Annotated in this window: 61 protein-coding genes and 1 other annotated feature (1 of these 62 running past the window's edge); of the genes, 8 read left to right on the top strand and 53 right to left on the bottom strand. The window is 42.9% G+C overall.

What is annotated here, in order from left to right; translation table 11 throughout:
- From pyrF to ACFO0S_RS04605, 44 genes are all read right to left on the bottom strand, one after another.
- A protein-coding gene (gene pyrF, locus ACFO0S_RS04820; RefSeq protein WP_378140681.1) for an orotidine-5'-phosphate decarboxylase crosses the window boundary here: on the bottom strand, positions 1 to 667 show its 5' portion. Its footprint begins 35 nt before the window's first position; only the first 667 of its 702 coding nucleotides appear in the window; it begins with the start codon at positions 665 to 667; its stop codon lies off the left edge, out of view.
- Positions 664 to 1,575, bottom strand: a complete 912-nt coding sequence (locus tag ACFO0S_RS04815) for a dihydroorotate dehydrogenase (protein WP_378140680.1) — start codon at positions 1,573 to 1,575, stop codon at positions 664 to 666. The genes pyrF and ACFO0S_RS04815 overlap by 4 nt, the downstream gene beginning before the upstream one ends.
- On the bottom strand, positions 1,572 to 2,342 hold the full coding sequence (locus ACFO0S_RS04810) for a dihydroorotate dehydrogenase electron transfer subunit (protein WP_378140679.1): 771 nt from the start codon (positions 2,340 to 2,342) through the stop codon (positions 1,572 to 1,574). Before ACFO0S_RS04810 ends, ACFO0S_RS04815 begins: the two co-directional genes overlap by 4 nt.
- Positions 2,339 to 5,536: a carbamoyl-phosphate synthase large subunit gene (gene carB / locus ACFO0S_RS04805; RefSeq protein ID WP_378140678.1), complete on the bottom strand. Its 3,198-nt coding sequence runs from the start codon at positions 5,534 to 5,536 to the stop codon at positions 2,339 to 2,341. Before carB ends, ACFO0S_RS04810 begins: the two co-directional genes overlap by 4 nt.
- Positions 5,529 to 6,626, bottom strand: a complete 1,098-nt coding sequence (locus ACFO0S_RS04800; RefSeq protein ID WP_378140677.1) for a carbamoyl phosphate synthase small subunit — start codon at positions 6,624 to 6,626, stop codon at positions 5,529 to 5,531. Before ACFO0S_RS04800 ends, carB begins: the two co-directional genes overlap by 8 nt.
- The gene (locus ACFO0S_RS04795) at positions 6,623 to 7,897 is read right to left on the bottom strand and encodes a dihydroorotase (protein ID WP_378140676.1); all 1,275 of its coding nucleotides are present in this window, start codon (positions 7,895 to 7,897) and stop codon (positions 6,623 to 6,625) included. The genes ACFO0S_RS04800 and ACFO0S_RS04795 overlap by 4 nt, the downstream gene beginning before the upstream one ends.
- Positions 7,888 to 8,775 (bottom strand): aspartate carbamoyltransferase catalytic subunit, encoded by an 888-nt coding sequence (locus tag ACFO0S_RS04790; RefSeq protein WP_378140675.1) that lies wholly within the window; start codon positions 8,773 to 8,775, stop codon positions 7,888 to 7,890. Before ACFO0S_RS04790 ends, ACFO0S_RS04795 begins: the two co-directional genes overlap by 10 nt.
- Positions 8,776 to 8,900: 125 nt before the next feature.
- Positions 8,901 to 10,175: a uracil-xanthine permease family protein gene (locus ACFO0S_RS04785; RefSeq protein WP_378140674.1), complete on the bottom strand. Its 1,275-nt coding sequence runs from the start codon at positions 10,173 to 10,175 to the stop codon at positions 8,901 to 8,903.
- Between the two features lie 15 nt (positions 10,176 to 10,190).
- A complete protein-coding gene (pyrR, locus tag ACFO0S_RS04780) occupies positions 10,191 to 10,730 on the bottom strand; it encodes a bifunctional pyr operon transcriptional regulator/uracil phosphoribosyltransferase PyrR (RefSeq protein WP_378140673.1) in 540 nt (179 codons plus the stop codon).
- Between the two features lie 202 nt (positions 10,731 to 10,932).
- Positions 10,933 to 11,841 (bottom strand): RluA family pseudouridine synthase, encoded by a 909-nt coding sequence (locus tag ACFO0S_RS04775; RefSeq protein ID WP_378140672.1) that lies wholly within the window; start codon positions 11,839 to 11,841, stop codon positions 10,933 to 10,935.
- Positions 11,838 to 12,320 (bottom strand): signal peptidase II, encoded by a 483-nt coding sequence (lspA, locus tag ACFO0S_RS04770; protein WP_378140671.1) that lies wholly within the window; start codon positions 12,318 to 12,320, stop codon positions 11,838 to 11,840. The genes ACFO0S_RS04775 and lspA overlap by 4 nt, the downstream gene beginning before the upstream one ends.
- A gap of 91 nt (positions 12,321 to 12,411) precedes the next feature.
- A complete protein-coding gene (gene ileS / locus ACFO0S_RS04765; RefSeq protein ID WP_378140670.1) occupies positions 12,412 to 15,165 on the bottom strand; it encodes an isoleucine--tRNA ligase in 2,754 nt (917 codons plus the stop codon).
- 237 nt (positions 15,166 to 15,402) lie between these two features.
- Positions 15,403 to 15,608: a binding site (T-box leader), on the bottom strand.
- Between the two features lie 47 nt (positions 15,609 to 15,655).
- Entirely contained in the window at positions 15,656 to 16,165 is a 510-nt protein-coding gene (locus ACFO0S_RS04760; RefSeq protein ID WP_378140669.1) for a DivIVA domain-containing protein, read from the bottom strand.
- Positions 16,166 to 16,245: 80 nt separating this feature from the next.
- The gene (locus ACFO0S_RS04755; RefSeq protein ID WP_378140668.1) at positions 16,246 to 17,031 is read right to left on the bottom strand and encodes a YlmH family RNA-binding protein; all 786 of its coding nucleotides are present in this window, start codon (positions 17,029 to 17,031) and stop codon (positions 16,246 to 16,248) included.
- Between the two features lie 71 nt (positions 17,032 to 17,102).
- Positions 17,103 to 17,366 carry a YggT family protein gene (locus ACFO0S_RS04750; RefSeq protein ID WP_378140667.1) on the bottom strand — a complete coding sequence of 88 codons (264 nt, stop codon included), beginning with the start codon at positions 17,364 to 17,366 and terminating at the stop codon, positions 17,103 to 17,105.
- Between the two features lie 20 nt (positions 17,367 to 17,386).
- Positions 17,387 to 17,866: a cell division protein SepF gene (locus ACFO0S_RS04745; RefSeq protein ID WP_378140666.1), complete on the bottom strand. Its 480-nt coding sequence runs from the start codon at positions 17,864 to 17,866 to the stop codon at positions 17,387 to 17,389.
- Positions 17,867 to 17,870: 4 nt separating this feature from the next.
- Positions 17,871 to 18,539, bottom strand: coding sequence for a YggS family pyridoxal phosphate-dependent enzyme (locus ACFO0S_RS04740; protein WP_378140665.1), 669 nt, complete (start codon positions 18,537 to 18,539; stop codon positions 17,871 to 17,873).
- A 59-nt stretch (positions 18,540 to 18,598) separates the two neighbouring features.
- Positions 18,599 to 18,829 (bottom strand): PRC-barrel domain-containing protein, encoded by a 231-nt coding sequence (locus ACFO0S_RS04735; RefSeq protein ID WP_378140664.1) that lies wholly within the window; start codon positions 18,827 to 18,829, stop codon positions 18,599 to 18,601.
- 62 nt (positions 18,830 to 18,891) lie between these two features.
- Entirely contained in the window at positions 18,892 to 19,671 is a 780-nt protein-coding gene (locus tag ACFO0S_RS04730; RefSeq protein WP_378140663.1) for a sigma-70 family RNA polymerase sigma factor, read from the bottom strand.
- Between the two features lie 81 nt (positions 19,672 to 19,752).
- Positions 19,753 to 20,454, bottom strand: coding sequence for an RNA polymerase sporulation sigma factor SigK (gene sigK / locus ACFO0S_RS04725; protein WP_378140662.1), 702 nt, complete (start codon positions 20,452 to 20,454; stop codon positions 19,753 to 19,755).
- Between the two features lie 14 nt (positions 20,455 to 20,468).
- Positions 20,469 to 21,158, bottom strand: a complete 690-nt coding sequence (locus ACFO0S_RS04720) for a sigma-E processing peptidase SpoIIGA (protein WP_378140661.1) — start codon at positions 21,156 to 21,158, stop codon at positions 20,469 to 20,471.
- Between the two features lie 569 nt (positions 21,159 to 21,727).
- On the bottom strand, positions 21,728 to 22,885 hold the full coding sequence (gene ftsZ / locus ACFO0S_RS04715; RefSeq protein WP_378140660.1) for a cell division protein FtsZ: 1,158 nt from the start codon (positions 22,883 to 22,885) through the stop codon (positions 21,728 to 21,730).
- Positions 22,886 to 22,917: 32 nt separating this feature from the next.
- Entirely contained in the window at positions 22,918 to 24,207 is a 1,290-nt protein-coding gene (ftsA, locus tag ACFO0S_RS04710) for a cell division protein FtsA (RefSeq protein WP_378140659.1), read from the bottom strand.
- A gap of 92 nt (positions 24,208 to 24,299) precedes the next feature.
- Complete coding sequence (locus tag ACFO0S_RS04705) at positions 24,300 to 24,656, bottom strand: small basic family protein (protein WP_378140658.1); 357 nt, start codon at positions 24,654 to 24,656, stop codon at positions 24,300 to 24,302.
- Complete coding sequence (locus ACFO0S_RS04700) at positions 24,656 to 25,381, bottom strand: DUF881 domain-containing protein (protein WP_378140657.1); 726 nt, start codon at positions 25,379 to 25,381, stop codon at positions 24,656 to 24,658. Before ACFO0S_RS04700 ends, ACFO0S_RS04705 begins: the two co-directional genes overlap by 1 nt.
- 11 nt (positions 25,382 to 25,392) lie before the next feature.
- Positions 25,393 to 26,097 (bottom strand): DUF881 domain-containing protein, encoded by a 705-nt coding sequence (locus tag ACFO0S_RS04695; RefSeq protein ID WP_378140656.1) that lies wholly within the window; start codon positions 26,095 to 26,097, stop codon positions 25,393 to 25,395.
- Entirely contained in the window at positions 26,072 to 26,860 is a 789-nt protein-coding gene (locus ACFO0S_RS04690) for a cell division protein FtsQ/DivIB (RefSeq protein WP_378140655.1), read from the bottom strand. The genes ACFO0S_RS04695 and ACFO0S_RS04690 overlap by 26 nt, the downstream gene beginning before the upstream one ends.
- Positions 26,848 to 27,930, bottom strand: coding sequence for an FtsW/RodA/SpoVE family cell cycle protein (locus tag ACFO0S_RS04685; protein ID WP_378140654.1), 1,083 nt, complete (start codon positions 27,928 to 27,930; stop codon positions 26,848 to 26,850). The genes ACFO0S_RS04690 and ACFO0S_RS04685 overlap by 13 nt, the downstream gene beginning before the upstream one ends.
- A gap of 14 nt (positions 27,931 to 27,944) precedes the next feature.
- The gene (gene murD, locus ACFO0S_RS04680; protein ID WP_378140653.1) at positions 27,945 to 29,294 is read right to left on the bottom strand and encodes a UDP-N-acetylmuramoyl-L-alanine--D-glutamate ligase; all 1,350 of its coding nucleotides are present in this window, start codon (positions 29,292 to 29,294) and stop codon (positions 27,945 to 27,947) included.
- The gene (gene mraY, locus ACFO0S_RS04675; protein WP_378140652.1) at positions 29,295 to 30,266 is read right to left on the bottom strand and encodes a phospho-N-acetylmuramoyl-pentapeptide-transferase; all 972 of its coding nucleotides are present in this window, start codon (positions 30,264 to 30,266) and stop codon (positions 29,295 to 29,297) included.
- Positions 30,267 to 30,283: 17 nt separating this feature from the next.
- Positions 30,284 to 32,122: a penicillin-binding transpeptidase domain-containing protein gene (locus ACFO0S_RS04670; RefSeq protein WP_378140651.1), complete on the bottom strand. Its 1,839-nt coding sequence runs from the start codon at positions 32,120 to 32,122 to the stop codon at positions 30,284 to 30,286.
- Between the two features lie 91 nt (positions 32,123 to 32,213).
- Positions 32,214 to 34,421, bottom strand: a complete 2,208-nt coding sequence (locus ACFO0S_RS04665; protein WP_378140650.1) for a penicillin-binding transpeptidase domain-containing protein — start codon at positions 34,419 to 34,421, stop codon at positions 32,214 to 32,216.
- On the bottom strand, positions 34,418 to 34,780 hold the full coding sequence (ftsL, locus tag ACFO0S_RS04660) for a cell division protein FtsL (protein ID WP_378140649.1): 363 nt from the start codon (positions 34,778 to 34,780) through the stop codon (positions 34,418 to 34,420). Before ftsL ends, ACFO0S_RS04665 begins: the two co-directional genes overlap by 4 nt.
- Positions 34,781 to 35,731 (bottom strand): 16S rRNA (cytosine(1402)-N(4))-methyltransferase RsmH, encoded by a 951-nt coding sequence (rsmH, locus tag ACFO0S_RS04655; protein ID WP_378140648.1) that lies wholly within the window; start codon positions 35,729 to 35,731, stop codon positions 34,781 to 34,783.
- Positions 35,732 to 35,743: 12 nt separating this feature from the next.
- Positions 35,744 to 36,175 (bottom strand): division/cell wall cluster transcriptional repressor MraZ, encoded by a 432-nt coding sequence (mraZ, locus tag ACFO0S_RS04650; RefSeq protein WP_378140647.1) that lies wholly within the window; start codon positions 36,173 to 36,175, stop codon positions 35,744 to 35,746.
- Between the two features lie 161 nt (positions 36,176 to 36,336).
- Positions 36,337 to 37,956 (bottom strand): bacillithiol biosynthesis cysteine-adding enzyme BshC, encoded by a 1,620-nt coding sequence (gene bshC, locus ACFO0S_RS04645; RefSeq protein WP_378140646.1) that lies wholly within the window; start codon positions 37,954 to 37,956, stop codon positions 36,337 to 36,339.
- 63 nt (positions 37,957 to 38,019) lie between these two features.
- Complete coding sequence (locus ACFO0S_RS04640; RefSeq protein ID WP_378140645.1) at positions 38,020 to 38,409, bottom strand: DUF3397 domain-containing protein; 390 nt, start codon at positions 38,407 to 38,409, stop codon at positions 38,020 to 38,022.
- Positions 38,384 to 39,247 carry a ketopantoate reductase family protein gene (locus ACFO0S_RS04635; RefSeq protein WP_378140644.1) on the bottom strand — a complete coding sequence of 288 codons (864 nt, stop codon included), beginning with the start codon at positions 39,245 to 39,247 and terminating at the stop codon, positions 38,384 to 38,386. Before ACFO0S_RS04635 ends, ACFO0S_RS04640 begins: the two co-directional genes overlap by 26 nt.
- A gap of 52 nt (positions 39,248 to 39,299) precedes the next feature.
- Entirely contained in the window at positions 39,300 to 40,838 is a 1,539-nt protein-coding gene (locus tag ACFO0S_RS04630) for an acyl-CoA carboxylase subunit beta (protein WP_378140643.1), read from the bottom strand.
- A gap of 21 nt (positions 40,839 to 40,859) precedes the next feature.
- A complete protein-coding gene (locus ACFO0S_RS04625) occupies positions 40,860 to 41,072 on the bottom strand; it encodes an acyl-CoA carboxylase biotin carboxyl carrier protein subunit (protein ID WP_378140642.1) in 213 nt (70 codons plus the stop codon).
- Entirely contained in the window at positions 41,069 to 42,427 is a 1,359-nt protein-coding gene (locus ACFO0S_RS04620; protein ID WP_378140641.1) for an acetyl-CoA carboxylase biotin carboxylase subunit, read from the bottom strand. Before ACFO0S_RS04620 ends, ACFO0S_RS04625 begins: the two co-directional genes overlap by 4 nt.
- A gap of 96 nt (positions 42,428 to 42,523) precedes the next feature.
- The gene (locus ACFO0S_RS04615) at positions 42,524 to 43,282 is read right to left on the bottom strand and encodes an enoyl-CoA hydratase/isomerase family protein (RefSeq protein ID WP_378140640.1); all 759 of its coding nucleotides are present in this window, start codon (positions 43,280 to 43,282) and stop codon (positions 42,524 to 42,526) included.
- Between the two features lie 114 nt (positions 43,283 to 43,396).
- Positions 43,397 to 43,570: a 50S ribosomal protein L32 gene (gene rpmF, locus ACFO0S_RS04610; RefSeq protein WP_094941571.1), complete on the bottom strand. Its 174-nt coding sequence runs from the start codon at positions 43,568 to 43,570 to the stop codon at positions 43,397 to 43,399.
- Between the two features lie 21 nt (positions 43,571 to 43,591).
- The gene (locus ACFO0S_RS04605; RefSeq protein ID WP_378140639.1) at positions 43,592 to 44,110 is read right to left on the bottom strand and encodes a YceD family protein; all 519 of its coding nucleotides are present in this window, start codon (positions 44,108 to 44,110) and stop codon (positions 43,592 to 43,594) included.
- 126 nt (positions 44,111 to 44,236) lie between these two features.
- Between ACFO0S_RS04605 and ACFO0S_RS04600 the strand changes: the two genes are divergently transcribed.
- Positions 44,237 to 45,448 (top strand): nucleotidyltransferase, encoded by a 1,212-nt coding sequence (locus tag ACFO0S_RS04600; RefSeq protein WP_378140638.1) that lies wholly within the window; start codon positions 44,237 to 44,239, stop codon positions 45,446 to 45,448.
- Here ACFO0S_RS04600 and ACFO0S_RS04595 read toward each other — a convergent pair.
- Positions 45,438 to 46,487 carry a SepM family pheromone-processing serine protease gene (locus ACFO0S_RS04595; RefSeq protein WP_378140637.1) on the bottom strand — a complete coding sequence of 350 codons (1,050 nt, stop codon included), beginning with the start codon at positions 46,485 to 46,487 and terminating at the stop codon, positions 45,438 to 45,440. The genes ACFO0S_RS04600 and ACFO0S_RS04595 overlap by 11 nt on opposite strands.
- A 46-nt stretch (positions 46,488 to 46,533) precedes the next feature.
- On the opposite strand from ACFO0S_RS04595, the gene ACFO0S_RS04590 reads away from it, so the two are divergent.
- The gene (locus ACFO0S_RS04590) at positions 46,534 to 47,388 is read left to right on the top strand and encodes a hypothetical protein (RefSeq protein ID WP_378140636.1); all 855 of its coding nucleotides are present in this window, start codon (positions 46,534 to 46,536) and stop codon (positions 47,386 to 47,388) included.
- Positions 47,389 to 47,409: 21 nt separating this feature from the next.
- Here the strand turns inward: ACFO0S_RS04590 and coaD are convergent, their stop codons facing one another.
- Positions 47,410 to 47,892: a pantetheine-phosphate adenylyltransferase gene (gene coaD, locus ACFO0S_RS04585; RefSeq protein WP_378140635.1), complete on the bottom strand. Its 483-nt coding sequence runs from the start codon at positions 47,890 to 47,892 to the stop codon at positions 47,410 to 47,412.
- A complete protein-coding gene (rsmD, locus tag ACFO0S_RS04580) occupies positions 47,889 to 48,485 on the bottom strand; it encodes a 16S rRNA (guanine(966)-N(2))-methyltransferase RsmD (protein WP_378140955.1) in 597 nt (198 codons plus the stop codon). The genes coaD and rsmD overlap by 4 nt, the downstream gene beginning before the upstream one ends.
- Before the next feature lie 56 nt (positions 48,486 to 48,541).
- Between rsmD and ACFO0S_RS04575 the strand changes: the two genes are divergently transcribed.
- Complete coding sequence (locus ACFO0S_RS04575) at positions 48,542 to 48,928, top strand: DUF7147 family protein (protein WP_378140634.1); 387 nt, start codon at positions 48,542 to 48,544, stop codon at positions 48,926 to 48,928.
- On the opposite strand, the gene ACFO0S_RS04570 is transcribed toward ACFO0S_RS04575, so the two are convergent.
- Positions 48,923 to 49,195, bottom strand: a complete 273-nt coding sequence (locus ACFO0S_RS04570) for a YlbG family protein (protein WP_378140633.1) — start codon at positions 49,193 to 49,195, stop codon at positions 48,923 to 48,925. The two genes, ACFO0S_RS04575 and ACFO0S_RS04570, sit on opposite strands and share 6 nt — an antisense overlap.
- A 93-nt stretch (positions 49,196 to 49,288) precedes the next feature.
- Between ACFO0S_RS04570 and ACFO0S_RS04565 the strand changes: the two genes are divergently transcribed.
- Positions 49,289 to 50,197 (top strand): glycerophosphodiester phosphodiesterase, encoded by a 909-nt coding sequence (locus ACFO0S_RS04565; RefSeq protein WP_378140632.1) that lies wholly within the window; start codon positions 49,289 to 49,291, stop codon positions 50,195 to 50,197.
- A 23-nt stretch (positions 50,198 to 50,220) separates the two neighbouring features.
- On the opposite strand, the gene ACFO0S_RS04560 is transcribed toward ACFO0S_RS04565, so the two are convergent.
- On the bottom strand, positions 50,221 to 50,670 hold the full coding sequence (locus ACFO0S_RS04560) for a YlbF/YmcA family competence regulator (protein WP_378140631.1): 450 nt from the start codon (positions 50,668 to 50,670) through the stop codon (positions 50,221 to 50,223).
- Between the two features lie 53 nt (positions 50,671 to 50,723).
- Between ACFO0S_RS04560 and ACFO0S_RS04555 the strand changes: the two genes are divergently transcribed.
- Positions 50,724 to 51,215: a PaaI family thioesterase gene (locus ACFO0S_RS04555; protein ID WP_378140630.1), complete on the top strand. Its 492-nt coding sequence runs from the start codon at positions 50,724 to 50,726 to the stop codon at positions 51,213 to 51,215.
- Here ACFO0S_RS04555 and ACFO0S_RS04550 read toward each other — a convergent pair.
- Positions 51,172 to 52,437, bottom strand: coding sequence for a Mur ligase family protein (locus ACFO0S_RS04550; protein ID WP_378140629.1), 1,266 nt, complete (start codon positions 52,435 to 52,437; stop codon positions 51,172 to 51,174). The two genes, ACFO0S_RS04555 and ACFO0S_RS04550, sit on opposite strands and share 44 nt — an antisense overlap.
- Before the next feature lie 108 nt (positions 52,438 to 52,545).
- On the opposite strand from ACFO0S_RS04550, the gene ACFO0S_RS04545 reads away from it, so the two are divergent.
- Positions 52,546 to 53,247 (top strand): amino acid kinase family protein, encoded by a 702-nt coding sequence (locus ACFO0S_RS04545; protein WP_378140628.1) that lies wholly within the window; start codon positions 52,546 to 52,548, stop codon positions 53,245 to 53,247.
- Here ACFO0S_RS04545 and ACFO0S_RS04540 read toward each other — a convergent pair.
- Positions 53,216 to 54,289 carry a CAP domain-containing protein gene (locus ACFO0S_RS04540; RefSeq protein WP_378140627.1) on the bottom strand — a complete coding sequence of 358 codons (1,074 nt, stop codon included), beginning with the start codon at positions 54,287 to 54,289 and terminating at the stop codon, positions 53,216 to 53,218. The genes ACFO0S_RS04545 and ACFO0S_RS04540 overlap by 32 nt on opposite strands.
- 134 nt (positions 54,290 to 54,423) lie before the next feature.
- On the opposite strand from ACFO0S_RS04540, the gene ACFO0S_RS04535 reads away from it, so the two are divergent.
- Both ACFO0S_RS04535 and ytvI read left to right on the top strand, forming a co-directional pair.
- Positions 54,424 to 54,789 carry a YugN family protein gene (locus ACFO0S_RS04535; RefSeq protein WP_378140626.1) on the top strand — a complete coding sequence of 122 codons (366 nt, stop codon included), beginning with the start codon at positions 54,424 to 54,426 and terminating at the stop codon, positions 54,787 to 54,789.
- A gap of 61 nt (positions 54,790 to 54,850) precedes the next feature.
- On the top strand, positions 54,851 to 55,912 hold the full coding sequence (ytvI, locus tag ACFO0S_RS04530) for a sporulation integral membrane protein YtvI (protein ID WP_378140625.1): 1,062 nt from the start codon (positions 54,851 to 54,853) through the stop codon (positions 55,910 to 55,912).
- A 41-nt stretch (positions 55,913 to 55,953) separates the two neighbouring features.
- Here the strand turns inward: ytvI and ACFO0S_RS04525 are convergent, their stop codons facing one another.
- Entirely contained in the window at positions 55,954 to 56,415 is a 462-nt protein-coding gene (locus tag ACFO0S_RS04525) for a DUF420 domain-containing protein (protein ID WP_378140624.1), read from the bottom strand.
- A gap of 20 nt (positions 56,416 to 56,435) precedes the next feature.
- Positions 56,436 to 57,356, bottom strand: coding sequence for a cytochrome c oxidase assembly factor CtaG (ctaG, locus tag ACFO0S_RS04520; RefSeq protein WP_378140623.1), 921 nt, complete (start codon positions 57,354 to 57,356; stop codon positions 56,436 to 56,438).
- Between the last annotated feature and the right edge of the window lie 315 nt (positions 57,357 to 57,671).

Genomic DNA, 57,671 nt, shown 5'->3' with positions numbered 1-57,671 from the left:
GATACACGGCGACAGGGTCGCTAGCTTGAGTAATCGCTCTTCCCACAACAATATGGGTAGAGCCATTGTTCCGCGCTTCTTCTGGAGTGGCCACACGCTTTTGATCGTGAGCAGCTCCTTCCGCTAGTCGGATACCCGGCGTGACCTTATAAAAGTCAGTCCCCAGATTCTCTGTCAGTCTCTTCGCCTCGAGTACCGAGCAGACGACACCGTCAAGCCCAGCTATTTTCGCATTTTCTGCGTAATGCAAGACAGACTGGTCGAGCGTCCAAGGAATCCCTTGCTCCTTTTGCATAGAGGCTTCGGTTGTGGAGGTCAACTGCGTGACTGCAATCAAATCCGGACGAACGCCTTGAGCCCCCTCCTCTAAACCTTCTTTTGCTGCGCGCATCATATCGATTCCACCAGCCGCATGAACATTGATAAGATCTACATCAAGTTTAGCTAGTCCGCGCATCGCTTTATAGACAGTCGTCGGAATGTCGTGAAGTTTCAAATCAAGAAACAGTTCATGCCCTCGAGACTTTAGCTCTTGAATAACACGTGGTCCGTGTTGAAGATACAGTTCCATGCCGACTTTTACAAATAGTGGCTCATCAAAACGTTTTAAAAACTGCTCAACTTCATTCCATTCTGAGAAGTCGAGAGCCAAAATGGGTTTTGTCATCGGTGTGCCCTCCCTACAAGTTCAGAAATAGAATCCAAGCCAAGTCGGTCCAATTCTTCTGGAAGCTCTTCAATCAATTTTGGACAAATAAATGGGTCGACAAAATTGGCTGTTCCTACTGCCACCGCTTGAGCACCAACTGACATGAAGTCAATGACATCTTGAATGTTCTGCACGCCACCCATTCCGATAATCGGAATGTTTACATGTGGATATACTTCATAAATCATACGTAGCGCAACTGGTTTGATGGCCGGACCAGATAGTCCACCCGTGCGATTCGCAAGGAGCGGTTTTCCTGTCTTTTCATCGAGACGCATTCCCAGTAGTGTGTTGATCATTGTAATGCCGTCCGCTCCCGCAGCTTCCACTGCTTTCGCAATCGCTACAATATTGGATACGTTCGGGGATAGTTTCACGTAAACCGGAACCGTCGACACATCTTTCACAGCTCTCGTCAATTCACCTGCTACTACAGGATCCGTTCCAAAGGCAATTCCACCACATTTCACATTCGGACAGGAAATATTAAGTTCCAGTGCATGGACATTCGGTGCTTTCGAAATCTCACGTGCCACATGGACGTAATCCTCGACTTCCGATCCTGCCACATTCGCAATAATCGGCACATCATATTGTTCTAACCACTTCAGTTCGTGCTCTAGAACATGCTCAAGACCCGGGTTTTGAAGTCCGATGGCATTCAACATGCCGCTCGCCGTCTCTGCAACACGTGGTGTCGGATTTCCAAAGCGACTGATTTCTGTAGTCGCCTTTATCATAATGGCACCTAAAACACTTAAATCATAAAACTTGGCATATTCTTGCCCAAATCCAAAGCACCCGGATGCAGGCATGATAGGGTTGGTTAATTCAAGACCAGGTAAGGTGATAGCGAGTTTACTCATGCAATCACCCCCGCTTGAAAGACCGGTCCATCAGAGCATACTTTTACGTAAGCACCGTCACCTTCTGTTGTCGGGCAAACGCATGCAAAACATGCACCTATACCGCATCCCATCCGCTGTTCAAAGGATAGATATCCCGGAGTGCCTTTGAGGGCTTTCTCGACAGCATGAAGCATGGGTTTTGGTCCACAGCTATAATAGACATTCGGCGGTTCTGGGAGTTCATTCATTTTCGTTGTAACAAATCCTTGTGTTCCGTATGTTCCATCTACTGTTGTAATGAACGTCTCGCCCAATTCTTTAAACGCTTCTTCGTAAAACACATCTTGAGCTGACTGAAAACCAAGAATCATCGTCACTTTCACACCATTGGACGTCAAGCGTTTGGCTAGTTCATAAAGAGGGGGCACGCCAATCCCTCCTCCTATTAACCAGGCATGTTGCCCTGTCTCTGCTGCTGAAACCGGAAATCCGTTACCGAGCGGACCGAGGACATCAATCGTGTCCCCACTTCGCTTTTGAGATAACAATTCAGTCCCTCTACCATCCACACGGTAAATCATCGTAAATTCAAGTGTTTCTGAATCAATTGACGCAATGCTGATTGGGCGACGAAGAAGTGGTTCGCTGTGATCAGAGACTCGAATATGCACAAACTGACCTGGCGACTTCATCTGAGCGACTTGTTGGCCGATAACCGTCATTTCGTAGATATTGTGTGCAATTTCCTTGTGCTTGACCACTTCCATCTTTCCTGATCCAATCATTGACGTACCTCCGCTGGTTGCATCGTTTCAGTTGTGAACGTCATCGATTCCATGACACGCAAGATGGCTTCTGCTGTGTCAAGAGAAGTAAGAATCGGAACGCCATTTTCAACAGCTTCTCGACGAATTCGGAAACCGTCACGAGCTGGCTGCTTTCCTTTCGTCAGCGTGTTGACAACAAATTGAGCTTTTCCGGACTGAATCACATCCACAAGCGTTTCACCAGAATCTCCGATTTTTTGAACCGTATCAGCCGGAATCCCTTTTTCAAAGAAGGCCTGTGCCGTCCCTTCTGTCGCTAAAATGTTGTAACCAATTGCGTGGAACCGGGCAGCGAGGTTTGCCGCTTCCTCTTTATCCTTATTCGCTACTGTCATCAGCACCGTACCGTGTGGCTTCATTTCAAGCCCTGCTGCGACCAATCCTTTGTAGAGCGCCTTTTCAAGTGTGCGATCTTTGCCTAATACTTCCCCTGTCGACTTCATTTCTGGACCGAGCGTTGTATCTACCCGGCGAAGCTTCGCGAAGCTGAAGACAGGCACTTTGACGTAGACTCCTTGTTGTTCAGGAGCAAGACCCGCTTCGTACCCCATCTCTTTTAACGTCGTACCAAGAATCGCTTTTGTCGCCAAGTTTGCCATTGGGATCCCGGTAATCTTGCTCAGGAAAGGTACAGTTCGACTTGCACGCGGATTCACTTCAAGCACATAGATCTCTCCACGTGATATCACATATTGAATGTTGAGTAAACCGACTGTGTTCAATGCTTTTGCTAGTCGAGTGGTGTATTCAACAAGTAAGTTCATCGTTTGTTCAGAAAGGTTCTGAGGAGGATACACCGCAATGGAGTCCCCTGAGTGTACCCCTGCGCGTTCAATATGCTCCATTATTCCTGGGATGACGACTGTTTCTCCGTCAGAGATCGCATCTACTTCAATCTCTGTTCCCGTCAAGTAGCGATCCACTAGAACCGGATGTTCCGGACTTGCTTCGACCGCATGCTCCATGTAATGAACCAGTTCCTCTTCGTTATAGACGATTTCCATCGCACGACCACCGAGTACATAAGACGGGCGGACAAGCACTGGGAATCCGATTCGACGTGCATTTTCAAGTGCTTCTTCAACAGATACGGCCGTTTTCCCTTCCGGCTGCGGAATGCCGATTTCATTCAACAGCGCTTCAAACTTGTTGCGGTTCTCGGCACGGTCTAAGTCTTCAAGAGACGTCCCAAGAATTTTCACCCCACGTGCTTCAAGTCCTGCCGCTAGGTTGATCGCCGTTTGTCCACCAAATTGCACGATGACGCCTTCTGGTTTTTCGAGTTCCACGATGTGCATGACATCTTCAAGCGTCAGTGGTTCGAAATAGAGTTTATCAGAGATTGAGAAGTCAGTAGAAACCGTTTCCGGGTTATTGTTGACAATAATGGCTTCATAGCCTGACTCTTTAATCGCCCATACTGAATGCACGGTCGCGTAGTCAAACTCTACACCTTGTCCAATTCGGATTGGACCTGACCCTAGCACGATGACGCTTTTCTTCTCAGAACGAATCGACTCGTTCTCTTGCTCATACGTGCCGTAGAAATAAGGAGTTTCAGACTCGAACTCACCTGCGCACGTATCGACCATTTTATAAACTGGGAACATCTTATTTTCTTTACGGAAGTCATAGACTTGTTGCTCGGTCCAGTTCCAAAGTTTTGCGATGGTTACATCAGCAAAGCCCATACGTTTCGCCGTATAAAGTGTATTTCTGTCACCGATTGCTTCTTTCAGCGTTGTCTCGAAGTCGACGATGCTTTTAAGCTTGTGAAGGAAGAAGAAATCGATTTGGCTCCACTCATGGATTTGTTCTACTGTTACACCACGTCGCAGGGCTTCTCCGATAAAGAAGAGTCGTTCATCTCCTGCCCGCTTAATGCGTTTCATGATCCACTCATCTGTAATCCGGTCCGCATTTTTCATCTCCAAATGCATGTGACCCGTCTCGAGTGAGCGAATCGATTTTAAGATTGCTTCTTCAAATGAACGACCGAGGGACATGACTTCTCCTGTCGCTTTCATCTGTGTACCTAAATTTCGCTTTGCCTTTTCAAACTTATCAAATGGCCATCTCGGAATTTTTGCCACGATGTAATCAAGGGCAGGTTCAAAACATGCATACGTCTTTCCAGTTACTGGGTTCATCATTTCATCTAGAGTAAGTCCCACCGCAATTTTCGCAGCGAGTTTCGCAATCGGATAGCCTGTCGCTTTTGAGGCAAGGGCAGACGAGCGGCTGACTCGTGGGTTTACTTCAATGATGTAGTACTGGAAGCTATGTGGATCGAGAGCAAGTTGGACGTTACATCCGCCTTCAATTTTCAGTGCACGAATGATTTTCAAGGAGACATTGCGGAGCATCTGGTTTTCACGATCAGTAAGTGTCTGAGTTGGTGCGACCACGATGGAGTCTCCTGTGTGAATGCCGACCGGATCAAAATTCTCCATGTTACACACGACAATTGCATTGTCGTTGGAATCTCGCATCACTTCATATTCAATTTCTTTAAAGCCTGCGATAGATTTTTCAAGGAGACACTGAGTTACCGGACTGTACTTTAATCCGCTAGCCACAATTTCTTGAAGCTCTTGGTCGTTGTGGCAAATTCCTCCGCCTGTTCCACCTAGCGTGAATGCTGGACGCACAATTACTGGATACCCAATCTGCTCAACGAATGCTTTCGCTTCTTGTATGTTATGGATAATCGTACTTTCAGGCACAGGTTCGCCAAGTTCATTCATAAGTGTGCGGAACAAATCTCGGTCTTCTGCTTGGTGAATGGCATCGAGTTTCGTTCCTAAGATTTCTACTCCTAGCTCGTCTAAAATGCCTGAAGCGTGAAGTTCAATCGCCATGTTTAGACCTGTTTGCCCACCTAGTGTCGGAAGAAGCGCATCTGGACGCTCTTTGCGGATGATGTTTGATACAAACTCGAGTGTCAGCGGCTCCATATATACTTTATCCGCCATTTCTGTATCCGTCATAATGGTTGCAGGATTCGAATTGACTAAAATGACTCGGTAGCCTTCTTCACGAAGTGCGATACATGCTTGCGTCCCTGCATAATCAAATTCTGCTGCTTGACCAATGACAATTGGGCCTGACCCAATCACGAGAATCGTTTCAATGTCGTTACGTTTAGGCATGTTGTTTCCCCGCTTTCCCTGCTGTTTGCATGAGTGTGATGAACTGATCGAACAAATGGACGGAGTCTTCCGGTCCAGCTGAACCTTCCGGGTGGAATTGAACACAGAACACCGGATACTGTTTATGACGCACACCTTCTACCGTTTGGTCATTTAATGCAATATGCGTCAGTTCTAAATCTGTCTGTTCAAGTGATGCTAGATCGATGGCGTAGCCGTGGTTTTGTGAAGTGAGTTCCGTACGTCCCGTTGTCAGATCTTTTACTGGGTGATTCGCTCCGCGGTGTCCGAATTTCAATTTGAAGCTTGACGCTCCGCTTGCGAGTGCAATCAATTGATGCCCTAGACACACACCAAACATCGGCACATGTGGGATAAGTTCTTTCACGGTTTGAATCGCTTCAGGGATGTCGGTTGGGTCTCCAGGACCATTCGAGAGCATGACGCCGTCTGGCTGCATAGCAAGTATCTCAGAAGCTGGTGTGTTATAAGGCACAACCGTGACGTCGCAATCACGTCGATTGAGTTCTCGTAAGATGCCATGCTTCATGCCGAAGTCCATCAGTACAACGCGACTGCCGCGGCCAGGACTTGGGTACGGACGAAGGGTCGAGACACGGGATACTTCATCATGTGGAAGAGACCATGCATTCAGTTCCTCTACAATACGCTCCACATTCGGCTGCTCTCCCGCTGCTGTCAATTTTCCTCGCAGAGAACCATGTGTACGTAACAGTTTCGTTAATTGGCGTGTATCAATTCCTGCAATTCCTGGTACATTGCGTTCTTCCATCAACTCACCAAACGTACGTTGCGAGCGGAAATTGGAGGGTTGCTGACTCCACTCACGAACGACGACTCCGGCAAGTGTGATTTCCATCGCTTCAAAGTCTTCGGGGTTGATTCCGTAGTTGCCGATGAGAGGATACGTCAACGTTAAAATCTGTGCACAGTTCGATGGGTCGGAGATGAATTCTTGATATCCTGTCATTCCTGTTGTAAAAATAACTTCCCCTGTGCTTTCGCTTGGGGATCCAAAGGCATTTCCTTCAAATACAGAGCCATCTTCTAATATTAAATATCGCTTCATTTCGATTCCTCCCAGACTTGTTTTCCATTAAACCATGTTTCGACCGGCCAACCGCTACATGTCCAGCCGCCAAATGGGGTGTTTGAACTCATCGATACAAATGTTTGTGGATTAATTTCTTTTTCACTTTCAAGATCGACCAATGTAAATTCTGCAGACTTTCCTTCTTCAAGTTTCCCGTATGGTAGTCCAAAAACAGCTGCCGGTTTCGTTGTGAGATAATCAACAAGTTGCCCGATTGTCCATCTTCCCGTTTTCACAAAATGTGTATAGAGAAGGGGAAACGCCGTTTCTAATCCGACAATGCCAAATGGCGCTTTTTCAAAGCCGTATGATTTTTCTTCTGCCGTGTGAGGTGCATGATCCGTCGCAATTAAATCAATCGTGCCGTCCTCTAAACCTTCGAGGAGCGCCTGCTGATCTTCTTTTCCACGTAGCGGGGGATTCATCTTCCAATTAGCCTCATTCGCTGGAATGTCATCCTCACAAAGAATCAAGTGATGCGGTGAGACTTCTGCTGTCACGTGAATGCCAGCTCGTTTTGCATCACGTATGACTCGTACCGATTCTTTCGTACTGACGTGGCACACATGGTAATGTGCACCCGTTGCTTCTGCGAGAAGGATGTCTCGCGCAATGTGAGCCGCTTCAGAAGCAGATAGAATTCCCGGTAGTTCAAGTTCCTTATTTTTCTTTCCTTCATGCATCACACCACCGAACAACAAACTGTTGTCCTCACAATGGGCAACAACTGGAATCTTCTTTTCTGCTGCTTGCTGCATGGCACGGTACATCATTCCTGCTTCTTGAACACCGACTCCGTCATCAGTTAATGCGAATGCTCCTGCTTCTTTTAATTCTGCGGCATTCGTTAATTCTTTCCCTGCTTCCCGAATCGTCAGGGAGCCGTATGGTAGGACACGAACATGGGCTGTTTCGTTGATGCGATCCGTAACAAGTTTCATCGTATCTTTCGTATCTGGAACTGGACGTGTGTTTGGCATGGCACAAATGGTGGTGAATCCTCCTTTTGCTGCAGCAAGCGAACCTGTCGCAATGGTTTCTTTATGTTCCCCACCTGGCTCACGGAGATGAACATGTACATCAATAAGCCCTGGAAGCAACAAGTTGCCTTTTCCATCCTTTACTTCATCGGCCTGTTGGTGATCCGCTTCGAAAGAAACGATTGTCCCGTCTTCTACGAGGAGTGTGCAATCAAGTAGTTCACCTTCAGATGAGAGTCGCTTAAGATTCGTCCATTTTATTCGCATTCCATTTCCTCCTTCAGATAGTGTTCCAGAATCGCCATTCGCATGTAGACTCCATTTTTCATTTGTTCAAAGATGCGTGAGCATGGTGCTTCTACTACGTCGTCCGCGATTTCTACACCTCGGTTAAACGGAGCGGGATGCATCAAAATCGCTCCTTGTTTCATCTGTTCTAAACGTGCTGTATTCATGCCGTATCGGGCGTGGTACTCCTCTTTTGTAAACGATTGCTGTGCGTCATGCCGTTCATGTTGAACACGGAGGAGCATAATGACATCGCTCGTCGCGACTGCTTCATCTAAGCTATAGAGTATCGGAAACTCCGCTTGCCACTCTGGAGGACTGACAAATAGGAGGTCTGCACCGAGCTGAGAGAGCAGGTGCACATTCGATCGTGCGACTCGGCTATGTGCTAAGTCTCCAACAATCGTAATCGTCTTTCCTTCTAACTCTTCAAATTCTTCCATCATGGTCATCACGTCTAGCAAACTTTGAGTAGGATGATTCCCTGTTCCGTCCCCTCCGTTAATAACGACAGGCTTTACTTTTCCGAGGAAAGGTGCGTAATAAGCATTTTCCGGATGACGTATTACAAGAACGTCTACACCAATCGCCTCTAATGTTTTCACTGTGTCGTAAAGAGATTCACCTTTCGTAGCACTTGAAGACTCTGCATCGAAAGGCAAGACTTTGAGTCCCACTTTATGTTCTGCCATTTCAAAACTCATCTTTGTTCGTGTACTCGGTTCAAAAAATAAATTAGCAGCAACAAGTCCTGGGGGAACTTGGCTTGGACTTCCTGCCTTTAATTGCCTCGCTCGTTTCACTAAATGAAGAATCTGTTCTTTCGTTAGTTCTTCAATGGTTGTCAGTGCACGCATGTCTCTTCCTCCCTTACAAAAAATACCCTTTCCGCAAATGGGAAAGGGTATGGCAAAAGATGCTCGAGCACAGGCTTGAACCATCTTTTGTTTCCCTTTCTCATCTCTCGGATGAAGTTAAAAGGTTACGTCTGTGATTTAGTTTTCGGTAAGATCAAGTTAAGAAGGACGCCGACAATGGAAGCCAGTGCCATCCCTTCAATATGGAACGTCTCAGAGAACTTCACCATTGCCCCGCCGATTCCGATAATGAGGATAATCGAAGAGATGATCAAGTTGCGTGAGTCCCCAAAGTCAATTTGACTTTCTACGAGCATGCGAAGACCGGAAGACGCAATGATTCCAAAGAGTAAGATGGAAATTCCGCCAAGGACAGCTGCAGGAATCGTATCGATTAGTGCCATAAGTTGACCAAAGAAACTGAAGACAATGGCGAATACAGCTGCCAGCATAATTACAGCCACGCTAAATACTTTCGTTAGTGCCAGTACGCCAATATTTTCTCCGTACGTTGTTTTTGGTGGTCCACCTATCAGCGCACTGAAGAATGTTCCTAACCCGTCTCCAAGTAACGAACGATGTAGACCAGGATTCTCTATGTAATTCCGGTTCACAATTTTACCTAGAACCAGTTGGTGCCCGATATGTTCAGATATCGTTACAATTGAGATCGGCACCATGATGGCCAGTAGTTGAATGGTGATTACGAAAGGATAATCAATTCCCGGAATCAACATTTCTGGAATTTGTAGAAACGATGCTTCTCGAACTGCTGTAAAATCGACAATTCCGATAGCAAGTGAATACAAGTAGCCAACAATGATTCCACTAATAATCGGCATGAGAGCAAGTAATCCTCTAAATAAAAGCTGAACAATGATAGCCGTCGCAAGCGTCACAAGAGCAGCGGAGAAGTGAAGCATGCTGTAGGCATCACGAATGCCATCTCCGTCCGTATCAATATTCATGGCCATATCGACAGCAACAGGTGCGAGTGCTAGCCCGATGACCATGATGACAGGTCCCACAACAACGGGAGGAAGAATCTTCATGAACCATTTGTGTCCTGTTTTCCAGATGACAAGCGCGATGATGGCATAGACAAGAGAAACAAACATCGCTCCAATCATGGCACTGCCAACGCCACCTGAATGGGTCGCCATCGTAATAGGAGCGATAAACGCGAACGATGACCCTAAGTAGGCTGGGACTTGAAAACGAGTAACTAAGATGAAGATAATTGTTGCAATTCCACTTGTCAGTAGCGCGATTGCTGGACTAAGTCCAACAAGCTTCGGAACAAGTATCGTCGCTCCAAACATCGCAAACATATGTTGTAGGCTAAGAATAATCCACTTTAATTTCTCGGGTCTTTCATGAATTCCAATGACTTGTGACACACAGCTTCCTCATTTCTATTCTGTAATTAACACGCGGTCTTCTTGATCCGTTTCGTTCATATGCACAACAATCCGTTCTTCACTCGAGGTCGGAATATTCTTTCCTACATAATCTGCCCGAATCGGCAACTCTCGGTGACCTCGGTCTATTAGAACAGCGAGCTGGATTTGTGCTGGTCTTCCAAGATCCATTACGGCATCCATAGCTGCACGAACAGTCCGCCCGGTGTATAGCACGTCATCGACAAGTACGACCTTTTTATTCGTCACGTCATGCTGAATATCAATTTGTCGAACTAAAGGTTGTTGGTTTTCCGTCTTGACGCTTAAGTCATCGCGGTATAAAGTGATGTCCAGTTCCCCAGAAGCAATTTCTTTTCCTTCAATCGCTGCTATCCGTTCTGCCAGTCGTTTGGCAATGTAAGCACCTCGCGTCTTAATACCGACGAGCACACAATCGTCTATTCCTTTATTTCGTTCGATGATTTCATGTGCAATACGAGTAAGTGCGCGTCGCATCGCCTGATCATCAAGTAATACTGCTTTTTCTTCCATGTCCATCCTCCTTTTTGGGTACAAAAAAACCTCTTAAGCAGCGCTTAAGAGGTTGAATATGCATAGCAAAAAATCGTCAGATTCTGAAAAACCGCAGTTTTTACTGATCTGATGCCGCTTGCCTTCTCAGCCTCTCTGGACTGTCTTTAAAGGACCCGTATTTAATTATCTTAGTCAGTATACCTGAAGAAAATAGGTTTGGCTAGTCTTTCTTCAAATCTTTCAATACTTGTTTAAAGTCATCTGGGAGTGGAACTTCAAACTCCAAGTACTCTCCAGTTGTCGGCTGGATAAAGCCAAGAACCCCAGCATGTAAGGCTTGACCACCAATATCAAGTGTACGTTTCGGACCGTATTTCGGGTCGCCTACTAGTGGATGACCAATGAATTTCATATGCACACGAATCTGGTGTGTACGGCCAGTTTCTAATCGACATTCCACAAGAGTGTAGTCTCCGAAACGTTCCATAACCTCAAAATGTGTAACAGCATGCTTACCTTTGTCGACAATATTCATGCTCTGACGGTCTTTCGGATCACGACCAATCGGTGCATCGACCGTTCCTTTATCATGAGCGATATGTCCATGTACAAGAGCCGTATATTTTCGTGTCACAGTCTTTGCAACAAGTTGATCTACAAGCGATTGGTGTGCCTTATCATGCTTGGCCACCATTAAGAGCCCACTTGTATCTTTATCAATACGATGGACAATTCCTGGTCGCATAATGCCGTTAATTCCAGATAAGTCTTTGATCTGATGCATGAGACCATTGACGAGTGTTCCCGATAGATGACCAGGAGCCGGGTGAACGACCATTCCCTTAGGTTTGTAGACGACCGCAACATCTGCGTCTTCATAGACAATGTTCAGGTTCAAATCTTCTGACACGATATCATACACTTCAGGAGATGGGATCGTTACAGAAATAACATCCCCTTCTGTCGCCTTGTAATTTGATTTTACTGGCTCTCCATTCACAAGAATTTGCTCTTGTTTCATCAGGTTTTGAATCTGGGTGCGGGACCAATCTGCGTCATGCGTCTGCAAAATTTTATCAAGACGGTCTCTATTCTGTTCTTTTGTAATAATCACTTCAAATTGTTTCATTTCTTCACCTTTTTCTGCTTCCTTTCATCCAGTAGGATGAATATAAAAATAATTACAACACCGACTGTGAGTGCGGCATCCGCTACATTAAATATCGGAAATTCATAGTTAATCACTGGAATCAACACATCTACGAAATCCACTACTTCTCCACGGAACAATCGGTCAATAAAATTCCCGATTGCCCCTCCTAAAAGCACCATAAGCCCTAATTGGAACAGCGGTTGATTTTGTGCATGCCGGTGAAAATAGTAGACAATTCCCACGATAACAATGGTTGTGATGATGTAGAATAGCCACATTTGACCTTCAAGCATCCCCCAAGCTGCGCCACGATTCCGGTGAGACAATAATCCAAGATACGGATCAATCAGCGGAATCCGCTCGCCGAGCTCCATATCACGTACAACTAACCATTTCGTCCATTGATCTAAAACGACCAATACAAATGCTACAAAATAATATTTCCACACAGTCATACCCTCCATTTACATACACTCTAGTGTACCATACTTTCGTTTGCACACGATAAAAATCCTCGCCCGGACAATCCGGACGAGGACAATACTATTATTTGGATACGATTTCTGCGCAACGGCTACATACTGTAGGATGCTCGGTATTTTCACCAACCGTTGAAGAAATCGTCCAGCAGCGTTCACATTTCTCGCCTTCTGCATTTGAAATGACGACAGAAGATTGATCGAGAGCAATCGCATTCTCTGGTGCTTCAGTCACTGTACCTGCTAGTGTAAAACCAGAAACGATAAACAACTGTGCATAATCGATGGAATCATCTTCAAATAATTCTTTTACGCTGTCCTTCACGTAAAGAGCCACGTGAGCTTCTAACGACTTCCCAATTTGTTTCTCTGCACGAGCCATTTCAAGTGCTTTTAAGACATCATCTCGAACCGTCATCACTTTTTCCCATTTCGCAATAAGAGCTTCGGAACCTTCCACTGGCTCAGCTTCTGGCATGTCCGTTAACTGGACACTTTCTTCTGTTTCATGCGTCATGAAGCCCCATAGCTCGTCTGTCGTGTGAGGTAAGATAGGTGTCAAGAGTTTAACAAGTGCCGTTAACGCATCATACATAACCGTTTGCATCGCACGACGATCCGCATGGTTCGCTTCGTAGATATAGACTACATCTTTTGCAAGGTCTAAATAGAATGCGGATAGCTCCGTCGATACGAAGTTATTCACTGTATGATAGACATTCGCGAACTCATAACGGTCATATGCCCCGTTCACAGTAGCAATCATCTGTTGAAGTTTCGCATACATGTATTGATCTACTTCACGCATATTTTCAAATGCCACTCGGTCTGTTGCCGGATTGAAATCATGTACATTCCCGTGTAAGAAACGCAAAGTGTTACGAATCTTACGGTACACTTCTGATACTTGTTTTAGAATCGCATCTGAAACTCGTACGTCTGCTGTATAATCAACTGAAGCTACCCAAAGTCGTAGGATATCAGCACCAAGTTGATTCATCACTTTTGAAGGTACAATGACATTTCCAACAGACTTACTCATCTTGCGGCCTTCACCGTCTAGAACGAAACCGTGACTAAGAAGCCCTTTGTAAGGTGCATGCCCAAACATAGCGACACTTGTGATGAGTGAAGAGTTGAACCAGCCACGGTATTGGTCAGATCCTTCAAGATATAAATCTGCAGGGAACTGCAGGTCTTCACGTTCAGCGAGTACACCTTGGTGTGTCGACCCTGAATCGAACCACACATCCATGATATCAAGCTCTTTTGTGAAGCGGCCATTTGGACTGTTTGGATGCGAATACCCTTCCGGAAGTAAATCTTTTGCATCCCATTCGAACCAAATATTTGACCCGTGCTCACGGAAAAGTTCCGACACATGTTGAATCGTTTGTTCTTCGATAATTGGTTCGCCGTCTTCTGTGTAGAACACTGGAATTGGCACGCCCCATACGCGTTGACGAGAAATATTCCAGTCACCACGGTCACGAATCATATTGAAAAGACGTGTCTCCCCCCATGCAGGAGTAAACGATGTATTTCGAATCGCATCTAATAGTTCACTACGAAAAGCTTCAACAGACGCAAACCATTGGGTCGTCGCACGGTAGATAACTGGTTTTTTTGTACGCCAATCATGTGGATACGAGTGTGTGAAGAAAGTTAATTTCTCCAATGCTCCCACTTGATCTAACGCTTCTGTAATCGGCTTGTTTGCTTCATCATAGAAGAGTCCTTCAAAACCAGGTGCTTCTGCAGTCATCACACCACGGTCATCAACCGGACAGAGTACGTCTAGACCATACTGTTTCCCAACATGGAAATCGTCTTCCCCATGACCTGGTGCTGTATGAACGCATCCAGTACCAGATTCAGTTGTCACATGCTCTCCTAGCATCAAAAGGGATTCACGATCATACAGAGGGTGTTTCGTTAAAATGCGGTCGAATTGGTTTCCTACAAATGTTTTCTCAACTTCGTAAGATTCCCAACCAAGTGTCATTGCTACTTCTTCAAGTAAGTCTTTGGCAATGACGAATGATTTGTCATTCGCACGCACCTGGATATACGTAAATTCAGGGTGCACAGAGATTCCCAGGTTTGCGGGAATCGTCCAAGGAGTTGTCGTCCAGATGATGAAACGGACACCTTCTTCAAGAACTCCTTTTCCATCCGTCACTTCAAAGCTCACATAGATCGAAGCAGATTTTTTATCTTTGTACTCGATTTCTGCTTCTGCAAGTGCTGATTCAGAAGAAGGTGACCAATAAACTGGCTTTAACCCTTTGTATATATAGCCTTTTTTCGCCATTTCACCAAATACTTGAATTTGACGAGCTTCGAATTGTGGCTTTAATGTCACATATGGATTGTCCCAATCCCCTGTGACACCAATACGTTTGAACTGCTCACGCTGATTATCGATTTGTTCGTAGGCATACTCTTCACAAAGTTTACGGAATTCTGCAACCGACATTTCTTTACGTTTCACGCCTTTATTTGTCAGTGCTTGCTCAATCGGAAGACCATGTGTATCCCAGCCTGGTACATACGGCGCCTGGAAACCAGACATCGATTTATAACGCACGATCATGTCTTTCAATACTTTATTTAATGCGTGTCCAATGTGCAAGTCGCCATTTGCATAAGGAGGGCCATCGTGCAAAATAAATTTCGGCTTGTCTTTTGAACGATCTAAATTCTTTTGGTAGATGTCTTTTTCTTTCCACATTTGTTGAATTTGCGGTTCTTTTGTTGGCAGACCCCCACGCATCGGGAAGTCCGTTTTTGGCATCAATAACGTATCTTTATACTCCATTTAGTATCTCTCCTTAGTTGTAAATAAACCTACTTGGTACTGGCACGTATAATTTACTAAGCATTTCTGGGCAGTCGGCTACGCTTTTCTTTTTTGTCTAGTTGCGCCTCCTAGAAACACACGAAAAATGCCATCGCAGCCGTTGAGGCCAAGTGCGCCTCCCCGTATACGCTGTCATTTGTCGGAGTTTCTGGGCAGTCGGCTACGCTTTTCTTAAGACAAAAAATCCCCGCCCCAGAAAGGGACGAGGATTTCGCGGTACCACCCTAATTGCAGATTACTCTGCCACTTAGCTGACCGTAACGTGGTCGAACGGGGCTACTTACTCGTTCAGTAGTCCGGCTCAAAAGTGATCTGCACGTTCCGACATCTGTTTGGGCTTGCACTATCCCCAAATCGCTAGTTTCCTGTCCTGGAACGGCTGTCTTTTTCACTGCCTTTTTCTATGTCATTATTATAAGTACTTCTCTATGTATCGTCAAGATTCTTATTAATCTTCGGATGCTGTAATTCGTTCAAGTGTGGTTGTGTCTACATCTGTTTCCATCAAATGATCCCAATCATCTGTGTTGATGAGTTCAAGTTGCGCTTCAATCAACATTTTGAAACGATTACGGAACACTTTAGATTGTTTCTTTAAATCTTCGATTTCAAGCGCAATCTTACGAGCTTTCGTTAACGCCTCGTTAACGATACGATCTGCATTCTTTTCTGCTTCTTTCACAATCAATTTCGCTTCTTTTTGAGAGTTGCGGCGGACCTCTTCAGCAGCTTCTTGAGCGACGACAATCGATTTTTGCAGTGTGGATTCAATCGTTGTAAAGTGACCCACGCGTTCACTGGTTGACTTCAATTGTTGTTCAAGTTCCTTCTTTTCACGAAGCAACAACTCAAAATCCTTCATGATTTGTTCTAAAAACTCGTTGACTTCATCTTCGTTATAGCCACGAAATGATTTACTAAATTCTTTCTGGTCAATATCTACAGGTGTTAATGGCATACGTACAACTCCTTCTGAACAATTCGTTACACTCATTATACCGTCCACTGTTGAGGAAAGCAGTAAAATTTCTTAAAAATTCACCTTTTTTGCTCTATTTTTAAGAGCTGCAGGCGGATTTTTTCTTTTTTCGTACGTCCTTCGACAAGCCCTATTTGGAATCGGCCAAAAGTACGCAAAGAAACGACATCCGATTCATTTAACACAAATGATCCATCTTCGACTACGGACCAATTGACTTTTACTTTCCCGCCTTTAATAAAAGCTGCCGATTTTTGACGAGAGATATTCCAAGCAGAAGCCAAAACTGTATCTAACCTCATCGAACTAAGAATATGGAGTTCAGTTAACCATTCTTCAGAATCTTTGTGAAGGACTTCTTCAGGAGCGGCATCTTCTGCTTGAACTTTTACTTTTCCAATTGATGTAAGGTTCGTTCGAACATAGTCACTGATTTCCTGTGCTGCCGCAAATTGAGCGACGCCGTCATGAACTCGAATATCACCAAACTTAGAGCGGTCGAGGCCGAGTGACATGAGTGACCCTAGCACATCCGAATGCTTCAGCGTTACAAATTTTGTCGGATAGGAAATTTTAAAAATTGTTATTTGTTCATCTTGTTCTTCCGGTTGATAATAATCAGGTGCGACAAGAACCCGCTGCCGTTCTGCATCTTGAAAACCGCCAAATGGAAATCCAACTAAGCCACGTTGCTGATACAACGTCTGTAAGATAAAGCGTTGTCTTGGATCTAGAAAATCTGTTAATCGGGGAGCATACCGATCTTCCACATCACGCGTTAAACTAATCATTGATTCAATATAAGGTTGTTCTTCTTTTCTAAAATGCTGAAAGATTGCATCCATTTGTGGTTACTCCCATTATGTTTAATTTCGTCTGAAAAACGCCCCACAATTCTGTGGGGCGAATCTGTCGTCTATAAAATCCAGCGAATGACTTCTAAAAATCCTTGAAAAGCGATTTGAAGAGCAAAAATCGCAATAATTGGCGATAAATCAATCATCCCAATCGGTGGAATAATCTTACGGAAAATTGATAGATAGGGTTCCACAAGTGTTCCTAAAAATTGACCAAAAGCCGATTGTTTCAAGCTTGGTATCCAAGACATCAAAATGTAGGCGATGATCATGTAAAGATAAATCTGAACTGCCCATGATAATACGTAAATCACTAAACCCATTCGTTTGTCATTCTCCTTAGCTATTGACGTTCGTCATAGTAATAGTCGGATATAGCTCCGTCCACTTCAATGGTATCTGGTGCACAAAGAAAAATATCCGTTCCAATCCGTTGTATATCTCCACCTAAAGCGTACACTGTTCCACTCAGAAAGTCGATAATTCTGATTCCTTGTTCCTTGTCAATTCGTTGAAGATTGACAATAACCGCACGTTTTCCTTTTAAGTGTTCAGAAATATCTTGGGCTTCTGCGTAAACACGTGGTTCAACTAAAATCACTTTCGATGACTTTTGCACATTCTGAATACTCACAAGGTTGGGTGTAGCCGCTTGGGAAGGCGCACTTGCAATTTTACGCTCACGTAACGATTTGGTAGGTTGTTGTTTTAGTTTCGGTTCTACTGTTTCCGGTGCAGGTTGCTTTTTTTCAACCGGACGTTGTTGCTGTTGCTCTTGCTCTTCTTCATCCATTAGAAAGAATGAGTTAAACCACTTTTTCATCGAATCACTCCCTTAGACTTCCTACTAATGCTGTTCCTATTCGGACAAACGTTGCGCCTTCTTCGACAGCTATTTGATAATCTTCAGACATTCCCATGGAAAGCTCTTTTATATCGTCAAATCCTTGGTGTTGTAATGAATCACGTAGTTCCCGTAAGGAGCTAAAATACCCTCTGATTTCTTTTTCTTTAGCTTCAAAAGGAGCCATGGTCATTAAACCAATAGGTTGTATCTTGGTAAGCGGTCCAATTCTCTCCAAAAAGGTTTTCACTTCATCCGGTGCCAATCCATGCTTCGATTGTTCACCTGACACATTAACTTGAATAAAGCACTTCACAGGTCGTGACGCTCTTTTTTCTATTTCGCTTGCTAAACTCATGCGATCTAATGAATGCAAATAATCGATGTGATCAATGACTTCTTTCACTTTACGCGTTTGCAGAGATCCGATATAGTGCCATACTGTAGAATCGGGGAGCAAAGAAAGTTTACTTAATAGACCTTCTGGACGATTCTCGCCTAAATGAAGGAGTCCCGCTTCTGCCACTTGAAGTGTTTGATCCGGAGTTAATGTTTTTGTGACAGCGATTAATCGAACAGATTTCGCACTTTTAGAAGAAGTTTGTTGTGCCTCTTGAATGACATATTCAATTTGTTGTTTTTGTTCAAGCATTGTTGTTCAACCACATTTCCTTCTCGTTTCACTTATTGTACCAATCGCTAGGGGTTTTATCAATGCCAGTTCCGATGCACAAAGACCAGTTCACTTCCTATGGAGTGAATAGAAGCGAACGGGTACGATTTGGTCTCCCCACTTTTTTGGAAGAGCCCACTTGATTTAGATACAATTAATGTCTGAATTACCCCTTTTTCTGTATCGATGATGGCATCTTCGATATACCCAAGCGTCTCCCCCGACTCTTTTTCTAAAACTAATTTAGATTGCAGATCAGAAAAATACATTCACTCACCTCTCTCTATTTATATGCTTATTCAACGAAAAAAAACTCGCCACATTGGGCGAGTTAATCGTTCATTTCATGACGTAAAAAGGCAAATGCACTTTTTTCTAACCTAGAGACCTGTGCTTGAGACAGATTATAACGCTTGGCTAGTTCTACCTGAGTAGCTCCATGATAAATACGTTCTTGTATGATTTGCAATTGCCGACTGCTTAAATGGCGTAGTCGCTCCTTTAACATAAAGAAAGTGGTCCACAGTTCTTCAGACGTACTCGTATCTTTTAACTGGTCTAAAAAATAGACCGATTCTCCTGACTCTTGATGCATCGGCTCATGGAGAGACATAGGTTCATGTAGAGCATCGAGAGCAAATAATAAATCTTCTTCCTTCCGGCCGAGTCGTTTGGCAATATCACTCATGGTCGGATCGTGATCTAGTTCTTTCATTAACTGTTCTTTCATGGTAATTACTTTATACGCAGTATCTCTTAAAGACCTCGCGATACGTAGGGGATGCTTTTCGCGAAGATGTCGCTTCATTTCCCCAATAATCATCGGTACAGCATACGTGGAAAAACGTACTTGATGCTTGAGATCAAAGTTTTGAATGGCTTTCATAAGTCCAATGCATCCGACTTGAAAGAGGTCTTCCGGTGATTCTCCTCTTCCACTGAACCGCTGAACAAGACTGAGGACGAGGCGCAGATTGCACATGACGAGTTCTTCTTTCGCTTGTTCCTCGCCTTTATGCATTCGCCGGAAAATATCCATCATATGTTCGTGACTTACTATAGGTAAAGAAGCTGTATCAATTCCTGCAATTTTGACTTTGACACCTGACATGTGATTTCACTCCTGCTCCCGTGACCTATACTCATTTTGTACGGGTAGAGTGAAAATATGCGGTCGTATGGATGTGTAATATTATCCAGAAATTCGAAGTACGGTTTGTAGACGAAGAATAATTTTCTTCTCGAGACGCGAAATATAAGACTGAGAGATGCCTAAATGGTCCGCCACTTCTTTTTGAGTCATCTCTTCTTCCCCAGTAAGACCGTAGCGGCAGGACATGATGTACTTTTCTCGGTCGGTTAAATCATCCATCGCTAAAAAAATACTCTCCTGATTTAACTTTCGTTCCACATCATCCAAGACGATTTCTTCACTTGTTCCTAAAATATCAGAGAGCAATAGTTCATTCCCATCAGCATCGGAATTGAGTGGTTCATCAAATGAGACTTCCGTCTTTTGCTTGTTGGTCTTGCGAAGGTGCATCAGAATTTCATTTTCAATGCAACGGGATGCATACGTAGCGAGTTTAATATTCTTCTCCAAATTAAAGGTCTCGACTGCTTTAATCAGTCCAATGGACCCGATGCTGATCAAATCTTCCATATTCGTCTTCGTGTTATCAAAACGCTTTGCAATATATACGACCAGCCGCAAATTATGTTCAATCAAGGTATCGCGTGCAAGGGCGTCTCCCGCTTTTGATAAAGTCAGAAGTTCGATTTCTCTTTCCCGGGTCAATGGCGTTGGAAGCGAATCTGATTGACCAATGTAATGAACCGGAGTTGTAAACCAATTAAGTACTTTTTGTACGAGTAATTTCCACCATTTCGTCATAAGCTTTCATCCCTTCATTGAAATGCATAATGATGCAATAGTACTTGAGATTCGAACGGGAAGTTGGTTTTAACAGGAGCTACATAACGACCTGCTAAAATACTTCCTTCTGATGACAAAGGTTCTACAATCTCGTAGAGAGGATACAAATCACTGGTCGTTACTGTGGATAAAGAAAGCAGTCGTTTCGTCTTGGCAAACAGTTCGGGGTATTGTTCAATCACATCTTGGCGAATAAAATGGACGGGTTCTGAACTTAACGGATCCGTGCACTGATTTCCTGTATCCCAATACCCTTTAATTGTGAGAGGGCCACACGTCACCTCCTTCACGAAACTCTTGGCATGGTGTTGAATAAACAAACTCTTCCCAACCCGGACCGTGAGGAGGGCAATGAGTAAGGTGATGAACAGCAGGAGAGGGCGTATGGCTACGAGTTGAATGACACCACCAATCGTGAATAGGAACATACATGAGATTAACATGAGCTTTAGTAGGGAGCGACGGTCCGATGCAAAGAAAAGAACAATCAAGACGGTGAGTAACAATAGACTCAAAAGTGGATACCAGATCAGTGGGAGGGACGAAAGAAAGAGAACAAATAGTTTAAGCCGAGATATCCGCAGCATAAGTAAGCGAGTGGCTGTCACGATGATGAGTAAGACTAGGAACGAATTGAGTAAGATGATCACTTCGATGTACATAGCCCACCTCCTGTCTTTAGTGTACGGAATGGTATATGCGAAGTCTGTCAAAGGATGGTGGGCAGAAATTTTTTGTTTCGACGTGGATGGCGGTGGAAGGGAGTGTGGTGTTTCGCGTGAAGAGTTATGCATGGAGTGTTTCGAAGGGGGGTGTTTCGCGTGAAGAGTTTTGGTGACTCTTTAGTTGGAGAGTTTTACTCTTGCACCTATTTAAGGCGAAGATGGCACCAGTCTATCTAGTTCGCACCAGTTAAGCCGATATTCGCACCAGTCAAGCCGATATTCGCACCAGTCAAGGCATTTTCTGCACCAGTCGCATTAGTTCATACCAGTGGCACAGATTTTCGCACCAGTTAAGCAGATATTCGCACCAGCCAAGTCATTTTCTGCACCTGTCGCATTAGTTCACACCAGTGGCACCGATTTTCGCACCAGCCAAGCCGAAAATCGCACCAGTCAACTCATTTTCCGCACTAGAAGTCCCAAAAAAAATTCATCCTCGAGCCATCCTTTCCTCATCTTTTACACAGAAAAAACCAGCCCCCTCATGGGACTGGCTCACATATGTCTTATCGACGATTACGGTTACGTAAGAATGTTGGAATGTCGAGAGCATCCTCTTCTTTGAAGCTTGGTTGAGAAGGGCGTTGCTCATGAACAGGTTCTTCCTCATAGCGTGTTTCACGTTGAGGCGTCGGCGATTGCTGTTGTGGCGCCGTTTGTGGACGCTTCATTCCGCCTCCACCCATACGAGATGGACGTTGCGTTAAAATTTCTTCGTTAAATCCAGTGGCAATCACTGTTACCACAATTTGATCATCTAAATCATCATTGATGACTGAACCGAAGATCATATTAACTTCTTCATCTGAAGCAGAGGCCACAATGTCTGCTGCTTCCTGTACTTCAAATAGAGATAAGTTTGAACCACCTGTAATGTTCATCAAGACGCCTTTTGCGCCGTCGATAGACGTTTCAAGAAGTGGACTGGAAATCGCTTTTTTGGCAGCTTCAGCTGCACGGTTTTCACCTGAAGCAATCCCGATACCCATTAATGCTGAACCTTTGTTCGACATGATTGTTTTCACGTCAGCAAAGTCTAAGTTGATTAGTCCAGGTACTGCAATCAAATCTGAAATCCCTTGAACCCCTTGACGAAGAACATTATCGGCTTCACGGAATGCTTCTAGCATTGGCGTATTTTTGTCAACGATTTCAAGAAGACGGTCGTTAGGAATGACGATCAGTGTATCGATAGCTTCTTTCATCATTGAAATTCCGCCTACCGCTTGCGTTGAACGCTTACGGCCTTCAAACGTGAATGGACGTGTCACCACACCAACAGTTAATGCGCCAAGTTCTTTTGCAATTTGAGCGATGACCGGTGCAGCACCTGTACCCGTTCCCCCGCCCATACCTGCTGTAACAAACACCATATCTGCGCCACGAAGCGCTTCTTCAATCTGCTCTTTACTTTCTTCTGCCGCTTTACGGCCGACTTCTGGATTGGCACCCGCACCTAATCCGCGTGTCAATTTGCCACCGATTTGAAGTTTCACAGGTGCTTTAGACATGTTAAGTGCTTGCGCATCTGTATTCACAGCGATAAAGTCGACACCTTGTACTCCGTGTTCGATCATGCGGTTGACGGCGTTGTTTCCGCCACCCCCAACGCCGATTACTTTAATAATTGCTAATGATTCATCATTTGTTTCAAAATGTAACATGCGATTGCCTCCTAATTCGTTTGTCGATTTCCCTATTCAAGAAATCGGTCAAAGATCCGTTTCAATTTTGATAATCCGCTCTCTTTCGATTCATCTGAAGAATCCGAAGCGGTTGTCGTTTTTGACTTTTGTTTAAGAGGTGCTTCGTCTCTAGCTAAAATAACACTTGGTGTACTATTCGCCAGACCGTAGTATAAATCCTCTTTATAAATGTATTGAATCAGTCCTACAGCTGTAGAAAATTGTGGCTCTCTCACACCGATATAATCAGGTGTATATATGCGCACTCGTGTCTGTAGTACGTGACGAGCAAGTTGGGCAAGACCCTCTAACTTCGCAACGCCTCCCGAGAGCACGATCCCCCCTGGTAAGTCGCGGACGCCGAGTCGGAATAATTCTTCCATCACCATTTCAAAAAGTTCTTCTAATCGAACGCCAATGATTTCAGAAATGTATTTTTGAGAATACTGCTCTTTCATATCCGCCCCAATTACAGGAACTTCGAACAACTCATCCTCGGACGCATCATCATAGAACGCATGTCCATACTGACGTTTTATCTGCTCTGCATGTTCCGTCGGGGTTTTCAAAACGATGCTTAAATCTTTCGTCATATGATCTCCACCAACTGGTACGACAGCGGAATGTGTCAAGTGACCATTACGGAATACGGAAATGGTTGTCGCTCCGCCACCAATATCAATAAATGTTGTACCATGGTTCTTTTCATCTTCGGTTAACGCGAAGTGGCCAGCTGCTAGGGGCTGCAAATAGATTTCTCGTATATGGAGGCCTGCACGTTCAACACAACGTAATAGATTATGTAAAATCGTTTTAGAAGTAGTAATCATATTTGCATCGACTTCTAAACGTGTTCCTATCATGCCACGAGGGTCATGGATTTCTTCGACACCGTCTAAGATATATTGCACAGGAATGATATTCAAGTATTCGCGTTCTGGCGGGATAGACATAACCTTCGCCGAATCAAGAACACGCTCTAAATCTTTTCCAGTCACTTCTTTGTCATCAGATTGGACGGCTACGACACCTTTAACTTGGTGAATCGAAGCTTGGCTTGCAGGAATTCCGAGGACTACTTCCTGAATCTCCATTCCTGCCATACGTTCTGCTTCTGCCACAGCTTTCTTAATGGATTGAACTGTCGCATCTATATCAACGATAGCGCCTTTTCGTATGCCAGTAGATTTTGCGTTTCCAACGCCGATAATGTGTACAATTTGCTCATTAATTTCTCCAATGATCACTTTGATCGAAGAAGACCCGATATCCAGTGATACATATAGTTCTGATGAATTCACGAATTGGCACCTCCTAAAAAAGGTATATACTTATCATTTTAGAGTATACAGAGTCTAAAGTCTAAATGTTTCTTACTAGTCTAACAATTATTTCATTTCACAGACTGCCTAGAGTCGGACCATTTTGTCAATAAGATCCGTCGGATGACCGCAATGTTCTGGAACAATCTGACACCAAATGCAAAAATCGCTGCGAGGTATAAATCGACACCGAGGTGTACCCCTAGAAATGCTAAAGCTGCAGCAAGTGCAATATTGAAGAAAAATCCGGATACAAACACTTTATCATCATACACTTGTTGTAGCTGGGCACGAATTCCTCCAAAGAGCGTATCCAGTGCCGCAAGAACTGCAATCGATAAATAACTTTCATAAGCTGGAGGAATTTGAAATTCCGTCATGAGCCCAAGAGAAATCCCTAGGATCAATCCGAGTAACGGTAACCACATTAGTTTTCGCCTTCCTTCCATTCGGATAAATGAGTGACATTGATGGGTTGGTCGTATGGCGCCATTTTAATGGTGCCGACCGGCTCTTCAATCGTCAATTGCAGATTGTCGATATAAAAATCGTCGGCAAGTCCACTCGCTTGAATTTGATTGATCACTCGTTCCGCCACATCAAGGGAATCCGTACCTACCCGAATATCAAACGGAGCAGAACGGATAGGTAACGTGTTAATGGTTGTACGTCCGTTTATATCGCGAATCGCACTTGGAAACACTAACCGTTTCCCATCAATTTCTATTGCCTTAGCCTGAAATCGATTCAGTTCATTGACAAACCGGACGAGTAAATCTGGAGAAACTGGTGAAATGGACTGTCCAAAAGCAATTGCTTCTGCTGATGGTTCCACATGAATAAGGAATCCTGGCCCAGAGTAGGCTTCGAGTCCAAGTTCGCGACGCAACTGAGCGATCGACTCTTCCACAAGACGCTCTGGACGATCAAGCGTGGATTCTTCATACTGTGAAGCGAGATCTTCAGTCTCTCGGATGCGTGTTAGAAGTTCCGAGTGGTACTGTTTTTCCTCGACTAATTCTTTGCGAATTTCCCATACATCCCGGGTATCTCGTTCAGCGGGACTTTGAATGGTGTTGTACTGGACCGCTAGCATAAAGCCAATCACAATCAAGATCCATGTGAAACGGGAGAAACCTTTCATTTTTGCCATATCATCTCCCCCTATTCCTCATGTCTTGAAGCCATAAATACTTCATTAAGCGTAGTGTTTTGTATGACAATTTGTTGACCGACTAATTGATCGAGAATGCCCCCGTTTAGTTCGAGCGCCTCTCGTAATGTAGTCTGGTCACCAATCGCTTCTACTACAAACGGGGCAGGGAATGTTTCACCATCTACTGTGATTACAGGTCCCGTACATCGAATGTAACTGGTGGCATGGATTCGTTTGCCGTTGATGCTGATGGCCTCTGCTCCTGCAATCTTTAACTCATTAATGACCATATATACATGCCCTTCATGAACAATATAATCATTTGGGTTCACTTGACTTGGATTATATTCCCCATCACTTAATTCGACACGGTACCCGGGGCCTTTCACAGAGACATCTCCGGTCAGAAGTCGCAGGGTCTCTGCTTCATTCACGAGTTCATCTAACGAAGCGTCTGAACCAATCTGTTGTTCATACTCTCGTATTCGGTTTTGGACATCTCGAAGTTCTGTAGATAATTCTTTATTTCGTTCTTTTTGCAGAATCAGCTCTTCTCTTGCTGCCTCTGTTTGTGCATAGGTTGAGGAGTCCACGGTACCTTGTCTTTCATTCTTTTGAGAGACACTGTAACTGAAAGCTAGAATAAAACCTAATGTGAGACTGACAAGAGAAAGCAAAATCTTACCTCTATTCGGCAGCTTCCTCTTCTTCAATTTGGATTTCCTCTCCTTCCTCTATATAGACCGCATCATAACTTTTGAAAAAAATGCCCACTTCCATATCCACAATTCCTTTTTGATCATCTGGAATCTGTTGAAGGATAGATGGGTAATGCCCGATGTTTTCAGCTAATTGAACAGCACTTGTGATAACAGTATTACCATCATTCATATAAATCGTCACTAAATACGGGTCGGCATTCGAAGGTGTCGATGTAATCTCTGAAAGAAGACCACGTTCTGCCACTCCTAGTTTAGATAGTTCGGCAATCAATCGATCTTCTGCTTTCTCATTTTGGAAGTCAAGGAGAGCAGGTCCATAAAGACTGCCGGCTACAGAAGATTCGTATACTTCACCATTACTTAAAACAAGTTGTTTTTCATTATCCGCCCGGAATCCCACGACTTCATGCTCTATAATTTGGATGCGCACAGTCGTCAAATCGCTTCGATTGACCTTCACTTCTGAAACGGCAGGATGTGCTGCTATTCTTTTAGCAATCTCGTTTGTGCGAAATCCCCACATGGACTCCCCTTCCGCCACACCACTAAGTTTTAAGATGTCTTGAGTCTCGACAATTTCAGTCCCTTCAATCACAATGAATTGAACTTTGCTCCAAGAGGATTGCAAGTATAGAATCAAGAACAAAGCAAGAAAGAAAAGAAACAAAAGAATAGAAAAGGTGAAAGTCATTCGTCGTTTCCTTTTTTTTCGTAGACTTGGTATGCGTTCTTCAATATCAATTATTTTTTCCATTCTTCTGCCTCCTTTCCCGAACCATATAAAGCGATGATCATTGCGGTGAGAATCCAACAAATGACAAGTGAAGTGCCTCCATAACTGATAAATGGAAGTGTGACTCCTGTCACGGGTAGCACACCCGTTACGACTCCTAAATTTACAAATGCTTGTATGAGAAGGACCGAGACCAGACTTACAATTGCATATCCATAAAATGAGGGTCTAAGTGTACTTGCCAAGAAGAAACCTGAGTATCCCCATACTCCATAAAGAATACATATCAGTAGACCTAAAAAGAATCCACTCTCTTCGACAATGAGCGCAAAAATAAAATCGTTTTGAGGCTCAGGGAGGTAAAGGAGCTTTTGGCGTGATTCAGAGAATCCCCATCCCATCCAACCTGCAGGGCCAATGGCTAATAAGGACTGAATCGCTTGAAATCCTGTACCAAGTGGGTCTTTCCATGGGTCAAGAAAAGCTGTAATACGTTGTAACCTATAAGGGGCGGATAAGATAAGCGCTGCAAAAGATACGCCTCCTACTATAGCTGCAACACCTAACAGCTTGAATGAGATGCCCCCTACATACAGTAAACAACCAAATCCAGCGAGTAAAAGAAACGTCGAACCAAAATCCGGCTGAAGCATAAACAAGGTGCCCGGAATTCCTACGACTGCTAATTGCATGAGAAGTGACCGTTTTTCCGCAACAAGCTTTGCCACAAATAATAGAGTGGAAAGTTTCGCGAGTTCCGCTGGCTGAAAGTGAATTCCAGCTAACGCAATCCAGCCTCGCGCTCCATTTCGAACGACTCCTAGACCTGGAATCCATACGGTGAGAAGTCCAACTAGACCAATGATATACAAGAACGGAATAATAGCAACCGGAATCCTCTGCCTTTGCATCCACAAAAACACACTAATTCCAATCACTAAATACAAGAGCTGCTTCAGGTAAAAAGGGACTTGATCAGGATAATGAATACTCGACCAATAGCTCGCCGCACTCGCAATATAAACGAGACCAATAAGACTTAAACCACATGTTGAGCCAACAAGTAAACGAATCGCGTGACGCGGATGCAATACGCCATCCTTTCTTAACTTAATTCGTTGAAGAGCGCAATAAACTCATCCCCGCGAATTTCAAAGCTTTCATACTGGTCCCAACTTGCACTTGCGGGTGAAAGTAAAATGACATCACCTTCTGCCGATAAATCAATTGCCTTTTGAAATGCTTCAGACAGTGTGTTGAAAGGGTACCCAGCTACCCCCTGCATATCAGCAAATTGTTGCAGACGTGACTTCGTTTCTCCAAAATGTACTATTGCTTTAACACGTGACAGGTACGGAATCAGTTCATTAAACGAATGGTCACGTTCTTTTCCGCCCGCAAGAAGAATGACAGGCTTTGTAAATCCTTCTAGAGCACTCTTGGTAGCTAAGGCATTGGTTGCTTTCGAATCATTATAGAACAGTCGATTCTGCCATTCTCCGACATATTGGGTGCGATGTTTCACACCCGCAAATGTTTGAACAGTGTGACGAATCTGATTAAGTGGTGCATTCATAACGAGGGCAGCCGCTGTTGAAGCGAGTATATTTTCTAAGTTATGGGCACCGGGCAGGCGAATTTCATCACGGCGATATACTGGTTCACCTTCGAAATAGATCCAGTTCTCATCCGCACTCATCCCATCGTCATGACGAGCTGATACGTAAAAAGGAATTTTACGGCTTGCCACATGTTTCAATCGTTCAACTAAAATCGATTGTTCTCCGTTATAAATCACCACGTCTTCTGCTGTATGGTTTTTCACAATGGCAAGTTTTGCTTCTCGGTATTCTTCTAGATCTTTATGGTAATCCAAATGCGCTTCATAAATATTCGTCAAAATAGCAATCGAAGGTTTTAAGTTTACCGTACCCATCAGCTGGAAAGATGACAGTTCAGTTACGATTACATTATTTTTTGTTGCAGACTTCGCTACAGTTGTCGCAACTGTTCCTATATTCCCAGCAACAAGCGGTTCCTTGGGACCTTTTGACAGCATGTCGACAAGCAAGGTCGTTGTTGTAGTCTTCCCATTTGAACCGGTGATAGCGATCATTTCTGCTTCACTGATTCGGTAGGCCAGCTCCACTTCCGTCCAGATGGGAATATCACGTTTTAATGCTTCTGCAATCACTGGGTTTGTGTAAGGAATGCCTGGATTTTTGACAATCAGTGAAAAGCCTTCATCAAGTAAATTTTCAGGGTGGCTACCGCATATGACGGTCATTCCAAGCTTTAACAAGTGTTGAGCATACGTATTTTCTTCAAATGGTTTGGCATCGTTCACTGTCACGAAAGCTCCCAGTTCATGAAGCACTTCAGCTGCAGCTGTTCCACTTTTCGCTAGACCGAGAACTAAGACTTTTTGATGATAGAGTTCCTTGACCGTTTTCATTTATATGACCTCCACGAACAGAACAATACAAGCTGCAATAAAACCGACAGTCCAGAACACATACACGACTTTTTGTTCGGACCAGCCTGAAAGTTCAAAGTGATGATGAATCGGACTCATTTTAAAAATACGTTTGCCAGTTGATTTAAAACTAATGACTTGTATGATCACAGATAATGTTTCAATCACAAAAATGATTCCGACTAGCAACAGTAATAGTTCTTGTTTAAGAATGATTGACAGCATCGCCAGGGCTCCACCTAGAGCCAGCGATCCCGTATCTCCCATGAAGATTTTCGCTGGATTTGAATTGAATATTAAGAATCCTAGGAGAGCACCTGTTACGGCAAATGCAAACAATGCTGTATCGTACTGGCCATATAAAACTGCCAAAATGCCAAAGGCAGCAAATGCAATAGAAGCTGTACCACTCACGAGACCATCTAGACCATCTGATAGATTGACAGCGTTTGAAAAACCAACTAGCCAAAAGATGATAAAGATGACATAGAATATACCTAAATCGATTGTCGAGTTAGTAAATGGTATTGCCACCGTTGTATCAAACGGACCAAGCTGTAATAAGAAGAAAGCCGCAACGGATAAGAGAATCTGTCCAATCAATTTTTGAAGAGACGTTAGCCCTAGATTGCGTTTCATGACCACTTTGATAAAGTCATCTAAAAATCCAACAGCCCCAAATCCAACAAAGACCAATAGTAAAACGAGGGTCTGTGTAGTAAACAGGTCTGTATATAGAGAAATAGCAAGCGTCGAAATCACGATCGCTGTCATGAAAATGAGACCACCCATGGTCGGCGTCCCTGCTTTTTTCATATGCGATTCAGGTCCTTCTTCTCGAATGCTCTGGCCAAATTTCATTTTCCGAAGATAGGGAATGAAAATTGGGGCGAGAACCGCTGTAAGTGCGAAACTTGCTGCTAATGTGAGTAGGATAAGAACGATAGACATGGAATAGACTCCTTTAGTTAATCAGTATAAAGATGAATAGTATAAGGAGGACGACTTGGTTCTCCGGCCTTTGGCAACTGGTCGATGACTTTATTTCCATCTCCATGCCATATCAATTGAAAAGGATAGTCAAGAGGAAGCACGCTTTCTTTCGTCTCTCCTATCAATTGAGGAACGATGGTTTCAGGCAAATCGTTCCATGTTTTCTTTTTTTCAAATAACGCGGGTGAATCTTCTGCAATGTCTTCAAACAGTTCTCCAACAATAGGAGCCGCTATCGTTCCGCCAAATTGATTGGAACCTTCTGGCGCATCAATGGCTACATAAACGAGATACTCCGGGTCTTGTACTGGAGCAAATCCTATAAAGGACACGATGTATTCCCCATCTAAATAGTGGCCATCTACTGCCTTTTGAGCTGTTCCTGTCTTACCGCCGACGGACAAATACGATCGGTAGGCTTGTTGACCAGACCCATGTGCGACGACTTCTCCAAGTGTTTCTCGAACTTTTTTAGAGGTTTCTGGTGAAATTACACGACGCTTGAGTTCTGGAAACGTTTCAGCGACCACTTCGTTTGTATACGGATCAATCGTACGAGAAACAAAGTACGGTTTGACGAGGTGTCCCCCGTTGAGCGTCGCAGCGATAGCTGCTACTTGTTGAAGAGGTGTAACGGAAATACCTTGACCAAATGATGTGGTCGCATGTTCTAGCGGACCGTACGCCTCTTTTGAGAATAAAATCCCTTTTTGTTCCCCTGCCAAACCAGATTCAGTGGATGCGCCAAAACCAAAATTCCGAATATACGATTGCAAGCGTTCTTCCCCAAGGCGATGACCAAGTTCAATAAATCCGGGGTTACAGGAATTTTCGACCACTTCTAAAAAGGTCTGACTTCCATGGCCTTGACGCTTCCAACAACGCAGTCGGTGCCCTGCCACATGGGTATATCCCGGATCATGAAAATGTTCATGTTCTAAATCCACCAAATTTTCTTCGATCGCTGCACTTAAGGTGATGATCTTAAATGTGGATCCCGGTTCAAATGTCATCGTCACAGGTAAATTTTTATAGATGACATCCGGACTTGCGCTTTGATAGTCCTCTGGTTGGTACGTAGGCAAAGACACTACGGCAAGAAGTTCCCCTGTTTTGGGATTCATCACGACACCAATTGCTTGCTTTGCTTTGTAAGCCTCCATTGCTCGTTGCAATTTTGCTTCGAGCAATTGTTGAATGGCCAAATCAATGGTCAACTGCAGATGATACCCTCTTCTGCCAGGATTCCACTCATCCGGATTTGAGGGAGCCCGCTTGCCTTTGGCATCCGTATATATCTCTAAATTACCATTTATACCTTTTAAGACATGATCATATGTGTATTCTACTCCTGCTAATCCTGAACCGTCTGCCCCCGTAAAGCCAAGTACCGAAGCAAGCAGACTGTTATATGGATAACTTCGCTTAAACGCAAGACTGGAATAAAGCCCTTCTACACCAAGCGTTTGAAGTTCGGCAACATCATTTTTCGTTAGTGCTTGGGATGTGCTACGCAGATGGTTTAAGTAACTTTTTCGTTCGACCTCTTTGCGAACGACAGTTTCAGGCAACCCACTTCGTTCCGTAAGTTCCCTAATTAACAGATCTTTATCTTCCAATTGTCCAGGCATCACGTGAAGAGAGGGATGAAGTTGGTTTGTAACTAATACCTTACCTTCTCTGTCCAGAATCAACCCACGTTCCGTTTGTTGTGGAACTTGACGATTCCAACTGGTAAGCGCCTTATCGTGCAGTTCCTCGTATTGCCAAACTTGAATATACAGGAGTTTGACAAGAATCGCCACAAAGAGCATAGCCAGTATAAAAATTAATTGTCGTTTTCTTAAAAAAAAGTGGGAACGAATAAAATGACCTCCTGCCCCACTTTATGATTGGATTGACAGCTTATTCGTCTTCTATTGGTTCAGATTCGCCTTCCATCTTGATGGGTTCACTTGTATAGGCTTCCTCAGGACTGGAAAGTTTAACGACAATTGGCACGCTTCCATCTGCAATCGTTCCTGCCGTGACACTTTGACTGACCACAAATCCGGAACCTGTTCGTTCCATTGGGATTCCTGACAACTGTTCCATCACCTGAACTTCACGGGATGACCAGCCAGACATGTCGGGAACCGTTACGGCTCCACTTCCACGTAAAAAGATTTTATTTCCAGTGACTACTTTCGTATCACGGTGTGGGTACTGGGAAGTAATATTGCCTTCCGCTCCAAGCGTGATCACCTCAAGACCCAATGCTTGTAATTCGGACTGGACATCTGCAACTGGACGATTTGTGTAATCACCAACCTCCACTTGCTGTCTCTCTGTAAAATCCATCGGTGTAATATTCAAATACTTTAATGCATTTTCAGTCACATATTTATAAATATAAGATGTCGGGTCTGAACCCACTTCCGTCGGCTCAATTTTAGGTTTATGAACCGCTACATAAACGATTAATTCCGGATCTTCAACAGGAGCCATTCCAAGGAACGAATAGAGGAAGAGCTGTCTCCCCCATAAGTACTGTCCATTGGTATCTGGAATTTGGGCAGTGCCTGTCTTCCCAGCTGAAGTATACGAATCCAATTTAAACTTTTGGGCAGTCCCCGTTTCACTGGTGACCGTACTCGCTAAAATTTCTTTTACATGGTTCGCTGTTGCTGCCGATATAGGAGAAGGCTTCGATACAGGCTCGTGATCTAATAGGTTCTCGCCTGTGTTTGGATCCACTACTTTATCGATGATAAACGGTTGATACATCGTTCCTTCATTTGCAATAGCCGTCATCCCTTGGATAAGTTGAAGGGGTGTTACTGTTGTTCCCTGTCCGTATGCCGTAGTCAATCGGTTAATCGGGTACCGATCACTTATGATTCCAGCTGCCTCATTCGGCAATTCAATTCCAGTCTTTTCTCCAAATCCAAATGCTTTGATGTAATCGATAAATACGTCATCTCCTAGACGCTCTAACAAATAGGCCATCGCTACGTTAGATGACCGTTGGAATCCTTCTAAATAGGTAATGCTTCCCCATCCTACCACATTGTGATCATAAATCGTGCGGTCTAATAACCGATACGATCCGGATTTGTACCATGCATTGGGGTCCCATTTACCTTCCTCAATGGCTGCTGCCAATGTAAATATTTTCATGGTCGATCCCGGTTCTATCGTATTCTCTACAGACTCATTGAGCCAGTTTGTCGTCAGTCCTTCACGCGTATTTGGATCAAACGTTGGACGCTGCGTCATGGCGAGAATCTCACCCGAGTCTGCTTTTACGACGAGGGCAGTCACTTTTTCCGGTTCATACTGTTCTTGTACATCGGTAACCGCTTCTTCTAAGAAGTTTTGAATTGTACGGTCATTTGTCAAATAAATATCGGCACCATTTTTTGGTTCTGTGATGAGTTTATCAGAGGAAGGTAGTAAGAAGCCTCGACGATCACTCTGATACTCGAGCATTCCTGGTGTTCCGGTCATCACCTTATCATAGATGCGCTCCAGACCCATCTTTCCAATAAGTCGTTCCTTCTTCTCTTCGGTTTCTTCTTTGATGGCAAAACCAATTAAATGGGATGCAAAACTACCATTTGGGTAATGACGCTTTAAGTCTTTGTCAAATTGAATCCCCGGGATATTCTGCGAGCGAATCTTTTGCATGACCTGGTGGGAAAGGTTACGACCTGCTGCTCCAAATTCGACTTGGTACCGTTCATTGTCAATCCCTTCTTGTAAACGGGTGGCAATATCCTCTGCACTCATATCGATGTATGCACTCAATTTTTCAGCCGTCTGTTGAACATCAATGACGTGCCTTGGGTCATGCGCATTTACAGTGGCTGACTCACTTAGCACAGCAAAAATCTTATAACTTAAAGTATCTTCTGCAAGCACGTTGCCATTTCGGTCCTGAATCGTCCCGCGGTGTGCTTCAAGAATTTGTGAACGGTTGTATTTTTCTTCTGCTCGTTGTTCTAGAACTTCCCCATTGACGATTCCTGTCGTTTGAATGTAGATAAATCTACCTAATAATAAGAAAAAGAGCCCTCCATAGAATAAAAACAGTAGGAAGGCTCCCCATTGAAAACGCACTTTTTTGTTCATTCACCAGACACAACCTTCACATTTTTCTCATTTAGTGTTAAGCCTAGTTCTTTTGCTTTTAGCCAAATTCTTTCATAGCTAGAAAGCTCCGCAACTTGAATGGAAAGGTCGGTATTTTCTCGGTTCACCGTGTCGATCTGTCGTTCCATCTGTTGAATCTGAAGGTCGACAGCACGCACGTCCGATTGTGTTTGGACGATGAAAATCATGAGTACTGCACATATTGCCACGAAAGCAGCAAAAAGGATTTTTTCTCCCTTAGTAAAGAATTTCTTATGTGTGTTAGGAGATGTGTATGTATCAGAGACTGAGGGACGTTGTATGTATGGATTTGGTTGAACCGGTTGTCGCAGCGCCATTTAAAAACTCCCCTTTTCCTCTAATTTTTCAATAATACGTAGTTTTGCGGACCGAGAGCGATTATTAACAGCCAATTCTTCTTCGCTTGGAACGATTGGTTTACGTGTTACTAACTTCATCTTTGGCTGTAATTCTTTTGGAATCACTGGTAAATTCGGAGGAAGCTCCGGAAGACTGGAAGCTTCTTTAAACATCGTTTTTACTAGACGATCTTCTAATGAATGGAATGTAATAACGGCGATACGACCTTTTGGTTTTAAAAGTGTTAGCGCATCTTCAAGAGAATCTTCCGCAGCACCTAATTCATCATTTACAGCAATACGAATGGCTTGGAAAATGCGTTTGGCAGGATGTCCGCCCGTACGACGGGCTGCCGCTGGAATTCCACGCTTAATGAGTTCGACTAATTCAAACGTGGTCTCAACTGGTTTCTCTTTACGTGCTCGTTCAATTTCACGTGCGACTTGTTTTGAGAACTTCTCTTCCCCGTATCGGAAAAAGATTTTGACGAGTTTCTCGTAAGGCCATTCGTTCACCACATGATAGGCGGAAAGTTCACTCGTTTGATCCATTCGCATATCTAGAGGTGCATCGTGATGATAACTAAAACCGCGTTCGGGTGTATCAAGTTGTGGCGAAGAAACACCTAAATCATATAGAATTCCATCTACTTCTCTTACATCAAGTTTTGCTAACTCTTGTTTGAGGAAGCGAAAATTGGAGTGAATAAACGTGACGCGATCTGTATACTCTTTTAATTTTTCTTTTGCGTTTTCTAGTGCTGTTGTGTCTTGATCAAAACAGTAGAGATGACCTTCACTTGATAATTGGTTGATGAGATACTCGCTATGACCTGCTCCGCCCAGGGTACAGTCTACGTAGATGCCATCCGGACGAACCGCAAGGCCATCTACCGTTTCAGCAAGCAAGACAGTTGTATGGTTAAACAAGCGGCTTCCTCCTTAAATATTAAAATCAATCATATTCTCTGCAATTTCATTAAACGACTCTTCTGAGATTTCCGCGTAACCTTCCCACGCATCTTTTGCCCAAATTTCGAATCGGCTAGATACACCTAAAACCACACATTCTTTTTCCATATTGGCATACTCGCGAAGGTTCGCAGGAATCATAATTCGACCCTGTTTGTCGATTTCTACTTCTGTAGCCCCGGAGAAGAAAAAGCGGGTAAATGCTCGTGCATCCTTTTTCGTCATTGGAAGTTGCTTTAACTTCTCTTCGAGTTTTCGCCATTCATCCATAGGATAGCCAAAAAGGCAGTTATCTAGTCCACGCGTGATGACAAAGTTGTCATTCAAATGTTCTCTAAACTTTGCAGGAACAATTAATCGACCTTTGGCATCGAGCGAATGCTGATATTCTCCCATGAACATGCTACTCACCCCACTTTATGAAATAAACATACCACAATCCCCCACTTTCCTCCACCAATTTTCTAAAAACTAGTCAAAAAAATTCAAAAGTACTAGATTACTTGCTTTTGAAAAATTTGCAGCCGGTATTTTTCATAAAAAAAAGCCGCCAAAGGCGACTTTTAAGCAAGATGAATGACATAATGTTTTCCATCTAGTTGATAAGGAATTGACACAAGTTGATCAACAAAATGAAGACCATATTTATTTAAATAATGGAGTGGAGAATAAACCCGTTCTTGAAGCGATTCGTTTGGCACCAGTTCATTTTGGATTGCCAAGAACTTTGCCGTTTCTGCATCAAACCTCTTATAGTATAAATCCTCAATCGCTTGATTTAAATAGGAAAGTTGTTTCACGTGAATGGACTTATTCTTTTCGAGTAGCGGGTCTATTTTAAATTCTTCTGACTTAAGAATGTCTTGAAGATTTCGATACTCTTCTTCCAACCACGTCACCATCTTGTCGAGTTGTCCTGTCAGTTCTTTATTTTTTTGATTGTCAATAAAAGCATGTAAGCGTGAAGGAAGTTCCCCGTTCCATACTTCTTCAATTGTAACTTGCACGTCATCCATCTTCTGTTCGATGGCAACAGGCAATAAAGTAATACTAAAACGTGGCGAGACTATCGGCATCTTTAATTGGACAGCTTCAAACGCTTCTTTTAGAAGTGCCCAGTAAGCTATTTCTCCCGGTCCTCCGATAAACGTATGAACCGGAAGGAGGAATTGTTGCATAAGAGGTCTCGTGACGACATTGTGACTAATGCAAGAAGGGTTGCGGTCAACTTCTTGGATTAATTCTTCTTTTGTCCACGACTTCTTTAAATCCTCATTTGCAAATCCTTCATCCGTCGCTTCTAATAAGTACCGATGATTATCTTTCACATAAAATAAATGGGCGTTTTCCATACGACATTGAATAGGAAATCCATAGCCTTCCGAAGAAAGTTGCTGTTCTTTTTCGTAGACCGCCTCACGAAGTGCGGCATTCTCTTCAATTAACTGAATCGTAAACGGCTTACCCATTTCTCGCATCGCTGGATCACTGGAATTGACGAACAATAATCCGTGATGCTGGAAGAAATGTTGAAATGCCTGTAAGAAAAACTCTTTATATGACCCATACTTTTCTGCTAGTTCCATTAAGAATTTCCATAATTCACTTGTATGCTCTGTTTCAGGCATAGCGACAAATGCTTGATGAAGTAGTCCTTTTAATTCAGAAGCATCGATTGTTTGATCCGCTACCATCTCTGTCGACAGTGCTTCAATGGACAATGACAGCTTAGTGACTTCCCGGTTCTTCTCGATGAAAAAATGATTCACCTCTAAGATGTCATGGTCTTCACCGGCCATCCAGAATACCGGCACCATCGGCTGACCGGTTTTTTCATGGATCTGCTTAGCCAGTATTATGGCAGTGACCGCTTTGTGAATAGAATAGAGCGGTCCTGTTAGAATCCCGGTCTGCTGACCAGCTACAGTTACAAGTGCATTTTTCTCAAGTAGTTGTAGGTTTGTTAATTGAGCTTCATGTAGCTCCGTACCTCTCATACCTCTACGTATCGTATCAACCAAATCTTTTCTACGATGTTCAGGATAAAGCGTCTCGCCCACACGTGACGCCCAAGCCGCATCATGCCAAGGGTAAGTAAAATAGGAATTCAATTTTTCAAATTTATTAATATATGTAGTATAAAAATCCGGTGCTTTTGGCTGCGGATAAGTTGATACGATCATAGGGACACCTCTTCTGTCTTGAATACGTATACGAGTATAGCAAAATCATATCTCAAATTAAAACTATCCGCTTACATATTCGGTAATGGATTGAAAAATCCCAAAAACCCAACCGAGGAAGTAAAGAATCGATAAAACTAAAAAATAGATACGCCAAAGTAGTCGAAAAATCACACGAGGTCCCACATCACTCTTATTTTTCCATAAGACAATAACGAGAATAATAGCAATAAGCACAAGAAATAATAGAAGATTCGTCATTACGTTTGGAAAAGAGAGAGAATCATAGACAATGGCCACTGCGAAGAAAAGAGCAATGGTGGTGATATCCGCAGCAAGACCTGTCCGCCTCTTTTTTCGTATTCCCATCATTTTTCCTATGAACCAGACGATAATAAACACAAGAACAGGAAAAATGATGAATACACTAAGTATACTTTCGATCGTATTCACCTCTTTTCGATTGAATCAATTCATATAAATAACCGGTAATCGGTAAATAGCGTCCTTCTTTTTCTGCTATCTCGAGGAGCGGCTTCACGATATAGTCGACTTCTGTTTCCTCTCCACGTAAAACATCATTTCGCATTGAAGAAGTGTTTGTACTCGTTCGTTTGATTAGGTCGAACACATCTTCTAGAGACAATAGTTCTTCGAGTACCGGAATACCGAGAATAAGTTCATCATAATGGGAAATGACAGCACGTTGCAATGCTTTATTTTCACTGAGAGTTCCGTTCCGCACATCGAGAAGGGCCGTCAAAGGGTTTATTAATGTATTTAGAGCAGCCTTTCTGAGTAGAACGTGTTCAATATGACTTTCCCATTTAAGAACAGGCCCAAGTTCAGTCGCTAAGTAAGCAAATTTTTCCTCTCCTCCAAAGCGGATCGAACCATGTCCAGTATGCATTAGTATTCCGTCTTGTATGGTAGCCCCATGATCCACGCTTCCAAATACATTCGCTGTCTCCTTCAACTTTTTTGCCACTAAATTAGAAACTAAGCCGTTTTGTATGAACAATAGAGGGCCTGGATAAGTTCGTAACTGAGGTAGGACTGCAGGAAGATGATAGGCTTTGGTCGCTACGATTAACAACTCAACACTTTCGACGTCCTCCCAGTTATCCGTCACCGAAAATGAGACCATTTCAAGATCTCCTGATGGGGTTTGAAACAACATCGGTACTTCCTTCTTTGTTCGCTGAAGGACAAGCACTTGATGTCCAAAATCTTCTAGAAGTTTGGCAGTCAACAACCCAATAGCTCCTGCTCCAACAATGCCTACTTTCATTAATTCTCCCCCCTTATGTTCGAAAAAAAGTCTACCCCTAAGGGTAGACTACTTAAACTGGATATACCGGATGTTTACGCGGTGGTGCTGGGATATGCTTAGTAGCATAAAGCTCCAAACGCTCCACTAGTTCTTGACGCAACTGAGAAGGTGCAATGATTTCATCGACAATCATCTCAGAAGCCAATTTATAAATATCGATTTCCTTTTTATATTCTGCATGTTTTTCTTGCACATAGGCAAGTCTTTCCTTTGGATCTTCAATGGATTCAATCTTTTTTGAGTACACAGCATTTACAGCTGCTTCTGGACCCATAACAGCGATTTGGGCTGTTGGCAACGCAATACATACATCCGGTTCAAACGCTGGGCCTGCCATCGCATATAATCCAGCGCCATATGCTTTTCGGACCACTACTGAAATCTTTGGCACTGTAGCTGAACTCATGGCTGCAATCAGTTTCGCTCCATGACGAATGATTCCACCACGTTCTACTTTTGTCCCAATCATAAATCCAGGGACATCCGCTAAGAATAGCAACGGAATATGGAAGGCATCGCATAAAGAGATAAATTTGGCCCCTTTATCCGCTGAATCAATAAACAATACGCCACCTTTAACTTTAGGCTGGTTGGCGATAATCCCCACAGGCTTACCATCGATACGTGCTAGCCCAGTGATTAGTTCAGAAGCAAATAATTTTTTGATTTCAAAGAAGCTTCCTTCATCAATCAATTGGTCGATTGCTTCATACATATCAAATGGTGCATTTTGATTTTCTGGAATAATCTCTTCGAGTGAACGTCCTTCTTTTGGTTGAACCGCTCCTCTTACAGGTGGCTGTTCCAAAAAGTTTGCTGGGAAGAAGGAGAGGTAGGATTTAGCCAGCTCAATGGCTTGTTCCTCATTTTCTGCCAGCACATCGCCGCATCCGCTGATCGAGCAGTGCATACGGGCTCCACCCATTTCTTCAAGCGTCACCTTCTCTCCAATGACCTTTTCCGCCATACGGGGCGATCCAAGATACATGGACGCATTGCCATCCACCATGATGACGATATCACAGAAGGCCGGGATATACGCGCCACCAGCTGCAGAAGGTCCAAATAGTAAACAAATCTGCGGAATAAACCCAGACAGACGCACTTGATTATGGAAGATTCGTCCTGCACCACGGCGGTTCGGAAACATATCCAGTTGGTCGGTAATTCGTGCTCCCGCAGAATCGACGAGATAGAGAAGAGGCAAACGATTTTTTTCAGCTACTTCTTGAATACGAATGATTTTTTCCACTGTACGCGATCCCCAAGACCCCGCTTTTACAGTTGAGTCATTCGCCATGACACAGACCATCTGGCCGCCGACTTTCCCCATCGCCGTGACCACACCATCTGCTGGTAAATCGCCTGCTTCATTATTGGCAAATTTCGCATCTTCCTTATACTCTCCGTTATCAAAAAGAAGAGCTAGGCGGTCTCGAACAAATAATTTCCCCTGTTCTTTCATCTTTTCATGATATTTCGAATGTCCACCGTTAAAGATCGTTTGCACTTTCTCCTCGAGACGTTCGTTATATGACTTTGTCACCATGCACTTCTCCCCCTAGATGTATTATTCGAAAGTGACGAGTGTATCTCCTTCGTTTACAAAATCCCCTTCTGCCACATGAATTTCTGCAATTTTCCCAGCTTGGTCAGATTCAACTGGAATTTCCATTTTCATAGATTCTAGTATTAGTACAACATCCCCTGTTGTGACTTCTTCACCTACTGCTTTGTTTAATGTAAATACGGTTCCTGCCATTGTTGAGACCAGTGTTTTCATTTTGATTCCTCCAATTGATGTTGTCGGTAGTGCTCAATTACATTCGTTGCGTAACTGCCTTCTTTGAAGGCGGAATAGGAGATGAAATCTCGGAAAAAGTCGAGATTCGATTTCACTCCTTCTACATGAGAAGCTGCAAGCAGTTCTTCCGCTTTAAGGATAGCTTTCTCGCGACTCTCTCCATAGACAATCATTTTCGCAATCATCGGATCGTAATAAGGCGTGACTGTGTTTCCAGCTTGATAGCCAGCGTCAATTCGCTTTCCATCGCCTTCAGGAAGTGTCATTTCCACTAACTTACCTGGGGAAGGCATAAAACGGAGCGAATCTTCTGCATACAGCCGGAATTCAATCGCATGACCCCGCATTGTGATTTCTTCTTGGGACTTCACTGGTAGTGGTTTCCCCATTACGGTCAATAACTGCCATTCAACCAAATCAACGCCTGTAATAGCTTCCGTGATGGGATGCTCTACCTGAAGACGTGTATTCATTTCTAAGAAATAGAAGTTTTCATCTGCATCCATAATAAATTCGACAGTTCCTGCATTTTGATAATTCACTGCATTTGCTGCTTTGACAGCAGCATCATATAGACGCTTTTTTGTATCGTCAGATAAATGAGGAGATGGTGCTTCTTCAATGACTTTTTGATTTCGGCGTTGAACTGAACAATTACGCTCGAACAAGTGAAACACCGAGCCATTTACATCGCCAAAGATTTGAACTTCAATGTGACGTGCTGGTTCAACATATTTCTCCACGAAAACTGCATCATTTCCAAAATAATTTTTAGCTCGCGTTTTGATTCCCATAAACTGTTTTGCGAGTACCTCTTCGGTATCGCATTTCACCATACCAATACCGCCACCGCCACCAGAAGCTTTTAGCATGATAGGATACCCTATGCTGCTTGCAAACTGAATAGCTTCCTCAACCGTTTGTAATCCATCTTCTGTTCCCGGAACAACAGGTACCCCTGCCTGTTTCATCGTCTCTCGTGAAGCAATCTTATCACCCATTTTGTCAATCGTATCTGCAGAAGGTCCAATGAATCGAATGCCTGCTTGTTCAATTTCTCTCACAAACTCTGCATTTTCAGATAGAAACCCGTACCCCGGATGAATGGCTTCTGCCCCTTCTTCCTTGGCCACTTGAATGATGACGTCTTTATTTAAATAGGATTGGTTCACGGGTGCAGGACCAATTAAACGAGAAACGGTCGCTTCTTTTACAAATGGCATATCTTGATCCGCTTCGGAGTAGACAGCGATGGTCTCAATGCCAAGTCGCGTACATGTTCGAATAATTCGACTTGCAATTTCGCCTCGATTGGCAATTAATATACGTTTCACCTTATTTCTCCCCTTCCCACACGTTCTAAGTCTATACGATAAATGAAAGCGATTTCAACTATGAATTATCAAATTCTCAGAAATTAGAGACAATTTTTATTTTTTGCGATTTAAAAATTGTGCTACTGCTGCGTGGTGAGGTTCTTTTTCCCATAGAACTGCACATTGACGTGCTTCGTTCAAGATACGTTCTTTCACCTTCGCCTCACGTAACTTTGTTGTCAACAGTTCTTTATAAGCTTTTGCCACTGTAGGGTGGTGTGCTTTCATCTTGTGAACAAATTTCGAGAGCGCTGCCCACTTATCCCCATCATATACCTCTGTCGCCCAACCAATGTCTACTAATCTGTCGGCTGGAAGAGGTTCCGCTTCCGTTGTCAATTGCAGAAGATGGTCATAACGCATTCCTTTTTCATGCAAGAGAGTCGTCCCACCCCAACCGGAGGTAATCGCAAGCCTACCTTGTACAAATCCCGCTTTAGCCGTTTTTTTGATTAAACGGTAGTCACACGCAGAGGCAATTTCTGCACCACCACCAATTGCCGTTCCATTAATGAGGGCAATAACAGGCACAGGTTGCACAGCAAGCTCATACAGGAGCATCGCCATACGATTATGAACTTCCCATGCTTCCGCTTCTGTCACAAGAGAATGGAACACGCTCAAGTCCCCACCACTACAAAAGGCTTTGTCTCCTTCTCCTGTAATGACGCCAAAGTGAACGTCTGGCTGTTTCATGCGCTCAATAAAAAGAGTTAGACCTTCTATGACTTCATGGTTCACTGCATTATGTATATGAGGACGTGTAATTTGAAACTGTAAAATCCCATTTAACTGATCGATTCGAAAGCTCATCTGTTTTCCTCCAATAAAAAAAAGACTATCAAAGAGCCATGGTCTCTCTGATAGTCTTTATTATACGGATAACTCTAGAAGTTATCAGTATTTATCTGCTGCGCAAATACTGAATTATTTGCTTACAACTTCTTTCCCTTTGTAGTGACCGCATGATTTACATACGCGGTGAGCCAATTTTGCTTCACCACAGTTTGGACATGCAACCATACCAGGTACAGATAGTTTGAAATGCGTACGACGCTTTCTTTTCGCAGTTTTAGAAGTTCTTCTAAATGGTACAGCCATTGATGGCACCTCCTTACAGATCTAATCGTCTGTTTGATCAAAATACTTAGCTAAGTCAGCAAGTCTTGGATCCGTCTTTTTTTCGCTTGCTTCTTTTTCCGCCAGTTCTTCTTCCGTTGCGTAACTCCAAAAGCTTCCGCCTTCGGGTGTATTTGCATCTTCTTTAAAAACTTGGAGAGGAATCGTTAACAGGATCAACTCTTCCAACACAGGATCAACGTTAATCACATCTGTTGTAACAACATGTGTATGATCACTTTCTTCTGCGTGTTCCGACCAGTCAAACACTTCTGTCGACTCAATCTGAAATGGAAAAGGAACATCTTCCCATGTGCGTGAGCACGGGAGAATCAATTCGCCAGTTAACTCAAAGCGGCAAGTTAAACTCGTTGCACCGACTGTACAACGGGCCTTTACATGTACGGGTGATACGTGCCGAATTTCCGGATTTCGTTTCATAAGTTCAGGTAATTGAACCTTTTCGTCAATCTCCATCTGACTACGGCGGTATTTCGCCAATTGATGAATTGTCCACTTCATACATTTATCACCTCAAGACAACAAAGTTGATTATATAACGTGCAGAAATAGATGTCAAGATAATTTCTTGTCACCTTGTTTCTTGCACCGTATACTAAGTACTAGTATACGAAGGAGCGATGCAAATTGAAAGCAACAGGACTAGTTGTCGAACATAATCCGTTTCATAATGGACATTTCTATCATGCTCAACAGGCACGTAATGCAACGGGTGCAGATGTAGTAATTGCTGTCATGTCAGGCAATTTCCTACAGCGTGGGGAACCAGCACTCGTAGATAAATGGACGCGCGCTAAAATGTCACTTCAAGCAGGTGTCGACCTTGTGGTGGAACTACCTTACCGATATGCAACAGCTTCTGCAAAAGAATTCGCTTCCGCCTCAATATTTTTATTAAATGCACTCAAGGCAGATTCCTTTGTATTTGGAAGCGAACATGGTGATATCGGAGCTTTTCATCAGACCGTTCAGCTCATCCGCTCGAATGAACATGTCTACCAACAAGCGATACGGGAAGCTGTTCATTCGGGTAGTAGTTATCCTCAAGCTCTACAACATGCTTTTGTTACACTTCAAACGCTAGTCCCTGGACAAGATGTGGTTGATCTTTCAAAGCCTAACAACATACTGGGCTATCATTATACAGAAGCTTGCTATACATACAGTTTACCCATTACACCGCAAACGATTCAGCGGATTGGAGCTGGATACCACGATGAGATTACACCAACTCAATCCATTGCGAGTGCTACTGGTATCCGAAAAGCGCTGTTTGAAACGCAAGAATTACATACTGCGGCATCCTTTATGCCTGAGACAACGCTTAACGAATTAGATTCTTGGTTTACATCCTACAGGCAGTTCGCAAGTTGGAGTCAGTTCTGGCCAACTCTACGGTTCGCCATTCTCTCTAAGACCAGTCAACAGCTTGCAGCGATAGCGGAAGTCACCGAAGGTATTGAACATGCTCTATTAAAACATGCGGCTTCCTCATCTAGCTACGATGAATTCATGCGAAAGTTAAAGTCGAAACGCTACACTTGGACACGTTTGCAGCGCATGCTTACTCATATCTATACGGGATTTCTCGAAACCGAACGGACGGATAAATTGCCTGACGCGATTCGCCTCATCGGTATGAGCAATAAAGGACAGCTCTATTTAAATTCTGTCAAAAAGGATCTCGAGCTCCCTCTCGTCTCTCGGCTAGCGAGCTCAAAGAGCTCCTTTATTGCACAAGATATTCGGGCAAGCAATGTGTACTATTTAGGATTTGAAAGCGAAAAGCTCCATCAACTCGTTGGTCACGAATATAAAAAGCTGCCTCTTATGATTTAGGAGGCAGCTTTTCTAAGTACTCGAGTGCATCTTGAATCGTTTTGACAGGAACAATTTCAATATCTAAGTTCTCTTCTGTCGCCGTGCGGACGGCCATTTGATAATTGGTCTCTAAATCTGGATTTTTAGCCAATACATCTTCTGATAATTCATCATCTGGTGCAAACATGAAATCCACTTGTTCATCTGCAGCAGCAACCACTTTCAAATCCACCCCACCAATTCGTCCCACTGTACCATCTTGTAAGATTTCTCCAGTTCCAGCAATTCGGTAGCCCTTTGTCAAATCCTCATCTAACAACTGATTCATAATCTCTAATGTAAACATTAATCCTGCAGAGGGTCCACCGATTTCTTCGGAATGAAATACCACATTGCGCTCCGTTGCAATCTGTCGATCTTGTTGATAGGATATCCCAACTGCCGGACGTCCTGGGATTTCTGGAATGCTGCCAAGGGTTATTTCCACTTGGCGAGTTTGTCCGTCTCTCTGTACGGTAAGTTCAATCCTATCTCCCACTTTTTTAGTTGCTAATAATTCTTGTAATACAGCTTCTGAAATTTCCTGTGCACCTTCTAAATTAATGATTCGGTCTCCAGGCTGCAATTTCCCATCTGCCGGACTCCCTTTCACAACAGAATAAATAAATAACCCGTTATTTGTTATAGTGTACTCATTTCCTGTTTGTTCATAGGCAACTTGAATGGCATTAATTTGGGAATTAGACATCAACTTTAATTGGCGCACTTCATAGGCTTCGTCATCTTCGTTTTCCCTACGTATTTGATTTGCTTCCATTAAATGATCTGGATCCCGCCACAGTTGATAGAGATATGTTGCAGGGGTTGCTTTCGAAAGCGCAATTGTGAGTAATCGCAATTCACCTTCGTCATCTGTATCTTGATTTTCCACCTCGACGATGGGAGATATTTCGTATGCACCGCCCGGTTTAGAAATATAATAATCCAGTGGATAAAATAAAAATAGTAATAGTACAATGAAAGCAATCCATATTCCCCAATTTTTGAATGCTGTCATACCAAAAGCCCCCTTTTATCTTTCATTAGTTTAGCATGACCGATGCGTGATACCAACTAAGGAGCTGTTCATCGTCCACCTCATCATACAAGTAAGTTGTCTCCTCTTAATGGGCCTTGGTCTGCTCTTCCCTACCGCTTCTTACGAAGGGGCAACTCGCGGACTTACTCTATTTCTTACGGTCCTGATTCCATATTTATTACCTTTCCTTACACTATCCAAATTATTTATGTTTCTCCATTCTAAAAAAGACAAGCCGATACGTCCTCTGTGGCTTTATATTCTGTCGTCGATTGGTGGGTATCCCACTGGTGCAGCATTACTAAAACAAACGATGCAAAGACAAACGATTCAGCGTCCAGGTCTTCTTTTCAGTGCCCTTCAGTTTCCAAGCCCTATGTTTCTAATCGGGTTTATTGGCGCAGGAATTTTCTATGACATTCGCTTAGGAATCACGTTTTTTCTTTTGCTACATGTAATCAACGGGACACTCTTTTTCTATTGGGTAAAGAAACAATCGACAATAGCCGGAGTGGTTCAAAAGGCTAAACGACCAACTTCTTCATTTTTTCTTTCTCTAGCTGAAACTTTGACAACCATAGCCGTATCTGTCATTGTCAGCTCAGCATGCGCCGAAGTCATAGCTGAAATGTTTTCATTTTCTGGCACTGGGCGGGTCTTGAGTTACGGTTTGTTAGAACTCTCCTCAGGCATCGGCCTATTAAATACTTCTGTTGAAGACGTATATCTTTGTGCATTTTTCTTAGGATTTTCTGGCATGAGTGTTCATTTACAAAACATCCTGCTTCTCCGCGGGGAAGCTATTTCATTTATCCCCTATTGGTTTAGCCGACTCCTCACTATTTTGGTCCTGTGGCTCTTTATTTACTTGTTCATATAAAAAAAGAATGAAGCACGAGCTTCACTCTTTGGTATATTTCTTTTTTAAAGCCGCTTCCACAGGTGCAGGTACAAATTCACTGAGCTCTGCTTGATATTTTGCTACTTCTTTTACAATACTCGAACTTAAAAAAGAATACTCATTTTTCGTCATGATGAACAATGTTTCGACTTGATCGTTTAATTTTCGGTTCATCGAAGTAATTTGCATTTCATATTCAAAATCAGAGACGGCACGAAGTCCACGAATAATGGCTTGTGCTTTTTCTTGTTTGGTATAATCCACCAATAATCCTGAGAACGTATCTACTTCTACATTCCCTAAGTGTTGCGTTGATGTAGCTATTAAATCCATTCTCTCTTCTACGGTGAAAAGTGGATTCTTAGAAGAATTGTTTAAGACAACAACTTTAATTTTATCGAAAATCATAGACGCACGCGTAATGATATCTAAATGGCCATTAGTGATGGGATCAAATGAGCCAGGGACAACTGCAATTTTCATGAGGTCGTATCTCCTTTAGTTTCCTTGCACTCAAATAGAGAGATAGCCAATGATCCATAAATCTCTGTGCGTACGTGCGTGAAGGATGGTAATAAGTCGCTGATTGCGAGATGTTTTTCATGTTCACAAATGATGAAAGCATCTGTCGCTATCAGTTGAAGTTCAAGTAGTCTTTCAGCTAGAGAGTATAGTTTAGTTTGTGCATACGGCGGATCCAAAAAAACAAGGTCAAAAACCCGGTTCTCTTCAGCTAATCTCTCCACTGCTTTTTTTGCATCTTCTTTTAGTATAACCGCTTCTTCAATAAATTTTGCTTTTTCCACATTTTCTTTCAATACTTGAATCGCCTTGCCATTTTTTTCGACAAAAACGGCTTCTTTTGCTCCGCGGCTAAGCGCTTCAAGGCCTAGACCCCCTGACCCAGCAAATAGGTCGAGAACGCGCTCTCCATCAAAATAAGGGCCGATAATGTTAAAAAGTGATTCTTTTACTTTATCTGTAGTCGGTCGGGTCCCATCTCCAGGGATGGCTTTTAATGGGATGCTTTTTCGAGTGCCTGCTACAATTCTCAAAGAAGATCCCCCTTTCCAAATGGATTGATATTTAGTAAATTAACATAAGTAGGTTAGAAGTTGAAAGGACGTTTTTTATGATACAACGATTTATTGAACTTGGTGAAGGTTATGGTGATCTGTTTGAATTAATCGAACTTGCCAAAACGAATCACCATCGTTTACATCATGCTTATGTTTTTCAAGCTCCATATCAAGGAAGTATACGCAAATCGTTCGCCGTAGCATTCAAGCCAGCTGGCAGCGTTCCGTTTATTCCTATCTATATCTGTCGTGAAGGCATCGAAGAAAAAGCCCCCATTTCTGGTCGCGAGCAAGCTTTTCTAGAAGCCATGGAAGAGTTGCACATCACGCCTGTTCAATTAAAAGTGAAACACTCAAGTGAATATGGATCAACAGTCCATCACTACCAAGCGTTAATTGCTATCTTACGATTGAACCATTTGCTTCCGCCTTTGTCATAGACCAATTTTATAGTCGTATTCTTTCGCTTTATCCGGTTTTGAATTTTCGTATTCTGTTTTAATAAAGGGACGCTCAGACGGTATTAATTTTTTCACAAAAGGTAATTTCAGAAGTTTCACTGTGACAGCCTCTACATCTTCTTGGTTGACGTAAAGTACCGCATATTTTAACTTTTTGGAAATAAAGTAGACATGTCCATACTTGCGAAGTGTCTTTGCATGTTTTAAATGATTGACAAACACGATCAGCCCTTGTCTTGCGATCATAGCTGTACCATCCTTTCTAACGGGTGTCGTTCAGTATTGAATGTAAAACAAGTCTACCATAGGTTGAAAACTGATTCTAGAGGAGGCATTGAAATGGCTAAAAAACGAACAATTGTATTACTAGCAGCTGCAGCAGCGGGCTCTGCATGGGCAGGAACAAAGATGCTCTCAAAACCTCAAAAGCGTGAAACTAAACCCGCCCTCTCTTTTGAAAACCCAATTGTCTTGGCTCATCGAGGAGGTTCTAAAATTGCACCAGAATCTACATTACTAGCATTCGAAAAGGCTGCAGAATTAGGTGTACATGGATTTGAAATTGATTTACGCATGACGCGGGACGAACAAATAATTGTATTTCATGATGACACAGTAGACCGAACAAGTGGTCATCAGGGATCTGTAAACGAACTCACTCTTTCAGAAATTCAATCAATCGATTTCAGTGAGCACTTTGAAGGTCGGGATGAGTTAACGAAAGAGGAACTAGCAAAAGCGCGCATTATGACTCTCGAAGAGATGTTAGAACGGTTCCCATTTCTTTTCATCAATATGGATATGAAAGATTCACCCTCATCCTATGAAGGATCCCTTCTTCCATCCAAACTATGGAGAATCTTAGAAGACGCGGATGCACTTGACCGTGTCGTCGTTACGAGCTTCTTTGATGAGCAAATCGACCGGTTTAATTTGTACGCACAAAATCGTGTCGCTCTAGGAGCTGGAGAAAAAGAGGTACGAAAAGCTTATGCAGCCTACATGAGTCAGTTTAAACATTTATACCACCCAAAAGCGGATGTTTTTCAATTACCAGTGCAGCATAAATCTGTACGACTGGATTCCCCAGGATTTATAAAGTTTTTACATGACTTAAATATCCAAGTCCATTACTGGACGATTGATGAAAAGCATGAGATGGAGCGGCTGTTAAAAAACGGCGCTAACGGTATTGTTTCTGATCGTCCAGACTTAGCAGCGAAAGTTGTCGCTTCCTATTCCCATTAAAAAAAGCTCCCAAAGGAGCTTTTTTATGCTGAACAAGCACAGCCTGAACCCGTTCCACAGCCTGTCCCACATGAACCTGTGGCAGATTGAAAAAATGGATTGCTAACCGGAACTTTTATGTCTTTTGAAACAGCGTGCGCAATTAGTAAACTGAGTTCATCCAATAGATCTTGCACATCATTTTCAGCGGCCTTTAATTCGGCTACTTGCGGCAATAAATCCATTTCTCGCTTTTTCAGACGAATTTGTTTATTGATTGTGCTATAATCCGGATGATATTTACCAAAGCGTTGAACTTCTTCATACTGTTCTTTCAGCTTTGTAAACTCTTTTACCACCTGAGCGACCGCAGTGTTGGAATAGACATCATGGTATGCTTGATAATAAATTTGGACAACTTCGGAATTCATGACGAAATGGTTTAATTCATCCACTTCCTCTAGAATTTGTACCCAATCAGATGTCATCTGCATGATGATCCCTCCCTCTCACATCATACCAAATTAACCGAAAGGGGAAAACTCCCATGCATCAAACGAATGAACTTGAAAATTTTTTAAGGGATGCTTCGCCTGTCGAACATCAACTTGTTACGGACTTCATTAAAAGTTTAGAGAAAAAACGTAGTGGAGATTATTCTACATTCATTAACGCAGCATTTCAATTTGATATCACCTTTCCAGAGGATCAGTGTACTGTCAAAATGCCCGTCACTCCTCTTTGTACCAACTCCTTTCACATGCCACACGGAGGCGTGATTGCTACACTGATTGACAATGCAATGGGCTTCCTTGTGAATAAAGATTTACGCTCAATAGGAAAAGGTGCGGTCACTACAAATCTGACGGTTCATTATACAAAAGCTACGAATGACCCGATGATTTACGCTACAGCATCATATATACATAAAGGACGGCAAACACTTGTACTAGAAGCATCTGCGTACTCAGAGAGTGGTCAAAAAATCGCCTACGCTACAGGGTCATTCTTTGTGATTGATTTGCCCACTCCTCAATAACAGCGTGATCGGAATACGGAACGGAAAGATGATGCAAAAGCATCGTCTTTTCATTTCCCTTTCCAGCAATTATAATGGTGTCCCCTTCTTTTGCCGTTTCTAATACATACCAGATGGCAAGCCTTCGGTCCGGAATGATGAGTGCTTGAGGTGCCGCTGCTTGCAAATCAAGGAGAGGCTGCAAACAAGGTTCATATCTTGGATTATCCATCGTAAAGACACAATTCTGTGCATGGTGAAAAGCTATACGAGCCATTTCTCTTCTTTTCCCTCTATCTCGGTCTCCTCCGCAACCCACTACGAGGTGTAGTTTCTCTTTAGGAAATGCCTTGACCAACCTTTCAAGCGCATCCGGGGTATGCGCATAATCAATCACAACTTGAAATGAACCAAATGTTTTTTTCTCATAGCGTCCAGGTGGCAATTCTAATTCGGCATTCAGATAACTGAGTCCCATTCTCTTACATGCTTCAATAGCACATTGCTTATTCAACTCAATGACATCTGCTTGTGTAGGAACAACTATATTCTCTTTCGTGCGTAAGCCTTGACTAAACGCTCGTTGACTGACGATGGCGATATTTGCCAACTGAACGATTTCCTGTTTAATTTTTAAGTAAGTCTCGAAGTCCAAATGATAATCAAGATGGTCCTGACTTACTTCATGGGCAATCATACAATTGAAGGGAATACCCAGGAGACGCCCTTCTACGTATCCGATGGAAGAGGCTTCTAGAGCAATGACCTCACATTTTTCTCTCTCGCATAGCTCAGCAGCTCGAATCAATTCAAATAGCGGCAATGTCGTATTAGGAGAAAAACACTGCTTTACTAGTTCTCCATTGATGCGGACACCGAGAGTTCCTATCGTGCCAATTCGTACATTATCTCTAACAAGTTGCTCCAAAAAGTAAAGTGTGGTGGTCTTTCCATTTGTCCCGGTAATGCCAATCCACGTTTTCACGTGTCGCAACGTAGCCAATCGAAAAGTTGTATAGTTAGAAATAAATCGACGAAGCTCATAAATTGAAAGAATTTCCCCATTTTCTTTAAACTCCAGTCGAGGTATTCGCCCTTTTGAAAAATATGTGTAATTTTTTTCATGAATCAAATAACTATCTGCCTCTTCTTCGGAATGATCCTCCACCTTTTTTAAATAGTAAAACAAGGAACTTCTCTCTTTTCCAATCCACACCGAATCAAGTGCCAACGAGCTAATCACCTTCTCACTTCCTTACACAAAATAGGGTTCCACACATATTGTAAGTTTGTACTCGAACTATCTTATGTCGGGAGGTCATGAAATGGGAAAGCCAAAGACCCTCTTTCAGTGGTTGTGCATAAATATGGAGGATGGGCGATGCAAAACAGTGTCTCTCGGGAGGAGGTGTGTCACCGAATCATAGACGCTGTGAAAGAAGGAAAAAAAGTAGTTGCTGTTATTTCTGCGATGGGAAGAGCTGGAGACCCCTATGCCACGGATACACTATTACAATTGACAGAGTGGGAAGAAGATTCGAAGGAAGTCCATCTGGTAAAATCATGTGGTGAATTTATTGCAAGCGCAGTACTTACAGCACTTCTAAAAACACACGACATTGCCTGTGAGCTGATGTATGGGCTTGACGCAGGAATATATGGTAGTGATGGCGATATTCAAGTAGATCTTTCTGCCATTGAAAAGCGACTCACTCAAGTAGATGCTATCATCGTCCCTGGTTTTCAATACCTAACAGAAGCCGGACATTTTCAGACGTTAGGTAGAGGCGGCAGCGATTTTTCCGCCCTATTGTATGCTCAGCACCTTGGATGCCAAGCCATATTTTTTAAAGATGTACCTGGCGTTTATTATCCTGCTTCTAGTCAAACTCTTGTTTCTTCTCTTACCCACGCTCAGCTCGCTGAATGTGACGTCATACAAAAAAGAGCAGCGCACTATGCTGCCCTTCACCATATCCCGATTGAAATACGATCCTATACACTAAACTCCGAGGGAACGGTCATTCGATCTCCTCTTCCTGAAATTCAATAAAATTCTGTGTGTAATACTGGGAAAACACACCAATTCCTAAGTGCGTATAAGACGGTTCTAAAATCGTCTCTCTATGCTCTTTTGAATTTATCCAGCCATTGATCGCTTCAATCGGATCTTTGTATAATGCCGCACTGTTCCCACCGGCCTTCGTAAATTTAATTTCATATTCCTGAAGCTTATCTTCGTATTTCGACAGTTCGAAGCTGTTTACATCTCCCGTCCCACTCTTCGCAAGCTCTTCACTAAAGTCACGGGCAATGGTTTGAAGAGCTGCATGACTGTTCAGTGGATTTAAGTCGTGTTGCAGACGATGTAGATTCGTCAGGTCCGTCAATTCTCTCTCTGCTGCTCGGTTCACCGCATTTTGAATGGAAGAAGCTGGAATTACAGCATCAATAATTTCCCCTTCATAATAGATGTCATACGAGCGGTGTAGAATCAACGTTTTAGGGTCAATAAAACGGACACCTTCAAGTTCATTATCAAATGTATCAATGTATAGCTGAGCAAAAAGTTCATCATACTGAACAAGTATTCTTCGTTTTGTATCTGTAGGTGATAATGAAAAGACATAATAATTATCTTCAAGCTGCAGTCCGATTTCCGGAAGGACGATGGTAAAGCGGTAAATGTCTTCCACGGATTGGCCGATTTGATAAGGCATCACTTTGACGTCGTCTCCAGCAGCATAAATCTGGTTGATGACACCATTTTCCACACCGACCATTTGATAAGCTCGCGATGACAATTTATAGATATACCATTCGTATCCATAGACGGAAGGTTCAATTCGAGCTGGTTTGCCGTATACTTCTTCGAACGACTCGATAGATTGTCCAATAAAGGTTGATAATCCCTCTTTTGGTCGGGAGAAAATATTATAGTCTGGTGTTGACTCGAACAAATTTTCCTGCGGAAGCACTTGTCCGGTTGGTTTTTCTTCGGTTAGAATTTCATTTTCTTGGACAGGCTGATCGAAGAGAATAAAAGCAAAAATGACAACTGCAGCTGCAATAAATAATTTGGCTAAATTGTTCACTTTCACTCCACCTCCTGTTACCTTAAGTATAGCAGTGACTGTAGTTCTGACACAATGTTGTCATTGCATCATTCACTTTTTTCCTATACTATTAAGTAGAAGAAATAGGGTTAGAACCTAAAGGAGGGTGTTCCATGTATTTTGAAAATACTGGTCTAGAAAACATGGTAGTGGATCTTAATCTACTAGACGACATTATGAACAAACATGGAATGGTACGTGCTGGTGCATGGGACTATGAACGTGCTACGTATGACAAGAAATATGTAATTCGCGAAGGCACATACTACTTACGCGTTTTCACGTATACAACAGATGGAGATGTTGGTGCTCATGATGCGATGATGACACTAATGAAACCTGCAGTTGGTAAGCACTATTATCCACACGGTGTGGAATATGGTGAAGATGAAGTGTTCCCAAAACATTTATTAAAATCATGTGAACAAACACTTGCAGCTATTAAAGCTGAGTTAGCTGCTTTTGAAATTCGCGCATAACACAAAAGAGTAGAGATCACTCTACTCTTTTTTCATACATATCTATAAAGGAGTTCATCATGTGAAAGTAAAATTTATGGACCGCGTACTTTTCCGCAATATCCTCTTACTCATTGTAGCTGCAGTTGTATTTTTTGTTATACTGCCCGTATCGTTACCTATTCTCTTTGCTCTAATCGTAGCGATTATGATTGAGCCACTTGTACATTTCTCACAAAACCGCTTTAAACTCTCTCGAAAGGCGGCCGTAATTATCAATTACACCGTTACTTTCGGATTATTTATATTACTGTTCTACTTTATGATTACTTCCCTTATTTCAAGAGTCATTGACTGGTCGAAAGCGTTCCCGTCGTATTTGAATGACCTAGGGGGCATTTGGATCAATATACAAAACCAACTCTTTGATATGACGCAAGGGTTGCCACTAGAAGTAGTCAAATCAATCCAATCCGAATTGGATTCTACAATAGCATCACTACAGCGTTCCTTATTAAACATTGTCAACTATGAGAATATCACGTCTCTACTGACAGAGATTCCTTCTCTACTCGTCAGCTTCATTGTCTTTTTGATTGCTCTCTTCTTATTTATGTTAGATCTACCCTCGTTACGCGGGAGCTTTTTCAGTTACTTCTCAAATGAAACAGCGGATAAAATCCTCTTTATGTATTCAGGAATTCGACGAGTCATTGTAGGTTTTATGAAAGCACAAATTTTAGTGAGTTTTATAATATTATTTGTAAGCTTGGTGGGACTCTTCATTATCATTCCAGAGTATGCCATAGTCATGTCTCTAGTTATTTGGATTATTGATGTCATTCCGATTCTCGGTTCCATTATCATCCTAGCACCATGGTCGATTGGAGCATTTGCCATGGGTAATGTCGCACTTGGAACAAAGCTTGCCATTTTAGCTGTGATTTTGTTGATCATTCGTCGTTCTGTGGAACCGAAAGTGATGGGTGCACAGATGGGGCTCTCCCCTCTCGCCGTCTTGATTGCCATGTTTATAGGAGCCAAACTCTTTGGACTCGTTGGTTTCATAGTGGGTCCTCTTGTGGTAATTGTATTTACGACTGCAAAAGAAGCCGGTATTATTAAAATGAATTTTAAATTATAAGAAAACCCTTTTGAGTTTTACTCAAAAGGGTTTTTTCTGTATTAGTGGCCAAATATAGCTTTGAAGACGGACGTCGTCTCTCCACCTGTATAAAATACATACAGTAATAAGTAAACGGCAACTCCAGTGATGGCTACGAAGAACCAAACAACTGATGTGATAGGTCCCCACTTGCGGTGTTTTTCCAAATTATTTTTCAAGCCTAGGTACAGAGTCGTGAGACCGAATACAGCACCTGTAGTAGCTAAAATAATATGGAATATTAAAAACAGTGTGTAGTAAATTTTGATATCATCTGGTCCACCAAATGCAGTATTTCCTATAAAAAGTGTACGTGACACATAAATGATGAAGAACGTTAATGCGGAAACCGCTGCAGCGAGCATCGTCTTTTTATGTGCTTCAATTTTTCGTTGCTTGATCAGTGCCCATCCTATGGCTACAAGAATCGCACTTAAAACGATGAAGAATGTACTAATAGTAGGTAACAACGGTAATGACATAAGTGATTTCCCTCAATTCCTTAGGCTTTAGCTTGTAAATCACGCATAGCTTGTTCGGTAATTTCATCTGCACCAGCTTGTTCGTTCCGGTACCAAGTAAAGAAGACAGATGCCAATAGGACGGCATAGATCACTTCTTGAATGATCTTCATAATTATTCCGCCAAGCTGTTGATCTTCAACTGCAGACATACCCGTAAATAATTCAGGTCCAGACAATGTGATACCGGCTTGATCAATATCTGCTAGAGTTGATGCAGGTACACAAAGTTCCATAGACTTCAACCATGCATCTGATTCTGTGTATGTCGCATACATAGGCTCAGAAGCAAAAATAATCAAGGCACATGCAGGTGTAATGAGAACAGCACTTGCTATGATAAAGCCAATTTTTTTCAATCCATGAAGTGTCTTTTGATTTCTCGTCACATCTATGACAGACCACCACATTAAAAATGCCGACAAGAAAAGAAGTGATGTGACAGTCGCATGCACCAATTCATTCATTTTGATTTGGTCATGAATCAATGGAATATGATAAAACGAAAAAAACATACTAAAAATGATAAGAGATAAAAGTGGTTTTGTTAAGAACTGCAGTGGTTTTCGTATAGCCGACTTTCGTAAGATGGCTTCCCAAACCCACCACGGTATTCCTTTCATCAATAGTATAGGGACGAGTAATAATAAAAAGGCCATCTGTCCCATATGAACAGCAAATAGAATGTGACCGAGAATATCTACAGGTGATCCTTTGATGATATAAAGAAGAACCATACCTGACATAAAATAACCGATTTCGTTTCGAGTAAGAGGTTCGGATTCTTGAAACGCATTGCGTTTTTTAACAGTCACATAAAAATAGAATGCCGTAATGACGAGAAGTGAAATGAGAAAATAAGGACTCCAATTGGCTTGAAAGCCAAAGATACTTAATGACAAGGTGTGTCACCTCTCCTTTTTCATTCGTTAACCTTATTATATCCACTAAACTAAGGACTATCAATGAACAGGAGGTGAACAATCATTTAGATGTGGAGCCACCTGCTCCAGAAACTCCGAGAAAATCAGGCGGAGCCAATGAGGCGTCCTTTGACTCAATGGCCGCGATGGCATTTGGCATGGATTTCAAGCGTGCGCAACTCGATTTCACCTAGATGTGGAGCAAGCTCGCTCTGAAATCCCACATAAGAAAATCCGGCCAAAAACCCTGGCCGGACCTTTTTGAACTATTTCACATCTGATATTTGATAGTGG

It is taken from the genome of Chryseomicrobium palamuruense, from assembly GCF_042649045.1.
Taxonomy (GTDB): domain Bacteria; phylum Bacillota; class Bacilli; order Bacillales_A; family Planococcaceae; genus Chryseomicrobium; species Chryseomicrobium palamuruense.
The sequence above is the reverse complement of the archived record's forward strand: the minus strand, read 5'-3'. Positions and strand labels throughout refer to the sequence as shown.

Coding starts and splice junctions, on each gene's coding strand:
- ACFO0S_RS04565 (WP_378140632.1), top strand. CDS start 49,289: ATGGCTAAAAAACGAACAATTGTATTACTAGCAGCTGCAGCAGCGGGC.
- ACFO0S_RS04570 (WP_378140633.1), bottom strand. CDS start 49,195: ATGATCGCAAGACAAGGGCTGATCGTGTTTGTCAATCATTTAAAACAT.
- ACFO0S_RS04705 (WP_378140658.1), bottom strand. CDS start 24,656: ATGTGGTTACCGTTACTCGGATTGATCCTAGGGATTTCTCTTGGGCTC.
- ACFO0S_RS04690 (WP_378140655.1), bottom strand. CDS start 26,860: ATGGAAAAAATAATTGATATTGAAGAACGCATACCAAGTCTACGAAAA.
- ACFO0S_RS04740 (WP_378140665.1), bottom strand. CDS start 18,539: ATGCTTGAACAAAAACAACAAATTGAATATGTCATTCAAGAGGCACAA.
- murD (WP_378140653.1), bottom strand. CDS start 29,294: ATGAAAACGGTCAAGGAACTCTATCATCAAAAAGTCTTAGTTCTCGGT.
- ACFO0S_RS04560 (WP_378140631.1), bottom strand. CDS start 50,670: ATGCAGATGACATCTGATTGGGTACAAATTCTAGAGGAAGTGGATGAA.
- ACFO0S_RS04795 (WP_378140676.1), bottom strand. CDS start 7,897: ATGCGAATAAAATGGACGAATCTTAAGCGACTCTCATCTGAAGGTGAA.
- bshC (WP_378140646.1), bottom strand. CDS start 37,956: ATGATCGTATCAACTTATCCGCAGCCAAAAGCACCGGATTTTTATACT.
- ftsZ (WP_378140660.1), bottom strand. CDS start 22,885: ATGTTACATTTTGAAACAAATGATGAATCATTAGCAATTATTAAAGTA.
- ACFO0S_RS04745 (WP_378140666.1), bottom strand. CDS start 17,866: ATGAAAAAGTGGTTTAACTCATTCTTTCTAATGGATGAAGAAGAGCAA.
- ACFO0S_RS04665 (WP_378140650.1), bottom strand. CDS start 34,421: ATGAACAAAAAAGTGCGTTTTCAATGGGGAGCCTTCCTACTGTTTTTA.
- ACFO0S_RS04750 (WP_378140667.1), bottom strand. CDS start 17,366: ATGGGTTTAGTGATTTACGTATTATCATGGGCAGTTCAGATTTATCTT.
- ACFO0S_RS04735 (WP_378140664.1), bottom strand. CDS start 18,829: ATGTATTTTTCTGATCTGCAATCTAAATTAGTTTTAGAAAAAGAGTCG.
- ACFO0S_RS04800 (WP_378140677.1), bottom strand. CDS start 6,626: ATGAAGCGATATTTAATATTAGAAGATGGCTCTGTATTTGAAGGAAAT.
- ACFO0S_RS04575 (WP_378140634.1), top strand. CDS start 48,542: ATGATACAACGATTTATTGAACTTGGTGAAGGTTATGGTGATCTGTTT.
- ACFO0S_RS04790 (WP_378140675.1), bottom strand. CDS start 8,775: ATGCGTGCACTGACAACCATTGAAGAACTAACGAAAGAACAGATTCTT.
- ACFO0S_RS04775 (WP_378140672.1), bottom strand. CDS start 11,841: ATGAAACAATTTGAAGTGATTATTACAAAAGAACAGAATAGAGACCGT.
- ACFO0S_RS04605 (WP_378140639.1), bottom strand. CDS start 44,110: ATGAAGTGGACAATTCATCAATTGGCGAAATACCGCCGTAGTCAGATG.
- pyrR (WP_378140673.1), bottom strand. CDS start 10,730: ATGGAAGAAAAAGCAGTATTACTTGATGATCAGGCGATGCGACGCGCA.
- ACFO0S_RS04760 (WP_378140669.1), bottom strand. CDS start 16,165: ATGCCATTAACACCTGTAGATATTGACCAGAAAGAATTTAGTAAATCA.
- ACFO0S_RS04555 (WP_378140630.1), top strand. CDS start 50,724: ATGCATCAAACGAATGAACTTGAAAATTTTTTAAGGGATGCTTCGCCT.
- rpmF (WP_094941571.1), bottom strand. CDS start 43,570: ATGGCTGTACCATTTAGAAGAACTTCTAAAACTGCGAAAAGAAAGCGT.
- ACFO0S_RS04525 (WP_378140624.1), bottom strand. CDS start 56,415: ATGTCATTACCGTTGTTACCTACTATTAGTACATTCTTCATCGTTTTA.
- ACFO0S_RS04815 (WP_378140680.1), bottom strand. CDS start 1,575: ATGAGTAAACTCGCTATCACCTTACCTGGTCTTGAATTAACCAACCCT.
- coaD (WP_378140635.1), bottom strand. CDS start 47,892: ATGAAAATTGCAGTTGTCCCTGGCTCATTTGATCCCATCACTAATGGC.
- ileS (WP_378140670.1), bottom strand. CDS start 15,165: ATGGAGTATAAAGATACGTTATTGATGCCAAAAACGGACTTCCCGATG.
- carB (WP_378140678.1), bottom strand. CDS start 5,536: ATGCCTAAACGTAACGACATTGAAACGATTCTCGTGATTGGGTCAGGC.
- mraY (WP_378140652.1), bottom strand. CDS start 30,266: ATGTCTATCGTTCTTATCCTACTCACATTAGCAGCAAGTTTCGCACTT.
- ACFO0S_RS04720 (WP_378140661.1), bottom strand. CDS start 21,158: ATGTACATCGAAGTGATCATCTTACTCAATTCGTTCCTAGTCTTACTC.
- ACFO0S_RS04615 (WP_378140640.1), bottom strand. CDS start 43,282: ATGAGCTTTCGAATCGATCAGTTAAATGGGATTTTACAGTTTCAAATT.
- ftsL (WP_378140649.1), bottom strand. CDS start 34,780: ATGGCGCTGCGACAACCGGTTCAACCAAATCCATACATACAACGTCCC.
- sigK (WP_378140662.1), bottom strand. CDS start 20,454: ATGACGAAATGGTGGAAATTACTCGTACAAAAAGTACTTAATTGGTTT.
- ACFO0S_RS04730 (WP_378140663.1), bottom strand. CDS start 19,671: ATGTCAGGTGTCAAAGTCAAAATTGCAGGAATTGATACAGCTTCTTTA.
- ACFO0S_RS04625 (WP_378140642.1), bottom strand. CDS start 41,072: ATGAAAACACTGGTCTCAACAATGGCAGGAACCGTATTTACATTAAAC.
- lspA (WP_378140671.1), bottom strand. CDS start 12,320: ATGACTGTGTGGAAATATTATTTTGTAGCATTTGTATTGGTCGTTTTA.
- ACFO0S_RS04595 (WP_378140637.1), bottom strand. CDS start 46,487: ATGACAGCATTCAAAAATTGGGGAATATGGATTGCTTTCATTGTACTA.
- ACFO0S_RS04700 (WP_378140657.1), bottom strand. CDS start 25,381: ATGGCAAAAATGAAAGGTTTCTCCCGTTTCACATGGATCTTGATTGTG.
- ACFO0S_RS04535 (WP_378140626.1), top strand. CDS start 54,424: ATGTATTTTGAAAATACTGGTCTAGAAAACATGGTAGTGGATCTTAAT.
- ACFO0S_RS04755 (WP_378140668.1), bottom strand. CDS start 17,031: ATGGATGCAATCTTTCAGCATTTTAGAAAAGAAGAACAACCTTATATT.
- ACFO0S_RS04630 (WP_378140643.1), bottom strand. CDS start 40,838: ATGGTGACAAAGTCATATAACGAACGTCTCGAGGAGAAAGTGCAAACG.
- ACFO0S_RS04635 (WP_378140644.1), bottom strand. CDS start 39,247: ATGAAAGTAGGCATTGTTGGAGCAGGAGCTATTGGGTTGTTGACTGCC.
- mraZ (WP_378140647.1), bottom strand. CDS start 36,175: ATGTTCATGGGAGAATATCAGCATTCGCTCGATGCCAAAGGTCGATTA.
- ACFO0S_RS04810 (WP_378140679.1), bottom strand. CDS start 2,342: ATGATTGGATCAGGAAAGATGGAAGTGGTCAAGCACAAGGAAATTGCA.
- ACFO0S_RS04670 (WP_378140651.1), bottom strand. CDS start 32,122: ATGCTCTTTGTGGCGATTCTTGTCAAACTCCTGTATATTCAAGTTTGG.